The sequence below is a fragment of the Tardiphaga sp. 42S5 genome (genome assembly GCF_034044155.1).
Lineage (GTDB): Bacteria > Pseudomonadota > Alphaproteobacteria > Rhizobiales > Xanthobacteraceae > Tardiphaga > Tardiphaga robiniae.
This window is the reverse complement of record NZ_CP139027.1, coordinates 1,140,866-1,198,536: the sequence shown is the minus strand read 5'-3', so window position 1 is coordinate 1,198,536 and position 57,671 is coordinate 1,140,866. Positions and strand designations below refer to the sequence as shown.

Sequence of the window (57,671 nt, the reverse complement as noted above, 5' to 3'; positions counted from 1 at the left end):
GCAGCGGCCCGTCGCGTAGCTCATCTCGCGGTCCTGCAGATGGAACCTGGCATTGGGGAGGCGATCGAGATTGCCGGCATGGTCGTAATGCAGATGCGTGACGATGACGTCGCGGATATCCACTGCGCGAACACCGAAATCGGCCAGCGCATCGATAGGATTGATCGTAAGCTTGCGGCTGCGTTCTTTCGCAGCGACCTCGTTGAAGCCGGTATCGACAAGGATGTCGCGGCCACCGCCGCGGATCAGCCAGACGAAATAATCGAGATCGGCCGCTGCGGTCTCATGGGGATCGGGTGCGAGATAATTCATCTGCGGCGTCCGCGGCGTCATCGTGGCATAGCGGATCGCATAGATTTCGTAAGTCACGCTCATTCGTCCCGTCCCGTTCGTGGTCGTTGTTGTGCGCAACAAGCCATCGCCACCGGAAAAGGTCAAACCGTTCCAACCACCGGAATGACCGGGAACCGGGACTACAGCGACAACGCCGGGCACGTGGTGAATTGACGCGATGGCTGCTGCCCGCACCGCACGTTGACAGCCGCGATCACGCCGGTTTGATAATGCGAATGGCGTGGATTAGTGTCGCTGCGGCGCAAGCCGCAGCTTGGACAGCGCCCTCAAGTGTGGACCGGTTTCATTATGAAAATGCGCATTGCTCTGATCGCTCTCCTGACGTTTGCTGCCACGCCCATCTGGCAGATCTCCGCCGCGGAAGATCGGACCCACCGGATCGCACTGGTGATCGGCAATGCTAAATATCCGGACGCCGAGACACCGCTCAAAGAGCCCATCAACGACGCCCGCGACGTCGCCGCCGAATTGAAGCGTGACGGATTTGAGGTCGATACCGGGGAAAATCTCGGCGGTGATGGCATGCGCCGGGCGCTCGATAAATTCTACGGCAAGGTGAAGCCCGGCTCGGTGGCCCTGGTGTTCTTCAGCGGCTTCGGCATCCAGTCCGCGCGGCAGAGCTACATGATCCCGGTCGATGCCCAGATCTGGACCGAGCCCGACGTGCGCCGCGACGGCTTCAGCCTCGAGACTGTGCTGGGCGAGATCAATGGCCGCGGCGCCGGCGTCAAGATTGCGCTTTTGGACGCATCCCGCCGCAATCCGTTCGAACGCCGGTTCCGCAGCTTCTCCGCCGGACTCGCTCCGGTGATCGCACCGAGCGGCACGCTGGTGATGTATTCGGCGGCACTCAGCTCCGTGGTCAGCGATGGCGGCGGCGATCACGGGTTGTTCGTCAGTGAGCTACTCAAGGAAATCCGGGTTCCCGATCTCACCGCCGAGCAGACGCTGAACCGAACCCGTGTCAACGTCACCCGCGCGTCGCGCAGCGAACAGGTGCCCTGGATTTCCTCGTCGCTGGCGGAAGACTTCTCTTTCATAGCGGGAACGCGCCCGGCCTCGGCCGCTGTAGCGGAAGCCAAACCGGCCGATCCCGCACCGGCTACGACACCGCGCCCCGCTGCTGTGGCCAAACCAGAAGTCGCCGCCGCACCTGCAGCTCCTGCACCTGTACCTGTACCTGCTGCACCCATGCCGGCGGCTCCAGCAGCAGCGCCTGCGCCTGCCGCGGCACCAACTCCTGCCCCCGCCGTCGTCGCCGAAGCCCCACGTGACGAAAACAAGATTCTGCTGGCGCTGGCGGAGGATCCGACCGTCAAATCGCTGAATGTCAAGCTGACCGATAATCCGGAAGACGCCGGCGCGCTGTATCGCCGTGGCCAAGTCTATGCCAGCAAAGGCGCCTATTCCGCGGCCATCAAGGATTTCGACGCCACGATCAAACTGAATCCCAAGGATGTCGAGGCCTACAACAATCGTTGCTGGGCGCGCACCGTGACCGGCGACCTCGCCGCCGCGCTCAAGGACTGCAACGAAGCCCTGCGCCTGCGCCCGAATTTTGTCGATGCGCTGGACAGCCGCGGCCTGGTCAACCTCAAGAACGGCCAGAGCAAGAACGCGATTGCGGATTTCGACGCTGCGCTGAAGATCAATCCGCAGCTGACCTCATCGCTCTATGGCCGCGGCCTCGCCAAACATCGCCTTGGCCAGACGGCTGAAGGCGATCTCGACATCACCAATGCCAAAGCCATGGACCCGGACATCGTCAAGGAATTTGCCAGCTACGGCGTTCGATAGAACGGCGTCCGATAGGACAGCGCGCGATAGCACGCCATCCGATGATCCCCAGAGGTCGCCAGGATTTCGCAGGAAAGTCGCAAGAAAATCGTAGGAAAGTCGCAAGCCCGGTTTGAACCTGCGACGCGCGAGCGGACACTATTGATGGCAAGCCGGAAGCCATCCTGAAGCGATCCGGCACCAGAATTTGCTGGATTTGATTCAAGCGCGTTTCGCGCGACTAGATGAAGGATGCACCCATGTCGAACACATCCGCACGCCCTGGCTTCAAGGCACTTCGCACGATCGCCATGATCGGCGTCGCCCTGTCGCTGACCGCAGGCATCGCCGCAGCGGCTGAGGAAGTGACCTCCGACCAGATCCTGCGCGCGCTGGCACCAAAGAAGCCGCTGACCCGCGGTCTGTCGATGACGCCGCCGGCCGAGCCGGCCGTCAATGCCGCCGAAGGCAAGTTCGTCGACTCCCTTCGCAATCGCAGCACGCGATCGCTGTCGATCGGCGAGCGCGAGCAGATCGCCGCCGTCGCCCAGACCAAGCCGGCCATCGATCTGGAAATTACCTTCGACTACAACTCGGCGAATATCAGCAAGAAGTCGCTGTCCTCGGTGCAGGCCCTCGGCAAGGCGCTGAGCAGCGACGATCTCAAGGGCGCGACCTTTGTGGTCGCCGGCCATACCGATGCGGTCGGTGGCGAAGAATACAACCAGGATCTGTCCGAGCGCCGCGCCGATGCCATCAAACGCTATCTGACGGACAAATACGGCATCGCCGGCGCCGACCTCGTCACCGTCGGCTATGGCAAGGGCAAGCCGAAGGCCGGCGTTGCGCCGACCGATCCGTCCAACCGCCGCGTTCAGGTGGTGAATATGGCGAACAAGACCACCGCATCCCAATAGAGCTCGGTGGTACCTCTGAGCTTGCTGCGGATTGCCGCACCACAGCGTTCCGCGCCACGCGGGACGCTGTTTGCTGTGGTGATCGCGGATATCCTGTATAGATTGCCCCGACCTGCCGCCGCACCGATCGAATGCCCCTGGTGCTCCGTAATACCAAGTGGATCGATCTCGCAATGAAGGCTTTTGCCTGCTTCTCCCCCTCTCTCGCATGTCTGTCGCTGGCGGCCACCATGGTCGCAACCACCTCTATCGGCTTCGCCGCTGAACCCGCACCTGCCGGCTCCGCTTCGCCGAATGGCGCCATGGTGATCGTCGCCAAGGCCACCAATGCCTGCTTCTCCGATCTTGTGCGGGTGACCGGCTTCGTGGTTCCGCGCCGCGAGGCCGTGGTCGGCGTGGAGACCGAAGGTTCAAAGGTCTCCGAAGTGCTGGTCCGCGAAGGCGACACCGTCACCGAGAACCAGGAACTGGCCCGGCTGACACCGCCGCCGACGGCAGGCAATGCACGTCCGAATCCTGTGACGCTGCGCGCCCCCGCTGCAGGTCTGATTACCTCCGTGAACACCATCGTCGGCGCGCCGGCCTCGCCGCAGGCCGGGCCGATGTTCAGGATCGCCATCAACAACGAGCTCGAGCTCGATGCGGAAGTGCCGAGCATCCACATCCTCAAGCTCAACCCCGGTGTCACGGCGCGGATCAGCCGAGACGATCAGCCCGATATTTTCGGCAAGGTGCGGCTGGTGTCGCCACAGATCGACCGCGTGACACAGCTCGGCCATGTCCGGCTATCGCTGGCCAGCAATCCGTCGCTCAAGGTCGGTGTCTTCGCCCGCGCCAGCATCGACGCCAAGCGCAGCTGCGGCGTCGCGATCCCGCGCTCGGCGATCGAACACTTCATGGTGCAGCTCGTGAAGGGCAACACCATCGAGACCCGACGGGTAAAAGTCGGGCTGGTGTCTGATACGTCGACGGAAATTCTTGAAGGTGTCGAGGTGGGCGACATCGTCGTCGCCGATGCCGGTACATCACTTCATGACGGCGACAAGGTCCAGACCATGTTCGCCGATGACCTCGATCGATCGCGGGTGCGTTAATGGCAATGAATATCTCGGCATGGTCGATCCGCCATCCGCTTCCGTCCATCGTCTTCTCGATCATTCTTCTGGTACTCGGCTGGATCAGCTTCACCAAGCTGGCGATCACGCGGCTACCGAGCGCAGACATTCCGGTGATCTCGGTCGCCGTCTCGCAATTCGGCGCAGCGCCCGCGGAACTTGAAGCGCAGGTCACCAAGACCATCGAAGACGGCGTCTCCGGCGTCGAAGGCGTGCGCCACATCTCGTCGTCGATCACTGACGGCCTGTCGGTCACGACGGTGCAATTCGCGCTGGAAACCAATACCGACCGCGCGCTGAACGACGTCAAGGACGCCGTGACGCGCGTGCGCGCCAACCTCCCCCAGAATGTCAACGAACCGCTGATCCAGCGCGTCGACGTAATCGGCCTGCCGATCGTGACCTATGCGGCGATCTCACCTGGCAAGACGCCGGAGCAACTGTCGTGGTTCGTCGATGACGTGGTCAAGCGCGCGTTGCAGGGCGTGCGCAACGTCGCGCAGGTCGAGCGCATCGGCGGCGTCGAGCGTGAGATTCTGGTGTCGCTCGATCCCGATCGCTTGCAGGCCGCAGGCCTTACCGCCGTCGATGTGTCCAGGCGCCTGCGCGGCACCAATGTGGACCTCGCCGGCGGCCGCGCCGAAATCGGCAAGAACGATCAGGCGATCCGGACGCTGGCGGGCGCGAAGACGCTGAACGAACTCGCCGGCACCATGATCAGCCTGCCCTCTGGCGGCGAGGTGCGGCTCGAAGATCTCGGCACAGTCACCGACACCATTGCCGATCGCCGCACCTTTGCGCGTTTCAACGGCGAGCCCGTGGTGGCCCTGGGCATCAAGCGGTCCAAAGGCGCCAGCGACGTGGTGGTCGCGGCGGCTGTGCAGAAGCGCATCGATGCGCTGAAGGCATCCTATCCCGATGTCGATCTGAAATTGATCGATACGTCGGTCGACTTCACCAAGGGCAATTACGAAGCTGCAATCTCGACACTGTTCGAAGGCGCGGCGCTTGCCGTCATTGTGGTGTTCTTCTTCCTGCGCGATCTGCGCGCCACGGTCATTGCCGCGATCTCGCTGCCGCTATCGATCTTCCCCGCCTTCTGGGCGATGGACCTGCTCGGCTTCTCGCTCAACCTCGTGAGCTTCCTCGCCATCACGCTGTCGACAGGCATTCTCGTCGACGACGCCATCGTCGAGATCGAGAACATCGTGCGGCATATGCGGATGGGCAAGTCGCCTTATCGCGCCGCGCTGGAAGCGGCCGACGAAATCGGCCTCGCTGTGATCGCCATCAGCCTCACCATTATCGCGATCTTTGCCCCGGCCAGCTTCATGTCGGGCATCGCCGGACAATTCTTCAAGCAGTTCGGCATCACCGTCTCGGTGCAGGTGTTCTTCTCACTCTTGGCAGCGCGCTTCGTCACACCTGTGCTGGCGGCCTACTTCCTCAAGGATCACAAGCACGACGATCCACCGCCGGGGCGCCTGCTGCAAGCCTACAACAAGCTCGTGACCCTGTCGGTGAAGCGCTACTACGTGACGGTTCTGTTCGGTCTCGCCGTCTTCGCACTGTCGATCTGGAGCATCCAGCTGCTGCCGCAGGGCTTCCTGCCGGCCCAGGACACGGCGCGTTCGCTCATGGCGATGGAATTGCCACCGGGATCGCAGCTCGCTTACACCGAAAAGGTCACAGAAGACATCGTCGCGCGGCTCCGCAAGCGACCTGAGGTGAAGAGCGTGTTCGTCGATGGCGGTCACGTTCCTCCCGGCACCTATGAAGTGCGGCGCGCAGCTCTGATCATCAACTACACTCCAAAGAGCGAACGCGACAGCGCACATACACAGCGCCTGCTCGAACTCGATATCAGCAAGGAACTCGAAAGCGTTCCGGATATCCGCTACTGGTTCCTCGACGAAAACGGGCTGCGCGCCATCTCGCTGGTAGTGACCGGCACCGACAGCAATATCGTCGCCAATGTCGCCAGCGAACTGGCGACGCAGATGAAGCGCATTCCGCTGATCTCCAATGTGATCTCGGAAACCTCGCTGGATCGTCCTGAGCTGCGGGTGCAGCCGCGTGCCGATCTCGCGGCACGGCTCGGCGTCTCCACCGAGAGCCTGTCGGAAACCATCCGCGTCGCCACCATCGGCGACGTCGGCCCGGCTCTGGCGAAATTCGATGCCGGCGATCGCCTGGTGCCGATCCGCGTGCAGCTCGAAGACACGGCACGCGCAGACTTCCAGATTCTCGAACAATTGCGGGTGCCACTTGGTGGCGGCCGCGGCGGTGTGCCGCTCTCCGTCGTTGCCGACATCAAGCTCGATCAGGGACCGACCAGCATCAACCGCTACGACAGAGAACGTCAGGCCACCGTGGCCGCGGATCTCGTGGGTACCGCCGCGCTCGGCGATGCCCTGAAGAAGATCTACGAACTGCCGGTCATGAAGAGCCTGCCGAAGAATGTGAGCGTCAAGCAGTCCGGCGACGCCGAAAGCCTGAACGAACTCGCGGATGGTTTCGCCACCGCGATCTCGGCAGGCCTGATGATGGTCTATGCGGTGCTGGTGCTGCTGTTCGGCACGTTCCTGCAACCGATCACCATCCTGTTCTCGCTGCCGCTCTCGATCGGCGGCGCGATCCTGGCGCTGCTCCTGACAGGCAAGCAACTGACGACGCCTGTCTGGATCGGCATCCTGATGCTGATGGGCATCGTCACCAAGAACGCCATCATGCTGGTGGAATTTGCAGTGGAAGCCATTCGCGAAGGCAAGCCGCGAGAGGTCGCGATCATCGACGCCGGCATGAAGCGCGCGCGGCCGATCGTGATGACCACCGTTGCCATGGTCGCTGGCATGATGCCGTCCGCACTGGCCTTCGGCGCCGGCGGCGAGTTCCGCTCGCCGATGGCGCTTGCTATCATTGGCGGACTGATCTTCTCGACGGCGCTGTCGCTGCTGTTCGTGCCGGCGATGTTCATGATGATGGACGATGTCGGACAATTGGCATGGCGCTTCGGGCGCAAGCTGCTGGTGTCGAGCGGCGAGGAAGACCCGCAAAATGGTCAACCACCCGCCGTCCCGCACAAATAGGCAAAAGCAATGACCCTGTTCGTCGCCTCTTCCAAGCGAACCACCACATGGGCCAGATTGCTGGTCGCGCTGTCGTTATGCGTGTTCACGCAGCCGGCTCTGGCCGCCGACGATCCTGCTGATGCCCCAAAGGGTGCGGCAGTGACCGTACTGACCGCCGCGAAGTCCTGCTTCTCCGCGACCGTCGAAGTCTCCGGCATCCTGATCCCGCGCGAGGAAGTCTCGATCCGTCCGGATCGCCCGGGCCTCAAGGTCGCAGAGGTCATGGTCGATGCCGGCGAGAACGTCACCGCAGGCCAGATCCTCGCACGCCTGACGCCGCCGGAAGGCGGATCGCTGCAAGTTCAGGCCACGGTCGCAGGATTGGTCAGCGCCTCGTCCGCCGTGGTCGGATCGCTTGCATCGGCCAAGGGCGAAGCGCTTTTCAGCATCATCGCGCGGAGCGAGTTCGAATTCATCGGCCAGGTGCCGACGCGCGACCTGCCGAAGCTGAAAGTCGATCAGCCGGTCAAGGTTAAGGTGATCGGCGCTGGAGAGCTGGACGGTAAAGTGAAACGCGTCGCCTCCACCGTGGAGCCCAACAGCCAGCTCGGCCAGGTCGTGGTCTCGATCACCTCGGCCCGGCGGCTGATGAGCAATTCCTACGCGCGCGCCATCATCAAGACTGGCGAAAGCTGTGGCGTCTCCGTGCCACTGACCGCAGTTCTCTACAGTGCCGGCGGCACCGTCGTGCAGGTGGTCCGGCGGCAGCGTATCGAGACGCGGCGCGTCGAGGTTGGCCTGATGTCGGGCGGCCGCGTCGAAGTGCGCGAAGGCTTGAATGATGGCGATGTGATTGTCGCGCGCGCGGGCGCATTGCTGCGCGAAGGCGACCCGGTTCGTCCGGTGATGGCTAACGCAGACGCCGCGAAGTAATCACAACGGGAAAGATCAGCTACCGGCTTTAGCCGTTGCGCTTTCGCCGAGCAGGATGTCCTCAACCAGTGACGAGGACACCGCAGGCACCTGCTCACCTGCGGTCGCGCGGGTAACCGCGACCCGGGTGTTGGTGAAGACGGACTCGGCACTCGCCGGCTTGGCCTTCATGTTCTTCAGCAATTCGGTTGCGAGCAGGCTGTTCTGACCATCCACATCGTCGGCAACCTTGCCCGGCGTCGCCGAGGTCAGGATCAGCGCATTCTCAGGAACATCGATCGGCGCGAGACCACGCGAATAACCGCGGAAGCGACGCTCATAGGGATTGCGGCGGGACGCATCCAGCACGACCAGTTTGGCCTGGGCACCCTGCTCCTTCATGATATCGAGAACGGACTCGACGCTCATGCCATCGCGGCGGATGTCACGCTCTTTCCAGATCGCGGCATCGACGGGGATCATGTAACTCTGGCGGCCGACCTGAACGCCATAGCCACCGAAGTACAGCATCACGACGGTTTCAGGCTTGATCTTGGCCTTCAGGCGCTCGACAGCGCGGGTCATGTCATCGCGGGTCGCGTCTTCCACCACATCGACGTCGAAACCGTCGCGGCGGAGTGCGCTCGTCATGGCACGTGCATCATTGATCGGCTGGCTCAGCGGCGCGCCGGCGTCGGGGTAATGACCGTTGCCGATCACCAGCGCGATGCGCGACGCCTTCGTCACGGGATTGATCGTTCCGGTCACCGTCTCGGCCTGTGCGGCTTCCAGCGAGCGCTTGTTCAGCGCGGCGTTGGCGCCAAGCACCAGCGACACCAGGCCGACAAAAGCTGCGGCCACAGTGATCGAGCGACGGGATACGCGAAACTGCCGTACGTTCATAACGTCATTCCTGCTCACCGTTCAGGCGCAACCGTGGGTCGCGCGAACGTCGAAATAGGTTTGAAGGGATGCCAAACCAATGAGTATTAAATGCGCTCAATTTGCGGCATCGCAGCAAACTGGTTGTTAACCCGTCGGGCCCACCCGGGCAACCGGTAAAGGCCGGGATTTAAGACAGGGTTACTGACTGACCAGGCTAAGGTCTTGAACGGGCTTGCGCTTCACGCAATTGTAATCTCGGCCGATTCGTGCAATTTTTCAAAGACTTGCAGGTGTCGGGAGGCGATTGCGCCGCAGCAGCGGCGGGCGGTTTTCGAAGCGTGCGCAGGGACCGCACTGAAAGAAACCTCATGGGTGTGACTTATTTTGCCGGCGCCGCATACCGCGCGCTGACAGCCAGCAAGGACGGCCCGTCGCTTTACGACCTCTGCGACCCCCTATTCCACAAGCACACCGGCGGCGACGCTCATATCGTCAAGTTCTACAAAACCGCGCTCGGTAATCCTGCGCTCCGTCCATTGCTCTGTCGCGCCGGCCTGCCCGAGTTGCGTGACCCCGCCCGGTTCAAAGCCATACAGCAGGCCCTGAGAGCGGCGCGCGACGACGCGAGCCCCGATTGGGAAGCCATCGGCCAGCCCATCGCCGAGCTGCTCGACACGGTCGCATTGAGCCATCCAGAGCCGAAGCCGGTGACGGCGTCAGCGCAGGCACCGTCGCTGGGCGAGATCGACGATGTCATCAAGGCCTGCGGCACGCATCTGCTGCGCTCGTTCGACCGCAACGGCTTCATCCCCACCTACGCGGCATTCAACCTGATCGGCGATCCCGACATGCATGGCCGCGATTTCCTGATGGCTCTGACGGGCCTGAATTCGCGCGGCTACAAGAATTCGACGCTGCTGTTCACCCTCGCGCGCATCTTCATCGCACGCTCACCGGCCGGAAAACTCATCAATCCGCCATGGACCGGAATTGCCGAACCCATGTGGGAGCCGGTGCAGATCCGGCATCGCTCTGCCTATTACGACGCGTTCTTCACCGAGGCGCTGCTCAGCTTCGGCGAAACCGGACTGCCGTCGCCGGACCAGACGACATCCTCGCACCGCGCCATCGATGCGATGGTTGAATTCTGCCTGGTCACCAGCCGCGAGGAAGTCCGCTCGCATGACGGGACGAGCGTGAACGTCATCACCGCGCTGGCGCCGCCGCCGCATCCGCGCTTCAGCCGCCTCTTCGCACAGATCAAGCAGGACCTCGGCTTCGGCATCTATGTGCCGGACTGCGACACCACCGCCTGCTCGTTCTCCGCCGCCACACAGGCCGGCTCGACCGATCCGATCCTCGATCAACCCCTGCTCGACTTCTATGCCGGCTATCAGGTCGGCAACGGCAGCAACGAACCGATGGTCACCGTGCCGCTCAACGACCATATCGACTATGACGGCGCCATCGTCACATGGATCGACAATCTCGCGGGCGAGCGGCCCTATGGCAACGATCTCGATCCGACACTCAATCTCGACGTGCTCGAAGTCTCGTTCCGGAATCTCGTCCGCTGGAAGGTGATGGAGACGCCGACACGTCTGGAAACGGTGCAGCGGATCATCGGCTTCCAGCGCCGCCTCGTGGCATCCGGCGCCTTCGCCGATCCGAAATCGCACATCTATTATCTGCCGGAGCTCTACAGCGCCTATTTCGGCCGCTGCTATGCGGCTTTCCGTGAATTGCCGGCCGAGACACAACAGGCCATCGATACCGACGGCACGTTCGACTTCATCCGCCTGCGTGTGCTCGCTTATGTGCAGGACGAGTTGATTGCGCGCGAGATGAATACTTTCGATGCGGCACTCGCACTGATCGCGCTTGGACATCTCGGCGGCGAGCTCGCGCATTTCGCACCCGCGCTGCGCTGCATCATCACGGCAACAGGCGAAGGCGGCCGCAAGGGTCCGTTCAAGGCCTATGAATGGAACAAGATGAAAACGCCGACACGGATTCTCGTTGGCGGTCCCGAAGTGACCTCAGCCTTCGTGCTGATGGGTCTCGCGCTGGCGCGGCGGAGAATGATGAACGGCCACGCCGCATAGTTCATCGCGCGAAGTTGAAGGTATGAAGGAGCGACCGCGCTGGCATGCACGGCGAAATGCCCGCACTGTCTCCGGATTGTCGTCATGATTTTGCAATCAAACGGTTCGATGCGCATGTTCCGCACCTTCTCTCTTTTTATCGCGATGCTTTGCATTCCCGCACTGGCACAGGCCGCCGACGTGACCGGGGTGCCGAAGATTCGCGATGGCGACCAGATGACCATTGGCGCGACCCGCATCCGGCTCGCCGGCATGGACTCGCCCGGCCTCGATCAGTTGTGCCTGAATGCCGCCGGCGAGCGCTGGACCTGCGGCGTCGCGGCCCATGAAGCGCTTGTTGAACATGTCGGCGACAAGAGCTGGACCTGCCACGTGCTACGGACCGATCGCTTCGGTCGCTCGGTCGCCAAATGCGAGGTGGACGGCGAAGACATCAGCCAATGGATGGTGAAGAGCGGCTGGGCGCTTTCCTATGTGCGCTTCTCCCATGCCTATGATGCCGACGAGAAAGCCGCACGTGAGGCCAAGGCCGGACTTTGGGCTGGCGCGTTCTTTGCGCCCTGGGACTGGCGCGTACGCAACAAGAAAACCACCATTCTCGGCTCGATCAAGCCTCCGGAGGATGCCTTGCCGATCCTGCTGGCCTCGGCATCCGGCCACGTGGCGCCGTCGCCGGCCTGCCGGATCAAGGGCAACGTCAACCGGGCCGGCGTCTGCATCTACCACACGCCCGAAAGCCGCTGGTATGCCAAGATCAGCATGCGGATCAGCAAGGGAACACGCTGGTTTTGCTCTAAAGAAGAGGCCGAAGCCGCCGGCTGCCGCGAGACCCGACGATGACATCGTGGCGCTGACGTGGCAGGTTCCCCGCTCAGATTCGATCGAGCGGAACCGTGGCTGACCTGCAGACGGATGTCATTGCGCAAAAACAACGCCGCAGCCGGACATTCCGGGCGGCGCGGCTGACGCTGCTCGCTTTGGTCATCTATGGCGGCATCGCCTATCTGTTGCTCCCGGAACTCTGGACTCATTACGAGCACCAGAAGAGTCTTGCCGGATTGCCGATGACGACGATGACCGCGCAGGGCATCCCGGGCGATCCCATCAATGTCGGGCTGATTGGCGACAAGAAGGACGTGCTGTGCGCGATGCATGCTGCCGGCTGGTATCCGGCCGATCCCGTAACCTTGCGCTCGTCCCTCGAGATTGTCGGCAGCGTCTTGCTCGACCGACCCTATCGCGAAGCACCGGTGAGCCCGCTGGTTTATCTCGGCCGCCGCGAGGATCTCGCTTTCGAGAAGCCGGTCGGCAACAGCGCTGATCATCGCCACCACATCCGGCTCTGGAAGGTCCTCGACAAGGGACAGGAAGATCGCCCGGTCTGGCTCGGCGACGCGACTTTCGATCGCAGCGTCGGGATCAGCAAATACACCGGCGCGATCACGCATCATATCGCTGCCGATATCGACGCGGAGCGCGCGGTGCTCGCGGGCGACCTCGAAAAGGCCGGCATGGTCGAGGCCAAATATCAGGTCACCGGAATCGGCCCAACCGTCGCCGGCCACAATGGCGGCGGCGACCTGTACTACACTGATGGCGAAGTCTGGATCCTGCGGCTGGTGGTGGCCTGCGCCAAACACGACGGCCCTCCCGAGACGATCCCGAGTCCGGCGGCGACCGAGATCAAGGACCAGATCTTCCAGGCCATCGCGAATGTGATCGGGCGTGATGCGCTGACTCACTAAGCGGTCAAATTCAAACCACCTCACACGCGCTTTGATTTCGCGCTGCGCCATGGCACCATGGCCGAAAATACCAACAAGGATTGAAAATGGTCGTTCGTGCAGGTCGTGAATTTCTCGCCATCCCCGGCCCCACCACGATGCCAGACGAAGTATTGCGGGCGATGCATCGTCCGCCGCTGGATATCTACTCCAAGGAAATGGTGCAGCTCACATTCGGGCTGCTGCGCGATATCGGCACGTTGTTCGCCACCAAAGGCAACACCTATATGTATATCGCCAACGGGCACGGTGCCTGGGAAGCGACGCTCACCAATGTGCTGTCGCGCGGCGACAAGATCCTGGTGCTGGAAAGCGGGCGTTTTGCGGTCGGCTGGGGCCATGCGGCACGCGCCATGGGCGTCGACGTGCAGAGCCTGAAGGGCGACTGGAATCGCGCCATTCGTCCTGCCGAGGTTGAAGCAACGTTGCGACAAGACACCAATCACGAGATCAAGGCTGTGCTTGCAGTGCAGATCGACACGGCGTCGGGCGCGTTCAACGACATTGAAGCCATCGGCAAGGCGATCAAGGCCGCCGGCCATCCCGCATTATTCATGGTCGACACCGTGGCTTCGCTCGGCTGCATGCCGTTCGAGATGGATGCATGGGGCATCGATGTCGCCATGTCAGGCTCACAGAAAGGCCTGATGACACCGCCCGGCCTCGGCTATGTCGCCGCGAATGACCGTGCCCGCGAGGTGCACAAGACTGCCAATCTGCGCACACCCTATTGGGACTGGACCGAGCGCGACGGCGACGAGCACTACCGGAAACATTCGGGCACCGCGCCGGTGCACCTGATGTTCGCACAGCGTCAGGCCATCGACATGCTGTTCGACGAAAAGCTCGTCAATGTGTTCCAGCGCCATCGATTGCTGGCGGAAGCCGTCCGCCGCGCCGTTGCCGTATGGGCCGGTGGCGGCGTGCTGAGCTTCAACATCGTCGAGCCGAAAGAACGCGGCAACACGGTCACGACGGTGCGGATGGACAACCCGACGCCGCTGCTCGATTACTGCCGCGATAAATGTGGCGTCATTCTCGGCGTCGGCATCGGCGACCTGCACGGAAAAGCATTCCGCATCGCCCATATGGGCCATGTCAACGCGCCCATGATTCTCGGAACGCTCGGCGTGATCGAGATGGGACTGCAGGCGCTCGGCATTCCGCACGGCAAGGGCGGTGTCACGGCCGCGGTCAACTTCCTCGGCGAGAGCGTAGTGCCCTAAAGTCCGCTCTCAACCTCGCCGTGGTCCCGGCGGGTTTCCGGCATTACCAACCAGATCAGCAACAGACCAAGCCCGGCCACGCAGGCCAAGCCGACAAAGGCAACCGGCGCGCCGAGCTTGTCGGCGACGAAGCCGGCGGTCACTGTGCTAAGCGACGCGCCGATGCCGGTGGCGGTGCCGACAATGCCTTGCGCAAGGCTGAAGCGACCGCTGCCAAAAGCGATGTCGGCGACGATCAGCGGGATCATCACGCTGAACACGGCAGCAGTGACGCCGTCGAAGACCTGCACAGCGACCAGCGCAAACGGGTCGGTGACCACGGCGAATAGCAATCCGCGGATCACGAGCGCGGCGAAGGCGATCAGCAGTAGTGGCCGACGGCCCCATTGCTGCGCCTTTCGGCCGACCGTCGGTGAGGTCGCCGCGACGATGGCCTGCGGGACCACGATGCAGAAGGCGATCAGCGCCGGTGCCCAGTCGGCCGAGCGCGTCGTGACGACGCCCGCCATCAAAGGCAGCATCGCGGCATTGGCAAGCTGCAGCAGCAGCACAGCGCAGGCAAAAATCAACAGCGGCTTCTGCCGCACCAGATCGCGAAAACGGATCGGCTTTTTGCTCTCGGCCTCTTTGGTGCTGGCACCATGGGCCTGCGCAGGGTTGATCTCCTGAGGTCGAATCCGGGACAGCGCATAGAGCACCGGCAGCGCCAGCAAGAAGGTGACGATGAACACCGACCGGCTGGACAGTAGATAACCGCAGGTGCCCATCACGGCGGCGGCGACGCCATTGCCGAGCGAGGCGAAGCGCGCATTGCGCCCCAGCCGTTCGCCGATCCGCAGTGGCCCGACCAGCCCCAGGCTGATAGCGGCGATCGCAGGACCGAGCACACAACTCGCCATCGCATGCAGCGTCGCTGCCGCGACGATGACAGGAAACACCGGCAGCGCCGCGTAGGCTAGCGCACACCCGCCGATCGTTGCGACCGCGACGCCGGCGACCAGCCGCGTCGAGCGCGCCGCATCGATGATCGCGCCACCCGGAATTTGGCCGAGCAGCGCGACGATGCCCCCGATCGACAGCACGAAGCCGATCTCGACCTGGGTCCATTTCTGTGTGGTGAGATAGACCGCGACGAACGGGCCGAATCCTGTCTGCACGTCAGCGAGAAAGAAGATGAACCAGTCGAGCCCGCGCAGGCTCTGCTTCGACGGCTCCGGACTGTGCTGCGGCTCCTGCGGACCCAGCTCGGACTCCGGCGCAATCCCCGGCGCACAGGCGACCTCAGGCACCGCCGCCGCGACATCATCGCGGCGGGAGAGATCAGCTGCGCGTGTGGTCGCGTGAACCGCCAATTAGCGCTCCTGCATGGTGAGAGGCGGAAACCTCAGCGGCGTCAGCGTGCCGGACGCACCGAGCACAACGATGGGCTGATCGTCCTTATATTCCGGCGCGGCACGGACCTGTTCGCGCGTCAGATCCAGCGTGATGCTGGCGGTCTTGTCGGCCACGTTCCAGAAATGCAGCGCCCCCCAATCGACCACGATCTTGCGCGAGCCAACTCCGAGGAATCCGCCGAAGTCGATGACCGCGCCGCGCACCTGCCCCGCGCGATCGACGATCACGTCGGCAATGCGTCCCATATTCTCGCTTGCGGGGCTTCGCACATCGCGGCCGAGAATGCCCTTGGCATCGAAAGCGTCGATCACCGTAACCGATGGCGGCTTGGCGACAGGCGCAGGAGGCGTGGACGCGACCGGGGGTGGCGCTGCCGGCTGCACCGCAGCCGCATCCGGTGCTGGCGGCAGCACGGACGGCTGCGCTTCAGGGGTGGATTTCTCTGACGACGCGGGCGGAGGCACAGGCGCATCCGCCGCCTGGCATACGGCCACGGCGTTCAACGCCAACGCTACAGCCAATCCGGCAACGATGCGAATTGCAGGCATGGAAACTCCCTCACTCACGCGTTTCGCTGATGGGCACGACCCCAGCGCCAGGCGACGCTTCAATGCGTCAATACGATCGATACCTGGATCTGACCGCGGGTTCGCAGCACTTCCAGCGACACATCGTTCTCGTGTTTGCGCAGGCAGAGATCGACGCTGGATTCGCCGAGCCGAAGATCACGCAAAATGACGTATTGCAGGAAAGCGGGCATCCGCGGATTGCGGAAACGAATCTCGCCGCGCGCGACATCGAATTCGATTCCTAGTGCTGCCTCGAGCAGAGTATACGGCGTTGCGCTGGCCCAGGCCTGCGGCGCGCAGGCCACCGGATACAAGGTCGGGCCGCGGCGTTTTTCGCGCTGGAAGCCGCAGAACAATTCCGGCAATCGTCGCAGGTCCATATAGGCCGCGGTGTCGAACAGGCCCTTGAAGACAGCCTCGACCGAATGCTTCAGGCCATAGCGCGCCAGACCGAGTGTGATCAGCGCATTGTCGTGCGGCCAGATCGAGCCGTCATGATAGGACATGGGATTGTAGCGCGCCTCGCCGCGCGCAATGGTGCGAATGCCCCAGCCGGTGAAGAAATGCGGACGCATCAGGTCGGCGGCGACCATGCGCGCACGGTCTTCACGGACGATGCCTGTAAACAGCAACTGTCCTGCATTGGAGGCACGAACCGCGCAAGGCATCTTCTTGCCGTCGAGCGCAAGCGCATAAGTGCCGAGTTCCTCGCACCAGAATGCTTCCTCGAACCGCGCAGCAAGTTGCTCCGCTTCGGCCTCGAGCTGCCGGGCCTTGTCGGGCAGGCCTATGCGCAATGCGAGACGCGACGCGAGATGTTTGGCGGCGAAGACATAGCCCTGCACCTCCGCCAGTGCGATATTGCCCTCAGCGAGCTTTCCATCGGCATGGAAGATGGCGTCATACGAATCTTTCCAGCCCTGGTTCTGCAGTCCCTGTTCAGTGGCGCGCTGATATTCGACGAAGCCATCCTTGTCGGGGTCGCCGGGACCATCGATCCATCCGAGGGCCGCCTCAACGGCCGGCCACAGCTCGCGCAGGGTTTCGTCATCGCCGGTGCGCTCGACATACATCCCCGCGAGCATCACAAAGAGCGGCGTGGAGTCGACGCTGCCGTAATATTGCGCGAACGGAACCTCACGCAGGGCAGCCATCTCGCCGCCGCGCATTTCGTGCAGGATCTTGCCGGGCTCGGCATCCGCAAGCGGATCGACCGATTTCGCCTGAAATGCCGCAAGCCGTTTCAGCACGCCGCGCGCCACGCGCGGATCGATCCACAACAGTTGCAACGCCGTGATCAGGCCATCGCGACCGAATGTCGTCGAATACCAGGGAATACCGGCATAGGGATATCGCCCCTGCGGCGTATTCGTCATCAGGATACTGAGATCGGCCATCGCCTGGCAGAGCACCTCGTTGAAAATATCATTCGAAGTCTCGACCGTCGCCGCACCCTTGCTGAAATTGCGCATCTCGCGGCGATGCGCGAGCAGCCCACGAAAGAACGGCACAGGCTTGTGGCCGACCTCGGCATTGCAACTGGCGGCAACGAACAGCGACGTCGTTTGCTGCGGCTTCAGCTCGAAGTGGTAGGTCGCGGTGTTGGCTGCCAGCCGCGTCGGGCGCGGATCGAAATGCACCATCGTGCTGAGCGATCTACCGTCGAGGCCGATATATTCCAGCGCAACGTCACTCGGTCCGACCAGGCGACTCGTGGCGATGCCGCGATGCTTGCGTTTTTCGCCGCGCACCTCGAACAAATCGGCAAAGTCATTGTCGAATGACAGCGTCAGATCAAAACTGGCGCGGTGTTCGCCGTGATTTTGCAGGCCGATCCGCTGATAGGCCGCACCACGCCACAGGAAGAACGTGCGTACGATGTGCAGCATATCTTTTTGCAGCACGAGGCGGCCGTTGCGATAGATATCCGGATTGGTCAGATCGACGGTCAGCGACGAGTTGTCGTCGCGCAGATTCGAGCCGAGCAACAGCGGCTGAACGTCGTTCAGCGCCAGTTCCAGCCGCGCGAGATAGCGCGTATCGGCATTGAACAGGCCATCCGGCCCACCCGCGGACGCGCCAATGTCACCATGGCTGTCGAGCACCACGAACGTATCGTCGTGCTTGAGCGCACGCCGCGGGCGCGACGCAGGACCCGTCATCGGAATGTAGAACGGCGACTCGACTGCCTTCTGGTCAGCGATGGCGTTCAACGTGGCAGCAGCGGCTTCAACAGGCATGAAAGACCTCGGCCGGTTGTAAGGTGAAGACAGGCACGAAGATAAACGCAGCGCCTGGAGAGGATAACTGAGTCGTCAGGCTGCGTGCTGCGCGAGACGGCTCATTTCCTGTGTGACGAGTTCCCGATACGGCCCCTCGCCCTGCATCAGATGATCAGGTTTACCGTCCTCAATGATCTTGCCGCTCTGCAGCATGACCACACGATCGAAATTGCGCAGCGTCGCGAGGCGATGCGCGATCGCGATCACCGTACGACCACGCATCAGACGCGCCAGCGCCTCACGGATCGCCTCCTCCGATTCACTGTCGAGGGCCGCCGTTGCCTCATCCAGCAGCAGAATGGGCGCGTCCTTCAGGAAGGCGCGTGCAATGGCGATGCGCTGGCGCTGCCCGCCGGACAGTTTGACGCCGCGGTCCCCGACCATGGTGTGAAGACCTTCCGGCAGCGTCTCGACGAAATCGCAGCGCGCCGAAATGGCCGCACGCAGTACCTCTTCATCCGTCGCCTCGGGACGTCCGTAACGGATGTTCTCCATGATGGAGCGATGGAACAATGAGATGTCCTGCGGTACCACGGAGATTGCGTGACGCAGGCTGTGCTGGGTCACGCGTGAAATATCCTGACCGTCGATGGTGATGCTGCCGTCCTGCACGTCGTAGAAGCGCTGCAGCAATACAAACAGGCTCGATTTCCCGCCGCCGGACTGGCCGACAAGGCCAACGCGCTGCCCGGCATTGAGCCGCAACGTGAACTTGTCGAACACCTGCAGACCGCCAGGATAACGGAACGAGATATTGTTGAAGGCGATCGCTGCACCTGACTTCACCAGCGGCTCAGCCTCGGGATGGTCGCTGAGCTCATGCGGCACCAGCAATGTGGACAGCGCCTCGGACAAGCGCGCAACATGTTGCGTGACATCCACGAGCGCCACCGCAAGATCTCGCGTCGCATGCAGAATCGAGAGACCGAGCGTACAGATCAGAACGACGTCGCCGGTGCTGGCACCGCCGCGTTGCCACAGCATGATCGCCCAGGCGAGTAGCCCGATCGTGAGCGCGACCGTGATGGCCGCATGCGTCAGGCGCAGACGCTCAAGATAGCGCAGGCTGCGACCACGGGCGTTCAGCTCGCGATCCACCGTTTCATCGAAGCGGTCATGTTCGAAGCTCAATCCGCAGAATGCGCGGACCAGCGGCATATTGTTGATGACATCGACCATTTCGCCATCGACGGCGGCCGCTTTGCTGGCGAAGTCGTCATGCAGTTTCTTGCCGGCCGCGGCCATCTTGAACATCATCACGACAACCGCGCCCGCCACCACTGTCAGTCCCGCCGCCATCGGCAGGCTGACGGTTCCAATCAGCAGGATCGCCGCGAATGTCGCGACGCAGGGCGGCAACACGTTCCAGACAAACATGTTTTCGACCGTGAAGACCGCGTTGGATGTTGCCGTGATACGGCTGGTCAGCATGCCGGGCAGCCGATCCGAGAAGTAGCTCGGTGCGTGTCCGGTCAGATGGCGAAAGATATCGCGCCTGAGATCGCCGGTGACACCAACGAATGTGTAGCTCGCGGTCCAGCTGGCCACACGCCACAGGAACATGTCTGCCGTGATCAGCGAGATCAGAACGCCAAATGCGATCCAGACGGTATTACCGGCTCCCGAAGGTCCAGATGAGAGGCCATCGACTAAAAATTTAATTCCGTACTGCGTGCCCACCGAACAGGCGACGGCTGCAAGCACGGATATCAGGATGATCAGATGCGATGCAGAACGCATCCTGATGTAGCGCATCACGAAAGCAAAAGGGCGATACGCATATCCGGAAAGACTGTCCATGTGATTGTCAAAACCCGTTGAATAAGAACAAGAATCTCGACGGACAGCGTCCCCGCCCGCTGATGGAGATGATGCCATCCCGAATTTCCCACGCTCTCGCCATCTCGGCGCAACATTCGGGCAGCATTAACACTCCGGAAACCGTGGTTGAACGTGATGGCATCAGCAAGACCACAGTGTGGACGAACTACGCAGATCACATAGGAACCTCGCAGATGCGAGAACGTTCCAGCTTCAGGCATATCGGTACCGACACGTCGTCGCTGAAGTTGTTCATCACTTCCAACATGGGAGATATGTAAAATGCGCATCGCGCAAGTTGCTCCGCTGACAGAAGCCGTTCCGCCGAAGCTCTATGGAGGCACGGAACGCGTCGTCCACTGGTTGACCGAAGAGCTGGTGGCGCAGGGGCATGATGTTACGCTGTTCGCCAGCGGCGACTCTCAAACGTCAGGCAAGCTCGATGCCGGATGGCCGAAGGCGCTGCGGCTCGACGGCTCTGTCCGCGATCCCAACGCCCTCCATATGGAAATGCTTGAGCGCGTAAGGCAAAAATGTGACGACGACGAATTCGACGTTCTGCATTTCCATCTCGATTACTATCCGTTTTCGCTGTTCTCCCGCCAACCCACGCCGTTTCTCACAACGCTGCACGGCCGTCTGGATCTGCCGGAACATCAGCCGACCTTCACGACTTTCTCCAAGATTCCCGTTGTTTCGATTTCGAACGCGCAGCGGCGCCCGGTACCGCAGGCGAATTTCGTGCGCACGATCTATCACGGCCTTCCCGAGAAATTGCTGACGCCGCAACCGATCACGCCGAGCTACCTCGCCGTGCTCGGGCGTATTGCGCCCGAGAAGGGCGTCGACCGCGCGATAAAGATCGCCATCCGCGCCGGCATCCCGCTGAAAATCGCGGCCAAGATCGACCGCGCGGATGAGGACTATTACGAGCAGGTCGTTCGCCCACTGATGGATCATCCGCTGGTCGAATATATCGGGGAGATCAGCGACCGGGAGAAGCCGGAATTCCTCAGCGGCGCCTATGGTCTGTTGCTGCCGATCGACTGGCCCGAGCCGTTTGGCCTGGTGATGATCGAATCCATGGCCTGCGGCACGCCGGTCATTGCCTATAACCGCGGCTCGGTGCCGGAGATCATCGACGAGGCCCTCACCGGCTTCATCGTCGAGGACGAGACCAGTGCAGTTGCCGCGGTGGGTCGTCTCGCCGGCATGGACCGTACAGCGATCCGCAAGCAGTTCGAAACCCGCTTCACCGCCCGGCGCATGGCTCTCGATTATGTGGCCACCTATCGCAGCATGATGGAGCATAGGGTGTCGCTGCGACTGGTCAGCAGCGCAGAGTAGTCTGAAGCGCATAATTAAGGCATCGAAGGGCGGCCCGTCGGGGCGCCCTTTTTGGTGCTGGCCTGCTGCCAAATCACTGGCCCGCTGTACAGCCCGTGCGACATTTGCAAGATAGATGACAGACATCAGATCACGGCATTGGCCCGAATCGACGTCCGACCGTTTTTCTCGCATCTCGACAGGCCCTCATGACCGCCGTTTCCCGCTTCGAAATCATCCTGCTGCTGATGGCTGTCATCGTTTTGCTCGACATGATCGCGCGGCGTTTTCAGCTCCCGCGCGCGGCTGCACTGATCCTCGGCGGCATCGGCTTCGCGCTGATCCCGGGCACCCCGGATGTCGAGATCGACCCCGAGCTGGTGCTCGTGCTGTTTCTGCCGCCACTGCTGATGTCGAGTGCCTGGTTCACCTCGTGGCGGGATTTCCGCGCCGATCTGCGCATCATATTGCAGCTCGCCGTTGGCGCCGTCTTCTTCACCACCCTCGTGGTCGGCGTGGTTGCGCATCTGGTGATGCCGTCGCTGCCCTGGGCTGCCTGTTTTGCGCTCGGCGCCATCGTCTCGCCGCCAGATTCGGTAGCGGCCAAGGCCGTGCTGCAGAGCGTACCGCTCCCGCCGCGCATCATCGTGCTGCTGGAGGGCGAGAGCCTCGTCAACGACGCATCGGGCCTGGTGCTGCTGCGCTTCGCCATCGCGGCAGCGCTGACCGGCTCGTTCAGCGCCACTGCGGCCACCGTGAGTTTCTTCTCGGTTGCGATCGGCGGCCTGCTTGTTGGCATCGCATTCGCCTTCGCCGCCATTCTGGTAATCAAGCGCATCAAGGACATCGACCTCGCCATTGCATGGACCTTCCTGGTCGCCTGGATCTCCTATATCGCAGCGGAAAAGCTGCACGTCTCCGGCGTGCTGTCCACAGTCGCCTGCGGCATGATCCTCGGCTGGAAGCAACACGAGTTCTTCGGCGCTGCGACGCGCACCCGCGCCACCGCAGCGTGGAGCGTCGTCGTGTTCGTGCTGGAATCCCTGGTGTTTATCCTGATTGGCCTGTCGCTGCGCGGCGTGCTGTATCGCCTCGGCGGCTATGACGCGCTGGTGGCGCTGTTGCCGGCAACAGGCGCAATCATCGCCGCGGTGATCCTGGCCCGCTTCGTCTGGATGTTTCCCGGCACCTATCTGCCGCGCATGCTGATGCCGAAGCTGCGCGCCCGCGACCCCGCTCCGCCATGGACGGTGCCGTTCATCATGAGCTGGGCCGGCTTGCGCGGTGTGGTGAGCCTCGCTGCCGCATTATCATTGCCGGAGGAATTTCCCGGCCGTGACGTCATCCTGGCAATCACCTTCGCAGTGATCCTGGTGACTGTTCTTGTCCAAGGCTCGACGCTGGCACCGATCGTGCGCCGTCTGATCAAAACCGACAATGTCCGCACACCGCATCACTCCAAACTCAGCGAGGCGCAGGCGCGCGCGCGGGTTGCAACCGCGCAATTTTCTGCCATCGAAAAGGCGTCGCGCAATGATGACGGCACACATCGCCATCCGCGCCTGTTCGAGCAATACACCTATCGCAAGGGTGCAGCAGCGCGCTATGCCGAAGAGGCTGAGGCACTATCGCCCCACCGCATCGACCATTACACGACGGTGCTGGCCGCCATCGAAGCCGGCCGTGCAGAGCTTCTGAAGATGCACCGTGAGGGCGAAATCCACGACAGTGTGCTGCATGCGATCGAGGAAGGGCTCGATCTCGAAGAAGTCAACGCAAGACGTTTTCTGTAAAGGCCACGCTTCCTTTAGCAGCCATTCGCCGTGGCGCCTTCACAGCCGCCACCATCGGCTCTAACCTTGATCGTCAAGCGCCAGACAAGGCGCAAAATCCGGGAGAAAACAACATGCGACTTCAAGGCCTATCCACTATCGTCACCGGCGGCGCATCGGGTTTCGGTGCCGAGATCGCACGGTCTTACGCGCGCGAAGGCGCCAAGGTCGTCATCCTCGATCTGAATGCCGATGGCGCGAAGAAGGTTGCGGCCGAGATTGGCGACAGCGCAATCGCCCTCGGCGGCAGCGTCACCAGCAAGGCCGATGTTGATGCCTCGGTGAAGCTCGCGGTCGAGAAATTCGGCAAGCTCGACGTCGTCGTCAACAATGCCGGCTGGACCTTTCGCAACAAGCCCTTGCTCGAAGTGACCGAAGAAGAATTCGACAAGGCATTCGACATCAATGTGAAATCGATCTTCCTGATGACCAATGCCTGCGTGCCCGTGATGAAGAAGCAGAAGAGCGGTCGCATCATCAATATCGGCTCGACAGCCGGCGTCCGGCCGCGTCCGGGCCTGACCTGGTACAATGCCACCAAGGGCGCGGTGAACCTGATGTCGAAATCGATGGCCGTGGAACTGGCGCCCGATGGCATCCGCGTCAATTGCATCGCGCCGGTGATCGGCGAAACCGCGCTGCTGGAATCCTTCATGGGCGTGCCGGATACGCCGGAGAACCGCGCTAAATTCATCGGGACGATCCCGCTCGGCCGCATGTCGCGCCCCTCGGATATCGCCAATGCCTGCGTTTATCTGGCGGGCGAGGAATCCGAGTTCCTCACCGGCGTGATCCTGCCAGTCGATGGCGGGCGGACGATTTAGGCTTACCCTTGTCATTCCGGAGCGCGGCCGCCTCTTGCCGGACGTGAACCCGGAATCCCGGCATGGTTTCAATCTCGAATCGACTCACACTGCGAGATTCCGGGTTCGCGCGCGCAAGAATGCGCCCACGCCCCGGAATGACGAACTGGGAAATTCATAAACCATCGAATCCGGTCAGATTCGATTCACCACGCGCGTTAAGCAGTTCACCGGCCATTCATGCGATGGTCGCGTCATGATCGAGGGACACACCTCGGCAGGGAAGGCGTCAGGGTCAGGCCGGTCAACGGTCTGACCCCTCTCTTTAGGGATCGTCATGGCAGCAAAGAAGAAAACGGCCCCACGCAAAAAAGCCAGTGCATCGGACCCAGTTCATCCGATTTCTGCAGTCGCGACCGTTGCAGTCCGCAGCCTTATCAATATGGCGATTGTGTCCGCATCTTGCGCAACCACGTTGTTGACGCTGATGGCCGTGCTCAAGTTCCAGACCGCCTGAGCGGCGATCACTTCATCTCGTTGAGCAGCGTCGGGATCAGTTCCGACACGGTCGGATGGATTGGCACCGTCCATTGCAACTGGGTGTAATCGGCACCGGCATTCATGATGTCGAGGATGCCGTGAATCGCCTCGTCACCTCCGGTGCCGAGGATGGCGGCTCCCAGAATCTTCTTCGTTTCAGCATCGACCACGACCTGCATCATGCCCGCGGTTTCGCCCTTCTCGACGGCGCGGCCCACATGGGTCATCGGCCGGTTGCCGATCAGCAATTTCTTTCCTGTGGCCTTTGCCTGAGTCAGCGTCATGCCGACGCGGCCAAGCGGCGGATCGATGAAAAGCGCATAGCCGGGAAGCCTATCGCTGACGCGGCGGCTTGCGCCATCGAGCAAGTTGGCGGCAATGATCTCGAAGTCGTTGTAAGCCGTATGCGTGAAAGCCCCGCGACCGTTGCAATCGCCCATCGCAAAAATGCCGGGTACATTGGTGACGAGACTGTCATCGACCTTGATATAGCCCCGCGCGTCCACACCGACGCCGGCCTTGTCGAGACCGAGATCATCGGTGTTCGGCCGTCGCCCGACAGCGAGCAGCACATCGCTGCCGACGATTTCCGGCGCACCTTCGGTGCAATCGACGCCGACCGCCACGCCATCGGGGTGCGGCTTGAAGGTGATGCATTCGGCATTGGTGCGGATATGGATGCCTTCGGCAAGCAGGATATCGCGGATCGCTTCGGAGATCTCGGCATCCTCACGCGAGACCAGATGCGCGCCCTTCTCGACCACCGTCACGTCGGCGCCGAAGCGGCGATACATCTGCGCGAATTCAAGCCCGATATAGCTGCCACCGACCACCACCAGATGTTTCGGCACGCGATCGAGCTGCAGGATTCCTGTATTAGTCAGATAATTGACACCGTTGATGCCCGGCATATCCGGCACGACAGCCCGCCCACCGACATTCAGGAAGATCTTCGGTGCCGTCAGCAACTCATCGCCGACGCGGATCGTATCGGCAGATTCGAAGCGTGCATGGCCATTGATGACCGTGCATTTGTCCATACCGCGCAGCCAGCCTTCGACGCCGTTTCGCGAATCATGGATCACCTTGTCCGCCCGCGCCTTCACACGCGCCATGTCGATCCGAACAGGCGCATCGATCATGACGCCATAGTCGGCACCGCGGCGCGCAAGATGCGCGGCATAAGCGCTGGCAACCAGCGTCTTGGTCGGTTTGCAGCCGGTATTGACGCAGGTGCCACCGAATAGATGGCGCTCGATGATCGCGACTGACATGCCCGCGGATGTGAGCCGACCCGCGAGTGAAGGTCCGGCCTGCCCCGCCCCGATGATGATGGCGTCGAACGACCGGGTCATTTCAACGCCAGCACGAGCAGCACCGCGCCAATGATGGCGACGGCATCCTCGATCAGAGCAGCCGGCCGGTCCTGGCCAAAGCTGGCAGCAAGCTTGCCGCGTATACTCGCACCGCCGAGCGTGCCGATGACCGCACCGACGATGCCGGCCAGTGCGCCGAACATCCAGTTGGCCGGCCCGGCAATGGCGACACCCGCGGTGGCACCGATCACCACACGGGTACCAAATTGCACGGGAATTTTGCGGCTCGGCGTAGTCGGCAATTGATCGGTGACGAGTTCACCAAGCGCCAGGGCCGTGAAAATCGCGACGGCCCAGATCGAACCGAGAAAAGACAGCCAGGTGCCGGATACGTTCACAATGCCGAGATACGCGGCCCAGCTCACCGCCGCCGCTCCGGTCATGGCCCGCAGGCCCGTGACCACACCCAACAGCAAGCCTATCACATAGATCATCACCAGCCCCCACGGGCGCACCGTTGCGCCTTTGGATTTCTAGACTAGCCGTACAGGTGTATTTCGCCAACTAAAAGGTATCAAATTATTCTCCGGCACTGGCGATAGACGACAAGTATCACACGGGCACGATTGCAAAACCTACGCGCGGGAAGTGCACGAGGACCGACCCGACTTCGGAATTGGCCAGACATAGCGCAATACTGGCGCCGTCAGCTGCATGGAGCGCGCCGCAGACGCTGTCGAAACCCCAATCCGTCGGCGTCACCGACAGCCGTGTCCCCACAGGCCAAGCATCTACATTTTCACATGCCGCGGGCGCCGGTTGCGCGTGATACGCGATCGACAATGCCTGCGCGGGTGCCATGTCGGCGGCGACACCATGCCCAATCGCGGCCATCCGATCCATCCATGCGAGAACGCGCGGATGCTCAGCAAGACCTTCGCTTTCGCCAAGATTGCCGCGCGCGTACCAGAGCGGATGATAGACGGCGAGATCGGCAAGTGACGGCGCGTGGCCAAGCAGGTACGCGTCGCCATGCGCAAGCCAATCGCCGAGCCAGGCAAGATGAATCCGAAACTGGTTGCGCAGCGCAGGAATCTGCTCACGCATCTTCACGCTGTCCCAGCCATCGAACTTGCCTGACGTGAAACTCGCGCGATCGGCATACAGCTCTGGCGGAAAACGATCCCCGTTCAGGCCGAAGACCAGTCCAAGAGCATTGGCAAAGAGCGCGCGATCAGCCCAGGCCGCGATGATATCGGCCTGACCGCGCGTACCCGCCGGATAAAGCGTCAGCTCGGGAAAACGTTGCTCAAGCTCCGCGAGAATGCGGCGCGTATCGCAATAGACGTCTGCGCCGATCTGCAGCACCGGAATGCGGCGATAGCCTCCGGTGAGCGCCACGAGCTCTGGCTTCGGCGCGATCCGCGGCTGAATCACCGACCGCCAAGACAGGCCCTTCAACCCGAAGGCGACGCGCACTTTCTCGGCAAACGGCGAACGCGGATAGTGATGCAGAACAAGATCTGTCGCCGTCACTGCATCCCTTGCCTGTCAGCTATGTCGCATGCACCGCCGTCGTCGCGCCGGCGGAATACATCGCCTCGAATTCGGCGATCGGATGCGGAAGCCCATCCGGGCCTGTGATTTCAACATCCCAGCTGCCGTCATCGAGCAGCTCTCTGGCCTTCTTGACAGCTCCGGCCGCGTTGTCGCGGCGGAGTGAAACAGTCCCTGACGTATCGGTCCCCTTAACGAAAAACGGCAAGTCACGTCCTCCCTGTGTGAGGCGCCCCGAGATGCGAGGCCGTACGCGACGTCTTGATCGCGTCACTCTGAGCATCAGACCACAGGAGTCGCGACAATTCCAGCAACTTGCCGACGCAGCGCCGCCTATACCGCTATGCAGACGCGCGCTGCGCTGCGGGACGCGTCAACGCGAAGAAGATGAGCGTGCAGACGGTCAGGAATACCGCCATTGAGATTAAAACTGCGGGCAATCCCCAAGCGGCAGCGATCGGACTGGTAGCCGATTGCATCACAGCCGTGCCGAGGAAGAACGACAGGTTCACCGCCGACATCGCCTTGCCGACATTTTCGACACCGCTCACCTGGCGCGTCATCGCATAGATCAGTGGCTGCACGCAGACGAGCAGGCCAATAGAGACCAGCATCACGACATCGAACGACGCCGGCATCAGCGTCAGCCCAAATGCGCTGGCGAGCGAATAGCCCGGCGCGCCCAATGCCATCACCACGAACAAGGCCGCAGCGAGCAGTTGCGTCACCAAGAGCAACAGGCGGCGCTTGCCTAATTTGCGATCGAGAATGCCGGAAAGTGCTGGTGCGATGACCAATGCAACGGTGAACAGCGCCAGCGCATTGCCGGCCTCGATTCGCGACAGACCCTTGAGGTTCATGAGCCATGGCCCGGCCCATAAACCACGCAGCACAATCTGCACGGCGAGCGAAACGAAAGCGAGAATGACGATCCCGCGTAGCAACGGCGACATGCCAAGCCGCACCACCGTTCCCATCTCGGCCAACAGCGCGCGGCGCTCGCCCCGAACGGGCTTGTCCGCAGGCACGATCAGCATCACCAGACCGGCCACGACCACACCGGCTGCGGCCGCGATCCAGAAGCCGGCGCGCCAGCCCCAGTGCTCCACCACATAAGCGAGTGGGCTCGACGACAGCAGCATGCCGGCATTGCCGAGCGACAGGATGAGCCCGGACCACAGGCCGAACTGCACGGGCGTCAGTTTCTTGGCGGCCAGAGCCATTGGGCACATCAGCATGCCCGAGGTCGCCATGCCGATCATGGCCTGTGCGACAAAGAACGAGACCGGGCCGCTCGACGTGGCAGCCAGGCTGGCGCCGGTAACGGTGCCTGCGAACAGCACAAGCGACACCGAACGGATGCTGTAGCGATCGAGCGCGACGCCGATGGGAATCTGCAGCAACGCGAAAAAGAAATGATAGGCCGATGTCAGCGCCGCCACCGTCTGCGCCGACGATTTCAGATCGGCGGCCATCAGATCGAGAGCCACGGCCGGCGTGGTACGCAGCAGGTTCGACAGGACGTGACCGCAGGTCAGGATGACCAGGGCGGCCATCAGCGCCATGCTGACGCGCGGCGCATCGGCTTCAGGCTGGATTTTCATGGCAGGTTCGGCGGCGCTATTCATGGCGCCCGCCTACGCTGAAAAAACGCACGCGGCAACTACCGCCAGAGATGAGGCGTCATGCTCTCTCAATGCTGCGGTGCAGCTTAAGCGGCAGATGCCTCGATCCGGATTGGGATCGATTTGTAAGCCGGCGTTCCCGACTTCAAATCGTGCTGGTCGAGCGACACGAGCACATTGGCCTCGGGATAATAGGCCGCCACCGATCCTTGTGGGATGTTGTAAGCTACCGCCGTCACCCGACGCAGCGCGCGCGGCGCGCTGTCCGGACGGTCCAGCACGATGTCGATCAGATCACCGTGGCTCAGCCCGCGGCGGGCGAGGTCCTGCTCGTTGACGAACACCACATCGCGCCGCCCGGTGATGCCGCGATAGCGATCGTTCATGCCGTAGATCGTGGTGTTGTACTGGTCGTGACTGCGCAGCGTGGTCAGCGTCAACGCGGTCCCGGCGAGGCCGTCCTCATAGAGGCCGGAGAAGACCAGGAATTGCGCCTTCTTGCTCGGCGTCAGCCATTCCCGTTCCGAGGCGGCGTTGCGCAGCCGGAAGCCACCCGGCTTCTTGATCCGCGCATTGTAATCCTGGAAGGCCGGAAAGACCGACTCGATGGCGTCACGGATCTTGCTGTAGTCGGCGACGTAATCGAGCCACTTCACCTTTGTATTCGGCAAAGTCGCGATGGCCATATCGGCAACGATCGCGGTTTCCGATTTCAAATGCTCCGACGCCGGCTTCAAGCCGCCGCGCGAGGCATGCACCATCGACATAGAATCTTCCACCGTCACCAGTTGCGGCCCCGTCGCCTGCACGTCGATCTCGGTGCGACCAAGGCATGGCAGGATGATCGACTCCTTTGCGATCAGCAGATGCGAGCGATTGAGCTTGGTGGCGATATGCACCACGAGATCGAGGCTGCGCATCGCCGGATAGGTCGCCTCGGGATCTGACATCGCGACCGCGAGATTGCCGCCAAGACAGATCAACGCCTTCGAACGTCCATCGCGGATCGCCTTCACCGACGCGACGGCGTCATGACCATGCGCAGTCGGCGGCTTGAAGTTGAAGGTGCGTTCGATACCGTCGAGCAGCGCGGCGTTGGGTACTTCGGTGATCCCCACGGTGCGGTCGCCCTGTACGTTGGAGTGCCCGCGCAACGGCGAGATCCCGGCGCCGGGACGGCCGATATTTCCGCGCAGCATCAGGAGATTGGCGATCTGCTGCACGTTACCGGTGCCGTGGCGATGCTGGGTAATACCCATGCCGTAATTGATGATCACGCTCTTGGCCGCGGCGTAGATATTGCCGAGGTTTTCGATATCGGCGCGCGGCAGGCCAGACGATTTCTCGATCGCCTCCCATGAGGTCGCATCGAGATCGGCCAGCAGCGCCTCGATGCCGTTGGTGTGTTCGGCGATGAAGGCGCGGTCGAGCACGCCGGGACCGCCTTCGGCAAGGCTCGCGGCGTCGAGCGCCACGACGGCCTTCATCATGCCCTTCAGCACCGCAATGTCGCCGCCGACCTTGACCTGGTAATAGGTCGACGAGATCTGCGTAGAGCTCAACGTCAGCATTTCCGCGGGATGCTGCGGGGATGTGAATCGTTCCAGCCCGCGCTCGCGCAGCGGATTGATTGAAACGATGGCAGCACCGCGCTTGGAGCATTCGCGCAGGGTCGTCAGCATGCGCGGATGATTGGTGCCGGGATTGTGCCCGATGCAGAACACCGCATCCGCATGATCGAAATCCTCCAGCGTCACCGTGCCCTTGCCGACGCCGATGGATTCCGGGAGGCCCACACTGGTGGCCTCGTGACACATGTTGGAGCAATCGGGGAAATTGTTGGTGCCGAATTCGCGCACGAACAACTGATACATGAAGGCTGCTTCGTTAGAGCAGCGCCCCGATGTGTAGAACTCGGCCATGTTCGGATCGGGCAAAGCGCGCAAGCCGGCACCGATCCGCGCCATCGCATCTTCCCACGGGATCGGAAGATACTTGTCGCTGGCCTGATCATAAGCCATCGGATGGGTGAGACGTCCCTCGTTTTCTAGGTCGTGATCATGCCAGTCCCAGAGTTCGCTCACCGTATGGGCCGCAAAGAATTCCGGCGTCGTGCGCTTGGCTGTTGCCTCCCACGACACCGCCTTGGCGCCGTTCTCGCAGAATTCGAAGGACGACGTATGCTTCGGATCGGGCCAGGCGCAGCCCGGGCAATCAAAGCCATGCGGCTGGTTCATCGTCAGAAGGCCATGCGTTTCGTTGACCACCGCCAACTGTCCGCGCACCGCGTCGGCCACTGCTTTCAACGCGCCCCAACCTGCGGCGGCACCTTTATAGTCTTCGACGCCCTGAACCTGCTTCTTCGCCATCGCGATCCGTCCTTCGTCGTCAGGGCCCATATGGCCCAACCTAATTCCGCCTCGTAGCATTAAAGGCTGTAATGCAGCGAATAGATGCCATCAACTTTGATTGACCAGGGCCTGCGCTGTATTGAACGATACGAATGCCGCGACACCTGTTCACCAAGGCTATCGCCCGATTGATATTTTGAATGGAGCGCCCATGACGTCTTCTTCCCTGTTCCAGCCGCTGCAAGTTGGCCCGTATCGATTGAGCCACCGCGTCGCGATGGCGCCACTGACGCGCATGCGTGCCGAGAAGACATCTCTCGCGGCCTGGACGCTCAATGCCGAATATTATGCTCAGCGCGCGACCGAAGGCGGATTGATTATCGCCGAGGCGTCGCAGGTCATGCAGGAAGGCCAAGGCAACCCGAACACGCCGGGCATCTATTCGAAAGAGCAGATCGCCGGCTGGCGTCAGGTCACTGACGCCGTGCATGCCAAAGGCGGCATCATCTTCCTGCAGCTATGGCATGTCGGCCGTGCCTCACATTCCTCGTTCCAGCCCAGCGGCGGGCTTCCGGTCGCGCCGTCAGCCATTGCGATCGACGCTACCACGCGGACGGCTTCAGGCGAGACGGTATCTTACGAAACGCCCCGCGCCCTGGAGACCAGCGAGATTCCCGGCATTATCGATGCCTACCGACAGGCCACGCGCAACGCCAGGGAAGCCGGCTTCGACGGCGTCGAGGTGCACGGCGCCAACGGCTATCTGCTCGAACAATTTCTGCAGACCCGCAGCAATCGGCGCACCGACCAATATGGTGGCTCCATCGAGAACCGCGCCCGCCTGCTGCTCGAAGTGACCAATGCCGTCATCGGCGCCTGGAGCGCGGATCGTGTCGCCGTCCGCCTGTCGCCCTATGGTGTCTCGAATGACTCCGGCGAAGCCGATCCGATGCCGCTCTACAGCTATGTGGTCCGTGAGCTCGACAAGCTCGGCCTCGCCTACCTCCATTTCGTCGAGCCGCGCACCAGCGGCGTCGGCCGCGCGGAAGTGTTTCATAACAATGTGCCTAAAGCCTATGAGCTGTTCCGGCCGATGTGGAGCGGCGTGCTGGTCACGGCCGGCGGCTTCGACGGCACCTCCGCCGAGGAGGCCGTCGCTTCCGGCAATGTCGATATCATCGCGTTCGGCCGCCCGTTCATTGCCAATCCGGATCTGCCGGAGCGTATCAAGCGCAAGGCGCCCTTTACGCCTTATAACCGGGCGACGTTTTACGGCGGCGATGTGGCTGGCTACACCGACTACCCGGTGCTTGGCGCAGGCTAGTCTGCGGATTATTCAATAGAAACCACTTCTGGCGCGCTATAGTCTGTGTATGGGCCCGTAGCGGGTCAGGAGTATCGCCCCATGGATTCCACCCTCTCAGCCGCCGAGCTCGACGATCGCATCGCCATCCTTCGCGACAATATCCGGCAGTTGATCGAGCAGGCCACCGCGGCTTCCGGCGAGAGCAACGAGGAGCGCACCGCGGATCGGCTGGCTCAGCAGAATGAGGAGCTGGACCGGCTGATCGCCCAACGCGACGCCTTGGGCAAATAGCCGAGAGGACTACGGACTGGAAGTCCTGCCCGGTTGTCGGGCGGGATGCGCAAAACCGCGGCTTTTCCTCCAGTAAACTTTTGGCTAGCTTGGCTGCATGAACGTTCAAGCCAAGATCGACATCAAGCACTCCACCTGCCCGCATGATTGCCCCTCTGCCTGCGCCCTCGACATCGAGGTGATCGGCGGAAACACGATCGGCCGGGTCCGCGGCTCCAAGGAGCAAAGCTATACCGCCGGCGTGGTCTGCGCGAAGGTCGCGCGCTATGCCGAGCGCATCCATCACCCCGAACGGCTGATGTATCCGATGCGCCGCACGGGCCCGAAGGGCTCCGGCCATTTCACCCGCATCACCTGGGACGAGGCGCTCGACGAGATCGCGGCGAAGTTCAACGAGGCCGAGCGCGACTTCGGCGCGGAGTCGGTGTTTCCCTATTACTATGCCGGCACCATGGGCCTGGTGATGCGCGATGGCATCAACCGCCTTGCCAATGTGAAGAAGTATTCGCGCTTTTACTCGACCATCTGCGCAACCATTGCCTGGGCTGGCTTTGCCGCCGGCACCGGCAAGGTCGCCGGCGTCGATCCGCGCGAGATGGCGAAGTCAGACCTGATCGTGATCTGGGGTACCAATCCGGTATCGACGCAGGTCAATGTGATGACACACGTCTCCCGCGCGCGGAAAGAACGCGGCACCAAGCTGGCGGTTGTCGACATCTACGACAACGACACCATGAAGCAGGCCGATATCAAGATCCTGCTGCGACCAGGTACAGACGGCGCCTTCGCCGCCGGCGTGATGCATGTGCTGTTCCGCGATGGCCTGGCTGATCGCGACTACCTGGCCAAATACACCGATGCCTCGCCGGAGTTCGAGGCGCATCTTGCTTCGCGAACGCCGGAATGGGCCTCAGACATTTGCGGCGTGCCCGCTGCGGAAATCGAAGCCTTCGCGCGTCTGGTCGGCGAGACCAAGCGCAGCTATTTCCGCCTCGGCTATGGCTTCACCCGCAGCCGCAACGGAGCCGCGCAGATGCATGCAGCGCTGTGCGTGCCCACAGTCACCGGCGCCTGGCAATACGAAGGTGGCGGCGCTTTCTTCAACAATGCCGCGATCTGGAAATTCGACAAGACGCTGATCGAGGGTCTCGACGTGCTCGACGAGAGCGTTCGGCGTCTCGATCAGTCGAAGATCGGCCGCATCCTCACCGGCGACGCGGAAGCCTTGCACAACGGCCCGCCGGTTAAGGCGATGCTGATCCAGAACACCAATCCGATGACGGTGGCGCCGGAACAGGCTTTGGTACGGCAGGGTTTTGCCCGCGAAGACCTGTTCGTCGCGGTGCATGAGCAATTCATGACCGAGACCGCCATGATGGCCGACATCGTGCTGCCGGCGACCATGTTCATGGAGCACGACGATCTCTATTACGCCGGCGGCAACCAGCACATCTCGGTCGGTGCCAAGCTGATCGACGCGCCGGAAGAGTGCCGCTCGAACCACGACGTTCTGCAAGGCATCGCCATCCGCCTCGGCGCGAAACACCGCGCTTTCGACATGCATCCGCGCGACATCATCGACGAGACGCTGCAAGTCAGCGGCCGCGGTGGTATCGAAGGGTTGGAGGCCGACAAATGGCGCGATATCCAGCCGGATTTCCGCACCTCGCACTATCTCGACGGTTTCGCCCATACCGACGGCAAATTCCACTTCAAGGCGGACTGGTCGAAAGTGCCGATGCCCAATGCCGGGCTGATGGGCGCATGGGACGAGATGCCGTCATTCCCCGACCACTGGGCGGTGATCGAACAGGTCGATGAGGCGCATCCGTTTCGTCTGGCCACCAGCCCGTCGCGCTCGTTCCTCAACACTTCATTCAACGAAACGCCGTCATCGCAGGCCCGCGAAGGCGCACCGAGCGTGATGATGCATCCGACCGATGCTGCCAAATTGAGAATCGCCGATGGCGATGCCGTGACGCTCGGCAACATGCGCGGCGAGACGACCCTGACCGCGCGCATCTTCGACGGCTTGCAGCGCGGTGTACTGATCGCGGAATCAGTGCACCCCAACAAGGCGCATATCGGCGGCCATGGCATCAATATGCTGACAGGAGGCGAAGCCGTCGCGCCCTATGGCGGCGCGGCGTTCCACGACAACAAGGTGTGGGTGAAGAAGGCGGGATAGCCCGCCTTCTTACGCCGTCGATACCTGCACCAGGATGTCGGAGAAGGTCGGCGCCCGTCCGAGATCGGCCATCGCCGGCGAAGTCAGCGCATGCACCGTTGCACTCTTGCGGGTCGAGCGTTGCCAATAGCCGCTCGGTGCCACCACCACGCCGGGCTTCACATCCGCCGAGATGGTGACGAGCGCCTCGAACGAGCCGCGATCGTTATAGACACGGATCGGCGTGCCCGCTTCGATGCCACGTACTGCAGCATCGTCGGGATGCAGCAGTACGGCCTGCTCGCCGGCATGATGGAGCTGCTTCGGCATATTGCCGAAATTGGAATTCAAGAATGCGTGGCTCTTCGGCGAGATCAGGCTGAGCGGATATCTCTTCGCCAGCTCGGGATTGGTCTGCGGCGATTCTCGTGGTGGAATATAGGACGGCAATGGATCGACCGGCTCGCCGGACTGTTGGCCACCATAGCCCTGCCGGAACAGCGGCACGACGAAATTGCCGCCGGCGGCGATCGAGGATTTGAATTCGCATTTGCCTGACGGCGTGAAAAAATTGCCTTCGCGATGTGGCGCGTAAGTATCGGATCCCTCGACTTTCAAGCGCGCATAGCCGGTTTGCTTCAATTGCTCGAGGGTGATGTTTTCCAGCACGGGACTGGTCCAGTCCATCGAATCCGCAATCATCTCGTCATCGCTGCGGAAGAACGACGGATCGTCGATGCCCATGGCGGCGGCGAGCCTGCGAAACAGCTCGGTGTTCGATACGGCTTCGCCGAGGGGTTCGATCGCCTGGTTGTTGTAGGACAGATAAAGATGCCCCCACGAGAACATTAGATCCTTCTGTTCGAGCTGCGTCGTCGCCGGCAACACGATATCGGCAAAGCGCGCGGTGTCGGTCATGAAGTGTTCGCTGACGACGGTAAACAGATCCTCACGCGCCAGGCCAGCCTCGATCTTGCCCTGCTCTGTGACCATGGCCATCGGATTGGCATTGTAGACGAACAGCGACTTGATCGGTGGATCGAAACCAAGCTCGCCGGTGAGCACCGGGCCGAGTTGCCACAGATTCACGATGCGCAGATCCTCTCCCTGTAGGTCCGGGCGCATCAGCACGTCCCATTTCACCGGAAACGCCCAGATCGGCAGCTGCAGCAGACCGCCGCCGACGTGACGCCAGGCACCGATCAGCGCGGGCAGACATGAGATCGCGCGCACGGTCTGGCCTCCGCCGGCATGTCGCTCGACGGCGACGCCGATGCGGATTACCGCGGGCGGCGTGGTGGCATATTCACGCGCCAGCGTGCGGATGTCGTCGGCCACGATCCCCGTGATTCCAGACACGTAGTCGGGCGTGTAGATCGCGGCACGTTCGGCCAGCTCGTCATAGCCGATCGAATAGTTGTCGACGTAATCGCGATCGATCAGTCCCTCGGTGGTGATGACGTGGATGAGGCCCAGCGCCAGCGCCGCGTCTGTCCCCGGCCTTATAGCGATGTGCCAGTCCGCCTGCTGCGCGGTCCGCGTCCGTACGGGATCGATGACCACAAGCTTGGCACCGTTCTTCATCGCCTGCTTGATATAAGGCCAGTGATGCGAGTTGGTGCTGAGCGTGTTGCAGGCCCAGAGGATAATGTATTTGGAGTGGACGAAGCTCTCCGGATCGGTACCCGGCGTATGGCCTATCGTCATCAGATAGGCAGTACAGGCGCCGGAATCGCAGAACGTACGTTCGGCCACCGTGGCGCCGAGCTTGTTGAACAGGGGATCGCCGACATTGAGGCCGTTGATGATGCCCTGGGTGCCAAGATAGCTGCACGGCAGGATCGCCTTGGCGCCGTCCTCGGCGATGATCGTCTTCCATTTGCCGGCGATCTCGGACAGCGCGTCATCCCATGAGATGCGCGTAAACTGGCCATTGCCCTTCGGCCCCGAGCGCCGCATCGGATAGAGAATGCGCTGGTCGCTATAGACGCGCTCCTGATAATCGTTGACCTTCACGCAGAGCCGACCTTGCGTGAACGGGTGATCCGGATTGCCCCGCACGGACACGGCGCGGCCATCTTCGACCGTCGTGATCATGGAGCAGGTGTCGGGGCAATCATGGGGGCATGCACCAATTACGGTTATCTGGGTCAAGCTGGCCTCCGCTGGCTACCGATCTGGGTTGATGCCGAGCATGCTGAGCTGACGGACTGTTGGCTTTTCCGAGCCTGCTGTTCTGTTTGCAAATCCTGCTGACCACGCGGCGGGTTCCGCCCCGCGCCCATGGCACAGGAATTGAATGTTAAGCGGCGATCATTTCAGCGAGTGGGGGTTGGCTATGACGATTGCAGGCCACGGCGCGGAAAAGTATGTCACCGGACATCTCATCGATGGGTCTCAGGACCGGAATTGGCCCCATCTGCTCGCGGAGCGCTGGAGCCATCGGGCCGGCGATCTACCCTCGGTGCTGCCACGAGATACCGAGATTGCCATGTTCCTGCGCGGCAACTCGGTCGTGGAGCGTCAGGGCGGCGGTATGCGGCAACGAACGTCGGGCCATCGCGGCACCATCTGGCTCTGCCCCGCCGGCATTCGCGAAGAATATATCAACGTCTCCGAACCGGTCGCGGACTGCCTGCACATCTATCTTCCCGGCCAGCCCTTTGAGGACACGCTTCTGCAGGATCTGGAAATCGATCCATCACGTATGACCTTGCGCTATGAGAGCGTCGATCATGATCCATTCATCGAACAGGTCGCCGAGCTGATCCTGCAGGAGCTGAATACCGAGACCTCCGCCGGCCGACTGCTGATTGAAACACTCAGCAGTGCATTGTCCGCACATCTCGTTCACAAATATGCGGCGAACGCGCTTCCGCTGAAGCCGCCACCGTCATCCGACAAGCCATTGGATCAACGGCGGCTGGCGCGGGTAATCGAATTCGTTGACGCCAACATCTCGCGCGAATTCGCGGTCGCCGATATGGCCCGCACGGCCTGTCTCAGCCCGGCGCATTTCGCGCGGGTGTTCAAGGTCCGAACCGGTCTCACACCGCATCAGTTCGTCAGCGAACGGCGGCTGACACTGGCGAAACAAATGCTAGCGGATCTGTATCGACCAATCGTCGATGTCGCCTATACCGCGGGCTTTTCATCTCAAGCCAATTTTACCCGCGCCTTCCGCCGGGCGACCAACATGACGCCCGGCCAGTTCCGCGGCCAGACAGCCGCCTATCGGATGTCCGACGAACTGTAGTGCTGGAGCTCGCAACTGGAGCTAACGCGCATCCTCCAGAATCATATCCGACGCCTTCTCGGCGATCATGATCACCGGCGCGTTGGTGTTACCTGACATCAGGTCCGGCATGATGGATGCATCGATCACGCGCAGGCCTTCCAGCCCACGCACGCGCAGCCGCTGATCGACCACCGCCTTCGCATCGTTGCCCATGCGGCATGTCGAGGTCGGGTGATAGACGGTGCTGCCGCGCTGGCGGCAATAAGCGAGCCATTGCTCGTCGGTCACCGTGCCTGGACCAGGCTCGACCTCCTTGGTCACGAAGGGCTTCATCGCCGGCGCGTTGAGCATCTTGCGCAGGATCTTGAGACCTTCGACATTCGCCGTGCGATCCGTCTCCGTGGCCAAATAATTGATGCGGATGGCCGGCGGCACCGAAGGATCCGCACTCTTGATGCGCAGCGAACCCCGGCTTTCCGGGCGCAACTGGCAGACCGAGGCGGAGAAGCCGGAGAACGGATGCAGTTTCTCGCCCATCTTGTCGGTGGAGAACGGCAGGAAGTGGATCTGGATATCCGGCGACGCCATGCGCGGATCGGTCTTGAAGAAAGCCCCGGTCGTGCCGGCAGCATAGGTCAACGGACCGGTGCGGAACGCCGCATACTGCAGACCCATCATCGCCCGGCGAACGGGATGATTGACGAAGTCATTGAGCGTGATCTTTTGCGGGCATTCCATCACCATGCGGACTTGCATGTGATCCTGCAGATCGCTGCCCACGCCCGGGGCATCGAGGAGGACCTCGATGCCGTGTTCCTTGAGCAGATCGGCGGGACCGACGCCGGAGAGTTGCAGCAGTTGCGGTGAATTATAGGCCCCGCTCGACACCAGCACTTCCTTAGCCGCGCGCGCCTTGCGCACCACGCCGTGCTGCTTGAACTCGATGCCCACCGCACGCTTGCCTTCGAACAGGATGCGTTGCGCCAGTGCTTCGGTCTCGACGCGGACATTGCCCTGCTTCAATGCCGGGCGCAGATAAGCCCGCGCTGTCGAGGCGCGGCGGCCACCTTTCGTGGTGGTCTGGAACCAGCCGGCGCCTTCCTGCGTCGCGCCGTTGAAGTCGTTATTCACCGGAATGCCCGTCTCGGCAGCTGCAGCAATGAAAGCTTCCGACAGCGGATCGGGGCACCGTGAATCCGACACCGGCAGCGGGCCACCGACGCCGTGATACTGGCTCGGCCCACGCGTCTGATTTTCCGCCTTCTTGAAATAGGGCAGCACATCATCATAGCCCCAGCCGGTATTGCCGAGCTGGCGCCAGCGATCGTAATCCTCATGCTGACCGCGCACATACAACAGTCCGTTGATGGAGCTGGAGCCACCGAGCACTTTGCCGCGCGGTTGAAATACGGAACGACCGTCGAGCCCCGGTTCGGGCTCGGTCTGATACATCCAGTTGACGGACTTCTCCTTGAACAGCTTGCCGTAGCCGAGCGGCACGTGAATCCAGATATTGTGATCTTTCGGGCCGGCCTCCAGCAACAGTACCGAATATTTGCCGGACGCCGACAGACGATTGGCCAGCACGCAACCGGCAGAGCCGGCACCGACGATAATGTAGTCGACATCCGCAACGGATGCCGCAGTTTGACCGCTCATGTTTCCCCCAATTATTTTCAGCAACTGAAAACGGAAATGGTGGGGATGTAAATGGGCGTGAGCGGAAGCATGGCACGCATGCGGCCGTTTGGCTTCGCCGTCGCAACTATCGCCCCTTCTCCTCGCTTTGCGTGAAGCGAAGCTTCGCTAGGCAGGGAGAAGGTTGGTCCGAAAGGTGGTGATTGAGGCTTCGTCCGAGACGGCCCCTCACCCGCCGCGAGGACGCGGCGATCTCTCCCCGCAATGCGGGGGAAGGTTAAGAAAGAACGACAACCTCAGCGATAGCGACTGATCGCCAGATCCTTCACATCAAGCTCCGGGGCCTTGCCGGAGATCTGGTCAGACAACACCCGGGCGGTGCCGCAAGCCATGGTCCAGCCGAGCGTGCCATGGCCCGTATTGAGATGCAGATTGCCTAGATGCGTCGGGCCGACGATAGGCGGGCCATCCGGCGTCATCGGTCGCAAGCCGCTCCAGAAGGTCGAGCGCGACAGATCGCCAGCGGTCGGAAACAAATCGGTCACCGACTTGTCGAGCGGCATACGGCGCGGGGCGGTCGGCACCGGGTGATAATTGCCGACTTCAGCGGTGCCGCCGACGCGGATGCGGTCACCAAGGCGCGTGATGGCCACTTTGTAGCTTTCGTCCATGATGGTCGATTGCGGCGCAACGCTCTCATCGGTGATCGGCACCGTGAGCGAATAGCCCTTCACCGGATAGACCGGCGCATCGATGCCCAGCGGGCGCAGCAGCAGCGGTGAGAAGCTGCCAAGCGCCATCACGTAACTATCTGCGGCGAAGACACCCTTGTCGGTCGTGATCTGCGCCACGCGGCCACCCGTCACATCCACCGACTTGATGGTCGTCTCGTAGATGAACTTGACGCCGAGTCCGGCCGCGATCTTTTCCAGCCGCTGGGTGAACAGATGGCAGTCGCCGGTTTCGTCCTCGGGCAGACGCAGGCCACCGACGAACAGATCCTGCACGCCGGCGAGGCCCGGTTCGTATTTCACGCAGCCGGCGCGATCGAGCACTTCATAGGGCACGCCATATTGCTTGAGCACGTCGATATCGCCGCCCGTGGCATCGAGCTGCGACTGCTTGCGGAACAGTTGCAGCGTGCCCTGGCTGCGATCGTCATAGGTGATGCCGGTCTCCGCGCGCAGTGCACGCAGGCAATCGCGGCTGTATTCCGCAATGCCGACCATGCGCGACTTGTTCAGCGCATAGCGCGCGCTCGTGCAGTTGCGCAGCATCTGCAGCATCCAGCGCCACTGGTGCGGATCGGCCTGTGGCCGCACCACCAGCGGACCGTATTTGTCCATGATCCAACCGAGCGCCTTCTTCGGCACACCAGGGCCGGCCCAGGGAGATGCGTAGCCGGGCGAGACTTCGCCGGCATTGCCGAACGAGGTTTCCAGTGCGGCGCCGGGCTGACGGTCGATCACCGTCACCTCGTGGCCTGCCTTGGCCAGATAATAGGACGTGGTAACGCCGATCACGCCCGCGCCAAGAACCAGAACCTTCATCGCACCGTGCCTCCAGACCGGGCGGTCCACCGCACATCGATCTCATCCGAGTAAATTCTCTCATAGCGCTGACCCAGCGAGGTCAGCATTTCGTAGCCAATCGTGCCCGCGGTTGCGGCCAGCGCATCGAGCGACTGATGCCCACCGATGATCTCCACTTGCGAGCCCCGTGCCAACATGCCGGGCGGCAGATCGCCGAGATCGACGGTCAGCGAGTCCATCGAGACGCGCCCGGCAACCGCCAGCCGCTGCCCGCGGAAATAGACCGCGCCGCCATTGCCGAAGGCGCGCTGCAAACCGTCGGCGTAGCCAACGGCCAGTGTCGCCAGCCGTGTCGGCTGCGTCGCGCGGAAATTCCAGCCATAGCCGACATGCGCATCGGCCTCGATCTCACGGGTCTGGATCACCTGCGCGGTGAGCCGCACCACCGGCAGCATCGGATTGCATTGCGCGGGATTGGGATTGAGACCGTAGAGCGCCGCGCCAGGGCGAACGAGATCGTGATGATAGTTGCGCCCAAGGAAAATGCCCGATGAATTGGCGAGAGATTTCCGCGCGGCGGGGAAGCGCTTCGCAAGCGTCTGAAACGCCGCAAGCTGATGCGCATTGGCCGGATGCTCCGGCGTATCGGCGCAAGCGAGATGACTCATCATCACCTGGATATCGAGAACGGAGGTGTCGTTGCCGGCGAGGTCGGCGATTTCGCGTGGCGACATCCCCAACCGCGACATCCCGCTATCGACCTGAACGACCGCTGGCAGAATCCGGCCGCGTTGCCGCGCCTGATCGGACCAGGCCTCAAGCTGTTCGCGCGAATTGAGCACCGGAACAATGCCGGCTTCCGCGCAGTCACGCTCGCCGCCTGAGGGCAGACCATTCAAGACATAGACCACAACGTCGTCGGGCAGATGCGTCTGCAGGTCCAACCCCTCGTCGAGATGCGCGACGAAGAAGGTGCGGCAGCCGGCCCGATAGAGTGCCGGCGCGACACGATCGGCACCAAGTCCATAGGCATCGGCCTTGACCACGCCGGCACAGGTGACGCCGGGGCCGACCCGCTCGGCCAATAGCCGGTAGTTGCGTGAGATGGCTTCGAGATCGATGGTCAGCACCGCACTCGCGTGCCGCGTGCCCGTTCCGCCTGTCCAAGGTGCCAGCATCACATCCCCCGCCACGAATGATCGCAACGGCAGTATCTCACCTTCCGCATGGCGCTTTACGGCGATTCCGGCCGCTGTTACGGTCATAAACGGTGATTATCGGCGTAAATTTACGTCCTTGTAGAGAAATTCTGCAAAACTTTGGCGAGAACCATGGCAAGCGACCTCGATTCGACCGACCGGAAGATCCTTCGCGAGGTGGTCCGGGATGCCCGGATCAGCCAGATGGCACTGGCGGAGAAAGTCGGCCTGTCACCCACCGCCTGTACCCGGCGTCTCACGGCCCTGGAAAAGAAGGGTGTCATCAAGGGCTATGCCGCCGAAATCGACGCGTCCGAGCTCGGTTACATGATGACGGTGCACGTCCACATCACGCTCGACAAGCAGAGCGAGGATGCGTTGTCAGCCTTCGAGCGCGAGATCGCCAAATGCCCGGATGTCGTGTCGTGCTACCTGATGTCGGGCAATGACGACTATCTCGTCCATGTACAGGCGCGCGACATGGAAGACTATGAGCGCATCCACAAGCAGCACCTCTCGCGGATGCCCGGCGTGGCGCGGCTGCATTCAAGCTTCGCGATGCGCAGCGTGGTCAAACGCGGCGTGTCAGTGTCGGCGCTCGCCGGATAGCTCCTAATTCGGATGCAGCCCCGGCGCTTCCTGGCCGGTGCGTTCGACATATTCAGTATAGCCGCCGCCATATTGCTGGATGCCGTCCGGGGTCAGCTCAAGCACGCGGTTCGACAACGCCGCGAGGAAGTGGCGGTCATGGGACACGAACAGCATGGTGCCTTCGTAATCGGCGAGCGCCTTGATCAGCATTTCCTTGGTGGCCATGTCCAGATGGTTGGTCGGCTCGTCGAGCACCAGGAAATTCGGCGGATCGAACAGCATCTTGGCCATCACGAGACGCGCCTTCTCGCCGCCCGAGAGCACGCGGCAGCGCTTCTCGACATCGTCACCGGAGAAGCCGAAGCAGCCGGCGAGTGCGCGCAGCGTGCCCTGGCCCGCCTGCGGGAATGAGTCTTCGAGATTCTGGAAGATCGTGCGCTCGCCATCGAGCAGATCCATCGCATGCTGCGCGAAGTAACCGAGCTTGACGCTGCCGCCGATGGTGACGTTGCCGTTGTCAGGCTCGGCCGCGCCGGTGACGAGCTTCAACAGCGTCGACTTGCCGGCGCCGTTGATGCCCATGACGGCCCAGCGTTCCTTGCGACGCACCGAGAAATCCAGCCCTTCATAGATGGTACGGCTGCCATAGGCCTTGTGGATGTTCTTCAGGCTGACGACGTCTTCGCCCGAGCGCGGCGCCGGCAGGAAGTCGAATGATACGACCTCGCGGCGCTTCGGCGGCTCGACGCGCTCGATCTTGTCGAGCTTCTTGACGCGGCTCTGCACCTGCGCGGCATGCGAGGCGCGCGCCTTGAAGCGCTCGATGAACTTGATTTCCTTGGCCAGCATCGCCTGCTGGCGCTCGAACTGCGCCTGCTGCTGCTTCTCGTTCATCGCGCGCTGTGCTTCGTAGAATTCGTAATCGCCGGAATAGGACGTCAGCGAGCCCGCATCGATCTCCATGATCTTGGTGACGATGCGGTTCATGAATTCGCGGTCATGCGAGGTCATGAGCAGCGCGCCCTCGTAGCCCTTGAGGAAGCCTTCGAGCCAGATCAGGCTTTCAAGGTCCAGATGGTTCGACGGTTCGTCGAGCAACATCACATCGGGGCGCATCAGCAGAATGCGCGCCAGCGCCACGCGCATCTTCCAGCCGCCGGACAGTTTGCCGACATCGCCGTCCATCATTTCCTGCGTAAAGGACAGACCGGCGAGCACTTCGCGAGCCCGGCCTTCCAGCGCATAACCATCGAGTTCCTCGAAGCGGGCCTGCGCCTCGCCGTAACGCTCGATGATCGTGTCCATATTGTCGGCCTGGTCCGGATCGGCCATGGCCGTCTCCAGTTCCTTGAGCTCGGTGGCGACCACGCTCACCGGGCCGGCACCCTCCATCACCTCGGCGACCGCGCTATAGCCGGACATTTCGCCGACATCCTGGCTGAAATAGCCGATGGTGACGCCGCGCTCGACCACCACCTGGCCCTCGTCGGGCAATTCACGGCCGGTGATCATGCGGAACAGGGTCGTCTTGCCGGAACCGTTGGGGCCGACCAGACCGATCTTCTCACCCTTCAGCAGAGCGCCGGCGGCTTCGATGAAGACGATCTGATGACCGTTCTGCTTGCTGATGTTGTCGAGGCGGATCATGGGGGACTACGGGCTCACGGGACAGGGATTGAGGCCTGCCAATAAGGCATCCGGCCCCTGTACGGAAGGATATTTTGCGCTGCAAAAGGCAATCTGGCCGGTATGGTGTGCGGGCAAGACGAGGAATCAGGGGCCATCGATGACGCAGACCATTCAGCCGACACCCGCCACCGTGCATTGGGGCTATTTCGACGCCGCGCTGAAGCCAATCGCGACCATCGATCCCGGCGAGACGGTCACGATCACGAGCGTAAGTGGCACACGCGAGAACCTCCCGACAGAAGCGGGCATGACCATCCGCCCCGAACTTGTCGCCATCCTGGATGCGGTCACGCCAGAACTCGGGCCGCATATCCTCACCGGGCCTGTCGCCGTGCGCGGCGCCCAACCGGGTGACGCATTGCGTGTCGAGATCCTTGATGTCCAGCTCGCGGATGACTGGGGCTATACGCTCTTCAAGCCCGGCATGGGCACGCTGCCCGACGACTTCGACTATTTCCGCCGCGTCCATATCGGACTTGATCGGGCCAATGGCGTGGTGAAGACGCCATGGGGCATCACGCTAAAGGCGCAGCCGTTCTTCGGCGTGATGGGCACCGCGCCGAAACCCGCGGTTGGCCGGGTCAGCACGACCATGCCCTCGCATTTTGGTGGCAATATCGACAACAAGGAGCTCGGCGCAGGCTGCGTCCTCTATCTTCCTGTCTGGGCCGAAGGCGCCTTGTTCTCATGCGGCGACGGGCACGCCGTGCAGGGCGATGGCGAAGTCTGTGTGACCGCCGTCGAAACCGGCCTCACCGGTACGTTCAAGATCGATCTCGTCAAGAATACGCAGTTGGAGGCACCTTATGCCGAGACGAAGGATCACCTCATCTCGATGGCCTTCGATCCCGATCTCGACGAAGCCGCGCGTATCGCGCTCCGCCGGATGGTTAGCATGATTGTCGCACGCACAACGCTGACGCCCGACGATGCCTATATGCTCTGCAGTCTTGCGGCCGATGTCCGCGTCACCCAGCTGGTCAATCTCGACAAGGGCATCCATGTGATGATGCCGCATGCGGTTCTGAACCAGTCGAAGCGCTAAACCGCGCGTTCGGCCGGCTCAAACGTGACCTCTTCGTCGTCGATCTTGTCGACGAAGGTCGCCGGCACGAGACGCTTGCGATTGATGGTGAGATCGAACACGTCGAAACGATTGTAATAGCCGACCACGTCGTGGAACTGCTTCGGCTCGATGCAGCGGCGCAGGTCGAATTCGGCATAGGCGATGCCCTCCTCGTCCTGCAGCATGTCGCCGAGCACTTCGCCGGTGGGATCGACGAAGAAGCTGGCCGCGCGCTGCGTGCGATCGATCACATCGACCACATCGGGATCCCGCGCGATCAGGAAGTCGCGCATTGCCTTGTCCATATAACCGGCGGTGACGATGCCGAAGGCCTTGGCCTCGAAGGAATGCGCGCTGGCACGAATGCGGTTGGCGGCGACATTGTTGAAATTACCGCCGCTGCTCGGCTTACGCGTCGGCCACATCGGCGGCCAGCTCGAAATGTGGATCTGCTCGGCCTGCGCCATCAGCGTATAGCGTGCCAGCGGATTAGTATTCTCGCCACAGATGAGATTGCCGACACGGCCCACGGGCGTATCGGCGACACGGAGGCCCGCGCCATCGCCGGCAGCCCAGACCAGCTTCTCATAGAAGGTCGGCACCAGCTTGCGGTGATGATTGAGAATGCTGCCGTCGGGCCCGATCATAATATTACTGTTCCAGATCAGGCCGACGCTGACCGGCGAGCTCTCGCTGATGCCCATCGAGACGGTCACGCCAAGCGCCCGCGCCTCGTTGCGCAAGGCGGCCATTTCCGGACCTGCAATCGAGACCGACTGTTCGGCCATCGCCACGAACAGATCGTGATTCTCGATTGGCGCCCATAGTGCCGCCCAGACCGGAAACGCCGGGATATAAGTTTCAGGAAATGCGATCAGCTGCGCACCCGCGGCCGCAGCCTCGCGAATGATCGAAATCGCCTTTGCCGTGGTAGCCGCGCGATCGAGAAATACCGGCGCAGCATGAACCGCAGCGACTTTAACCTGTGACGACATCGTCATTCTTCCTCTTGCATCGATGCAGCGATGTCTCAGGCTCGTCGGAAGGCCCCGAAACGTCGCTGAACCATATTCGAGGAGGAACCTATCCATTCAGAGCCGCGGGACCACCGGGCATTTCTGCAACCCGGGGTGCACGGACCACCATGCTTCGAGGATCGACCGGGCCTGGCTGGGCGCCTCGCTTCACCACGTCTGGTTTCGGGAGTTGTCGCCGATGCCGTAGCCATAGCTTGTCGGCGCACTCGCATAGGAATCCATCGGCCGCGCCGGCGGAGCAATGGAAGGGGCAGTCACGCGGGCGGGAGCATTGACACGTCGCTGCTGTACACGGCGGGCTGCGCTGATGTCGGTGGAGAGCCGCGGATCTCCGATCCAGCGATAGGCCTTGTCGGATGCCGCCGAGCTCTCCGCCATGGAGGTCAACATCACGAAAGCTACGGATGCGGGCACCAAGAGCCACCGCCGGGCCGATTTCATCATCGTGTTGCGTGCAGACATTTGAGCGATCCTTTCATAGTGGTTGGGGTAGCGAGATATCTTCGGGTGGAGCGTCGATGCGAACTATTCGTCAAAGGCGGGAACGATCGTGCAAGCGTCCGTGACCCGCTTCTGGATACTCCCGGAGGAGCATCACTGCTGTGTTGCGAGTGCGGACATCATCATGTTGTCGCGGCGCCAGGCGTTGGGGCTGGCCCCTGTCGCGCGGCGAAACTGGCGGCACATATGGGCCTGATCGGAGAAGCCACAATCGATGGCGATCTCGCAGAGCGACTTGCTGCTGGATGTCATTAGCTCCATCGCACGCGTCAGACGGCGGGAGACGATATAGGCATGGGGAGACTGGCCGAACGTAGTCTTGAACGCATTCGAGAAGTAACCGCAACTCAGGCGAGCGAGACTCGCGAGATCCGATACTTGGATCGCCTCATCCAGATTTGAATCAATGTGGCGCTTGATCCGCTCCGCCTGCCAGCGTGCGAGGCCGCCCCTCGCGGGGCTGACGGGCGACGGTTGGGAGGGCGCCTCGAGCAGCGATGCAGCCTGCCTGATGCAGCGAAGAGCCGCACCGACATCCGATCCAATCGCCTGCCGTGCATCTAGCAGGAGCTGAGCGACCGTCGTAGAACTTGCGTCAGACAATATACCGGCAAACGATTCAGAATTCTGGGACTGTGAATCGAGCAGCATATCGGTCTCCTTTGGGTGGTGAATGCCATCGACATCGCGATGACTTCGACGATCCAAGGATGAGAGATTCCGGCCGCGCTAACCATTCTACGAGGATAGAGATTCAAGAAACGAAGGTAATCCCGCCCTATACCAAGGTTTATCCCGGGCGAGATGCCACCGACTTCGGACGACTTCACCATTCCCTGCAGGACGCATGCCCTGCTTCCTATTTTGCGGCCCAAATGACCAATTCTGATCGGGTGCACCGACCCTCACAGCTGCCCATGGCCATTGCGACAGCTATCCTTGCCGCTGGTATTTTCGCGTTCGACGCCTTCAGCACATTCGAGATCGCTGTCGCGGCGCTTTATATCGTCGTGCTACTGATGGCGCTCCGTTTCACCAATGTCATGGGCATCATCCTGATCGCCCTCGGTTGCATCGGCCTGACAATCCTCGGCTATCTGATCGGCCACGCGAACGACCCCAATGAGGGAGCAATGCTGCGCGGCGCCGTCAGCGCGCTCGCCATTGCCATCGCCGCCGTGCTCTGCGTCCAGATCAGGATGTCGGACGCAAGGCTTCGGCGGAGCGAAGAGCGCTATCGCAACATCTTTCAGGGCACGAGTGTTGCCATCTGGGAGCAGGACTTCACGGAAGCGGCCAATGCCTGCGCGCCGATCCTCCAACAAGGCCTGCCCCGACTTCGCGACTATCTCATCGCCAATGAGGGCTTCCTCAAGCATTGCCTGTTTCTGGTGCGGACCCTCGACGCGAATGACGCCGCAAAGCAATTGATCGGCGATCTGGGCCGGAAGAACGTTCAGCAGTCCTGGGATGCGGCACTTGAGCCGGAGACTTTGGTCGCCTTTCGCGAAATCCTGCTCGCATTTCTTGCGGGAGAAAGCTCATTCACGATTGAAGCGGCCATCCGTGCCGTCAACGGCGAGTTGCGCACTACCATCGTCACGGCAACTTTCCCCACCGATCGGTCTCGCTCCGTCCTGATCAATTCGCTCGATGTCACCGCCAAGATCGCAGCCGAGCAAGCACTCCAGCAGAGCATCGCAGAACTCACCCGCGTGTCGCGCATCGCGACCTTGGGTGCCCTGACGGCATCGATCGGCCACGAGGTCAATCAGCCACTTGCCGCCGTGGTGACCAATGCAGAGGCGGCCTTGCGCTGGCTGTCGCGGGAGCGGCCCGATCTCGGCGAGACCACGGCCTGTCTCAAGGAAGTCGTGCAGGAGGGCCGGAGGGCCGGCTACATCATTCACCGGCTGAGGTCGCTCGCCGTGAAGGGCGAGTTGGCGCGCGGCCCGGTCGACGTCAACGCCATCGTCACGCAGGTACTGGCGATGGTTCAGCGCGATCTGGCACAGCACCAGATTTCAGCAGTCCTCGACCTGACACCCGATCTGCCCACCATCGCCGGCGACGAGGTGCAGCTTCAGCAGGTGCTGATGAATCTCGTCAACAACGCCGTCCACGCCATGAAGGCGAGTGCGACGAAAGAGCTGAAGGTGTGGTCGGCATTCGACGCTACGCGGGGAATTCTGGTCTCGGTGCGCGATTCAGGATCAGGTATCCCGGACGACCATATGCAACGCCTGTTCGCGCCGTTCTTCACAACAAAGGCCGAGGGGATGGGCATCGGCCTGTCGATCTCCCGCTCCATCATCGAGTCGCATCACGGGCGCATCTGGGCGGAACGAAACGAGAGTGGTGGAACCACCTTTCATTTCGTGATACCGACGGCCACCGCAGAAGGATCCGGCAACCTTGCCTAACGACGCAGAAGCACCTTTGGTCGTCGTCGTGGACGACGAAGCCGCCATCCGCACTGCGGTTGGCAGTCTGCTGCGCTCGGTCGGATATGAAGTCAGCTTCGCCTCCTCGGCGGTCGAGCTTCTCGAGAGCGACATTCTCACCAGGGCCAGCTGCCTTGTCCTCGATATCCGACTTCCGATCGTCAGCGGCCTCGATTTTCAGAAGCGCCTGGCCGATCTCGGCGGCAATACGCCCATCGTCTTCATGACCGGCCATGCCGATGTGCCGATGACGGTGCGCGCCATGAAGGCCGGAGCCGTCGATTTTCTCGCCAAGCCGTTTCGCGATCAGGAAATGCTCGATGCCGTCGCGGGCGCCGTGGAGCGCGACCGCAAGGCCCGGCAGGAGCGCGATGGACTGGCCGATATCAAGGCGCGCTTCGGCACATTGAGCGCACGCGAGCGCGAGGTCATGGAGCTGGCCACCGCAGGATTGCTGAACAAGCAGATCGCCGCAAAGCTGAATCTCAGCGAAATTACGGTTAAGATCCACCGCGGCAAGATGATGAAGAAGATGGATGCAAAGTCCTTCGCCTCCCTGGTGCGCATGGCCGAGGCCATCGGCATGAAACCAGCCCCGGGTACCTCCCGATAAACCTCAGTATGATTTCGCTGCACGGCGTTATTTGACAGTATTCTAGGCGAAACGGCTCAACACTGGGGTCGCTGTCAAAGCCGCCGTGTGGAGATTGCGTTGAACTCTGAACATGCCATTGCCATCATCGACGATTCCTCGTCGGTTCGCCGCGCGCTTGAAAGCCTGCTGCGATCGCTGGGCTTTGTCGTCCTCAGCTTCGAATCCGCCGAAGCGTTTCTGACATCGCGGTCGGTGCTCACTACGTCATGCGTGGTGACCGACGTGGAAATGCCCGGCCTCACCGGCATCGATCTCTATGAGCGCATGCGTTCGGACAAGAACCAGACGCCGATCATCTTCATCACGGCCAATTCCGAGCAAAAGGTGCGTCAGCGGCTGGGCAACACGCCCTGCGTCCTCAACAAGCCGTTTGAAGTTGACGAACTTGCGGACTGCATCAACAAAGCCATCGCGGCGCCATAGCCGCCGGCACCGCCCCGATCGTCATGGCGCCGATCCCCCATGAATGACGGGCTCGCATGCCCGGCACGCCGTCACGCGGCGGTTTTAACGCGCGCGCGTGTCGGATAGTGTGCACGCACTTACATGGGGGAATGACATGAGTTTGTCTGGAGTTTTTGCGCGCGTCGTGGCGGTCATCGGCGGCGCGGCGCTGCAGTGGCGCCGCCTGCAGGGCAATACACACGCGCCCGCCTGGGGCAGCGCGCCGGTGGTGCCAGAGGCGAAGCCGCAAGGCGCCATCCCCACATTGAAGATGCCGACCGCCCAGGGTTGGGCCGCGGGACAGAAGCCCGTGGTCGCGCCCGGACTCAAGGTCAATGCCTTTGCCACCGGCCTGAAGCACCCGCGCTGGATCAATGTGCTGCCCAATGGGGACGTCCTCATTGCCGAAGCGACGCAGGTCGCGGGCCCGGTGCGTAATATGTTCGGCTATGCGATGCAGGCAACGATGCGGCGGGCCGCCGCGCTCGGCGTCAGCGCGAACCGCATCACGCTGCTGCGCGACCGGGATGGCGATGGCGTCGCCGAGACCAGCCAGACCTTCATGGAGGGACTGAACCAGCCGTTTGGCATGGCGCTGCTGAACGACACGTTCTATGTCGGCAATGTCGATGGCGTGGTGGCCTTCCCTTATGTGGCGGGCGCAGACAGCATCACCGCGCCGGGCAAGAAACTCACCAATTTCAAGTCTGGCGGCCACTGGACGCGAAGCATCCTGCCGAGCCCGGATGGCAGCAAGCTCTATATCGGCGTCGGCTCGCTGAGCAATATCGCCGAGAGCGGCATGGAGGTCGAAGAAGGCCGCGCGGCTGTCTATGAATTCGATATCGCCAGTGGCAAGAGCCGCATCTTCGGTGCCGGCTTGCGCAACCCCGTCGGCCTCGCTTGGGAGCCGACGACAGGCGCGCTATGGACCGTGGTCAATGAGCGCGACGGTCTCGGCGACGAGACGCCGCCGGACTATCTGACCTCGGTGCGCGACGGCGGCTTCTATGGCTGGCCGTATTGCTACTGGGGCAAGACGGTGGATGACCGCGTGCCTCAGGATCCGGCGCTGGTGGCCACCGCGATCACCCCCGATTACGCGCTTGGCGGCCACACCGCATCGCTGGGACTATGCTGGCTGCCGGCCGGCACGCTGCCGGGATTTCCGGATGGCATGGTCATCGGCCAGCACGGGTCGTGGAATCGCAGCACGCTCAGCGGCTACAAGGTCGTCTTCATCCCGTTCGTGAACGGCAAACCGTCCGGCCCGCCGCGGGATATCCTGTCGGGCTTCCTCGCACCCGACGAGAAAGTGTCGTACGGACGACCCGTCGGCGTCACGCTCACCCCGGACGGCGCATTGCTGGTGGCCGACGATGTGGGCGACGTCATCTGGCGTGTGACGGTCGCGGCCTAAAGGCCGCGGAATAATCCGGCGGGCTTGTGAGGCGCGCGTTAATCGCGCGCCTCACGCTCTGACCTACTTCATGGTTGGCATCACGAATTCCGGGCCCTGCGCAATGCTCGTCGGCCAACGACTGGTGACGGTCTTGAGGCGGGTATAGAAGCGTACGCCTTCCGACCCGTGCATCGAATGGTCACCGAACAGCGAAGCCTTCCAGCCACCGAAGGAGTGGAATGCCACAGGCACGGGGATCGGCACGTTGATACCAACCATGCCGACGCGGATGCGATGTGCGAATTCACGCGCGACGTCGCCGTTCTGCGTGAAGATCGCCGTGCCGTTGCCGTATTCGTTGTCGTTGATCATGCGCGCCGCCGTCGCATAGTCGGGTGTCCGCACCACCGCGAGCACCGGCCCGAAGATCTCTTCCTTGTAGATCTTCATGTCGGGGGTCACCTGATCGAACAGCGAGCCACCAATAAAATAGCCGCCTTCGTTGGACCGGAAGTCTCGACCATCGACGACCAGCTTGGCGCCCTGCTCGACACCGGAATCCACATAGCCACGCACCTTGTCGAGATGCTGCTGGGTCACCAGTGGGCCCATTTCGGATTCGGCGTTGAAGCCCGAACCGACCTTCAGCGCACGGATCTTGGGCTCCAGCTTGGAGATCAAGGCATCCGCTGTCTTCTCGCCGACGGGCACCGCGACCGAAATCGCCATGCAGCGTTCGCCGGCCGAGCCATAGGCGGCGCCCATCAGCGCATCGACCGCCTGATCGATGTCCGCGTCCGGCATTACAACCATGTGGTTCTTGGCGCCGCCTAGAGCCTGGCAACGCTTGCCGGTGCTGGTCGCGGTCGAATAGATGTAGCGGGCAATCGGCGTCGATCCGACGAAACTGATCGCAGCGACATCGGGATGGTGCAGCAGTGCATCGACAGCTTCCTTGTCGCCATGCACGACGTTGAACACACCGGCGGGCAGACCGGCTTCGGCCAACCATTCGGCAATCAGAAGAGAAGCCGACGGATCACGCTCGGAGGGCTTGAGCACGAAGGTGTTGCCGCAAGCCAGCGCCACCGGGAACATCCACATCGGCACCATGACCGGGAAGTTGAACGGCGTGATGCCCGCGACCACACCAAGCGCCTGACGTACGCCGTAGCTGTCGACACGCGTGCCAACATTCTCGCTGACTTCGCCCTTCAGCAACTGCGGCGCACCGACGGCGAATTCGACGACTTCGAGGCCACGCTGGATTTCGCCCTTGGCGTCCGACAGGGTCTTGCCGTGCTCCGAGGTGATCACCGCCGCGAGATCGTCGATGCGGTCTTCACAGATGCGCAGGAATTTATTGAGAATACGGGCACGACGCAGCGATGGCGTATCGGCCCAGCTTTCGGCGGCCGCGCTTGCGGCAGCAACCGCGGCGCCCACTTCGGACGTGCTGGCAAGACCCACCTGAGCCGTCTGCTCGCCGGTGGCCGGGTTGAAAACCGGCGAAGTCCGGCCGCTACGACCTGCCACCTGCTGTCCGCCGATATAGTGCTTGATTTCCGAAGCCATCGAACTCTCCTTTGATGCTCCGGCGGTCTTGCGCCGCTTCCCCGGCCCGGACAACGCGAAGTATTGCGGCTTCGATGTGCAGCAAATAGAGTCCGGCGATGGATTGGGACAAAGTTCGGATTTTCCTGGAAGTCGCCCGTACCGGCCAGATTCTGGGTGCCGCCAAGCGGCTGAAACTCAACCATGCGACGGTCGCGCGCCAGCTCACTGCGCTGGAAAAAGACCTCAAGACAAAGCTCCTGAACCGGCAGACGACGGGCTCGTCGCTGACGCCATCAGGGGTTGCCCTTCTGGCCGCCGCAGAGCGCGCCGAATCCGAACTGCTCAAGGTGGGATCGCAGCTGACATCGGCCGCCGACAAGGTGGCAGGCACGGTGCGGATTGGCGCACCGGACGGGCTCGGCAATTATTTTCTGGCAGATAAGCTGGGAGGCTTTGCCGCAGCCAATCCGGATCTCATCGTCCAGCTCGTGGCGCTGCCGCGCACCTTTTCGCTTGCCAAGCGCGAGGCCGATATAGTCGTGACGTTGGAGCGCCCCGACGAAGGGAAACTGATCTGCACCAAGCTCACCGACTACACGCTGAGCGTCTATGCGTCGGAGGACTATCTGGCCCGGTCGACGCCGATCCGCGAGCCCGGCGATCTCGCCGATCACCTGCTGATCACCTACATCTACGATATCATCTACAGCCGCGCGCTGGACTACGCATCGACCTTCAGCGAACTGATCACCCGCCGCTTCGAATGCGGCAGCGTGGTCGGCCAGCTTGAAGCAGTTCGTGCGGGCCACGGAGTCGGCATCCTGCACGATTATGCAGCGCAGCTTTATCCCGAGTTGAAGCGCATTCTGCCAGCCAGTCGCTTTACGCGAAGCTATTGGCTCGTGTCACATCCCGATACGCATGACACCAGCCGAGTCCGAGAAGTCCGCCGCTACATCGTGGCAAAGGTGCGCGAGGCGCGCAGCCAGTTCGTCGTGCAATAGCGGGCGTTACACTCAGCTTGCGGAAACGACTGCGCCGAATTTGGTGAAGAACTCGCCGGCCAGCTTCTTGGCGGTGGAGTCGATCAGACGCCCACCGAGCTGCGCCAGCTTGCCGCCGATCTGGGAGTCGACCTCATAGTGCAGGATCGTTTCGTCGTCACTCGTGGCCTCGAGCCTGATCGCCGCGCCGCCTTTAGCGAAGCCCGCAACGCCGCCGGAGCCCTCACCGGTGATCCTGTATCCGTTCGGCGGATCAAGATCGCTCAGCGTGACCTTGCCGCCGAATTTCGCCTTCACGGGTCCAACCTTGATCACCACCGTCGCCGTCATTTCGGTCGGCGAGGTCATGTCCAGTACCTCACAGCCCGGAATGCACTGCTTCAGCACAACGGGATCGTTGAGCGCCGCCCAGACCTTGTCGCGCGAGGCCGGGACCGTCTGGCTGTCTCTCATCTGCATGGGAATGACCTGCTTTCAAGCCTGCGCGTTACACCGCACAATAGCGTTCCTGGATTTCCTTGTCGGCGAGCAATGCCGCCGAGCTGCTCTCATAAACGACTTCGCCCTGATCCATGATGATCGCGCGGTCGGCGAGACGCAGCGCCCATTCCACGTTCTGTTCGACCAGCAGCAACGTGACGCCTTGGTCGCGCAGCTTGCGGAACAGCACGCCCATCTCCTCCACCAGCACCGGCATGATGCCTTCCGACGGCTCGTCCAGCAGGACCATCTTGGGTTTGGCGATGGTGGCGCGGGCGATGGCGAGCATTTGCTGCTCGCCGCCGGACATGGTGACGCCTTCCTGATCGAGGCGCTCCTTGAGGCGCGGGAAGCTCTCTGCGATTTCCTCGATGGCTTCGCGCTCGTCGATCTTCCCGCGGCTGGCAACGAGACCAAGCTGGAGATTTTCGCGCACCGTGAGTCCCGGAATGATCCGGCGCTCTTCGGGCACATAGGCAAGGCCGAGCCTGAAACGATCATGGGCGGGCATCGACGTCAGGTCGTTACCGTCGAATGTCATGCCGCCCGTGGTTTTCGACATCAACCCCATGACCGAACGGATCGTGGTGGTCTTGCCGGCGCCGTTACGGCCGACCAGCGCGACGACTTCGCCCTGCGCCACCGAGATCGAGACCCCATGCAGCGTATGGCTGGCGCCGTACCAGGCGTTCAGGTCTTTGGTTTCAAGCATAGCCATCGTTCTGTCCCAGATAGACGCGACGAACCTCGGGGTCCGTCTGAATGTCGTGCGGCGTGCCATCAGCGATCAGCCGGCCATGGTGCAGCACCAGAATCCGGTCGCTGAGGCCGAGGATCATCTTCATCTTGTGTTCAACCAGGAGGATGGTCCGCTCCGCCGCCAGCTTCTCGAGCAGTGCCACCATTTCCTTGGTCTCTTCCGGACCCATGCCCGCGGTCGGCTCGTCCAGCAACAGCACTTCCGGATTGGAGATCAGCGCGATGGCAATCTCCAACGCACGCTGCTGGCCATGGGCTAGAAACTTCGCGGTCTCGTCGCGCTTGGTGACCAGACCGACAGCCTCCAGCGCCGCATCGGCTTTGGCATCCAGCTCCGTGAACTTGTTCCGGTTGGTCCAGATATTGTAGCGCGAGCGACTGGCCTGCGCAGCGACACGAACGTTCTCGTGGACGCTCAGATCGGGAAAGATGTTGGTGATCTGATAGGAGCGCGCGATGCCGCGATGCACGAATTCGTGCTGCTTCGTGCCTTTGAGATCGTCGCCCTTGAAGCGGATCGAGCCGCTGGACGGTGTCAGTACGCCGGACAGCACGTTGAAGAACGTGCTCTTGCCGGCACCGTTGGGGCCGATGATGGAGGTGACGCGGCCCGGCCGGAACTCCGTCGTCACGCCTTGCAGCGCGACGAAGCCGCCGAACCTCACTCCGATATCGTTGACGGCGAGAAGCGGCGCGTTCATCGCATGACCTTTGTGAGAAATGTGCCCCAGATGCCCTTGGGCAGAAACAGCACGAACAGCACGAAGATGGATCCGACGATGATCTGCCAGTGCGACGTCCACAGCGAGAACACGTCTTCCATCACCAGGAACACCAATGCACCGATGAACGGGCCGAAGAAGCTGCTGGCGCCGCCCAGCAAAGTCATCATCACGATCATGCCGGAGGACAGATAGTGCAACGAATCCAGTGGCACGAAGGACAGATGCAGTGCCGACATGGTGCCACCGAGGGCGCAAATCGTGCCTGACAGTGTGAACGACAACAGCTTGGTGCGCTCGACATTGTAGCCGCAGGTCCGTGCACGACGCTCGTTTTCGCGGATCGCCTCAATGGCGGCGCCGAAAGGTGAATTGAGAATACGCGAG

50 protein-coding genes (2 of these 50 running past the window's edge) are annotated in these 57,671 nt (G+C 62.1%); 25 read left to right on the top strand and 25 right to left on the bottom strand.

What is annotated here, in order from left to right; all coding sequences use genetic code 11:
- Positions 1 to 375 carry the beginning of an N-acyl homoserine lactonase family protein gene (locus SFY93_RS05615; RefSeq protein WP_320446344.1) on the bottom strand. It extends 438 nt beyond the left edge of the window, so the window shows 375 of its 813 coding nt (coding positions 1–375); it begins with the start codon at positions 373 to 375; the stop codon falls past the left edge of the window.
- A gap of 267 nt (positions 376 to 642) precedes the next feature.
- Between SFY93_RS05615 and SFY93_RS05610 the strand changes: the two genes are divergently transcribed.
- The 5 genes from SFY93_RS05610 (at position 643) to SFY93_RS05590 (ending at position 8,166) form a co-directional block, all read left to right on the top strand.
- Positions 643 to 2,151, top strand: a complete 1,509-nt coding sequence (locus tag SFY93_RS05610; protein ID WP_320446343.1) for a caspase family protein — start codon at positions 643 to 645, stop codon at positions 2,149 to 2,151.
- Positions 2,152 to 2,390: 239 nt separating this feature from the next.
- Positions 2,391 to 3,047 (top strand): OmpA family protein, encoded by a 657-nt coding sequence (locus tag SFY93_RS05605; protein ID WP_320446342.1) that lies wholly within the window; start codon positions 2,391 to 2,393, stop codon positions 3,045 to 3,047.
- A gap of 230 nt (positions 3,048 to 3,277) precedes the next feature.
- Positions 3,278 to 4,141, top strand: a complete 864-nt coding sequence (locus SFY93_RS05600) for an efflux RND transporter periplasmic adaptor subunit (protein ID WP_320447703.1) — start codon at positions 3,278 to 3,280, stop codon at positions 4,139 to 4,141.
- Positions 4,141 to 7,251, top strand: a complete 3,111-nt coding sequence (locus SFY93_RS05595) for an efflux RND transporter permease subunit (RefSeq protein WP_089266725.1) — start codon at positions 4,141 to 4,143, stop codon at positions 7,249 to 7,251. Before SFY93_RS05600 ends, SFY93_RS05595 begins: the two co-directional genes overlap by 1 nt.
- 9 nt (positions 7,252 to 7,260) lie before the next feature.
- The gene (locus SFY93_RS05590) at positions 7,261 to 8,166 is read left to right on the top strand and encodes an efflux RND transporter periplasmic adaptor subunit (protein ID WP_320446341.1); all 906 of its coding nucleotides are present in this window, start codon (positions 7,261 to 7,263) and stop codon (positions 8,164 to 8,166) included.
- Positions 8,167 to 8,181: 15 nt separating this feature from the next.
- Here SFY93_RS05590 and SFY93_RS05585 read toward each other — a convergent pair whose 3' ends face one another.
- Entirely contained in the window at positions 8,182 to 9,048 is an 867-nt protein-coding gene (locus SFY93_RS05585; RefSeq protein WP_320446340.1) for a caspase family protein, read from the bottom strand.
- A 350-nt stretch (positions 9,049 to 9,398) separates the two neighbouring features.
- Between SFY93_RS05585 and SFY93_RS05580 the strand changes: the two genes are divergently transcribed.
- The 4 genes from SFY93_RS05580 (at position 9,399) to SFY93_RS05565 (ending at position 14,145) form a co-directional block, all read left to right on the top strand.
- Positions 9,399 to 11,135, top strand: coding sequence for a hypothetical protein (locus tag SFY93_RS05580; protein ID WP_320446339.1), 1,737 nt, complete (start codon positions 9,399 to 9,401; stop codon positions 11,133 to 11,135).
- A 114-nt stretch (positions 11,136 to 11,249) separates the two neighbouring features.
- Positions 11,250 to 11,975 (top strand): thermonuclease family protein, encoded by a 726-nt coding sequence (locus SFY93_RS05575; protein ID WP_089266918.1) that lies wholly within the window; start codon positions 11,250 to 11,252, stop codon positions 11,973 to 11,975.
- A gap of 53 nt (positions 11,976 to 12,028) precedes the next feature.
- Complete coding sequence (locus SFY93_RS05570) at positions 12,029 to 12,880, top strand: LssY C-terminal domain-containing protein (protein ID WP_089266719.1); 852 nt, start codon at positions 12,029 to 12,031, stop codon at positions 12,878 to 12,880.
- 86 nt (positions 12,881 to 12,966) lie between these two features.
- Positions 12,967 to 14,145: a pyridoxal-phosphate-dependent aminotransferase family protein gene (locus SFY93_RS05565; protein ID WP_320446338.1), complete on the top strand. Its 1,179-nt coding sequence runs from the start codon at positions 12,967 to 12,969 to the stop codon at positions 14,143 to 14,145.
- On the opposite strand, the gene SFY93_RS05560 is transcribed toward SFY93_RS05565, so the two are convergent.
- The 4 genes from SFY93_RS05560 to SFY93_RS05545 form a co-directional block, all read right to left on the bottom strand.
- The gene (locus tag SFY93_RS05560; protein ID WP_320447702.1) at positions 14,142 to 15,407 is read right to left on the bottom strand and encodes an MFS transporter; all 1,266 of its coding nucleotides are present in this window, start codon (positions 15,405 to 15,407) and stop codon (positions 14,142 to 14,144) included. The two genes, SFY93_RS05565 and SFY93_RS05560, sit on opposite strands and share 4 nt — an antisense overlap.
- A gap of 90 nt (positions 15,408 to 15,497) precedes the next feature.
- Positions 15,498 to 16,088 (bottom strand): PRC-barrel domain-containing protein, encoded by a 591-nt coding sequence (locus SFY93_RS05555; protein ID WP_320446337.1) that lies wholly within the window; start codon positions 16,086 to 16,088, stop codon positions 15,498 to 15,500.
- 59 nt (positions 16,089 to 16,147) lie between these two features.
- The gene (locus tag SFY93_RS05550; protein ID WP_320446336.1) at positions 16,148 to 18,349 is read right to left on the bottom strand and encodes an amylo-alpha-1,6-glucosidase; all 2,202 of its coding nucleotides are present in this window, start codon (positions 18,347 to 18,349) and stop codon (positions 16,148 to 16,150) included.
- Positions 18,350 to 18,424: 75 nt separating this feature from the next.
- Positions 18,425 to 20,191, bottom strand: coding sequence for an ABC transporter ATP-binding protein (locus tag SFY93_RS05545; protein ID WP_320446335.1), 1,767 nt, complete (start codon positions 20,189 to 20,191; stop codon positions 18,425 to 18,427).
- Positions 20,192 to 20,208: 17 nt separating this feature from the next.
- Between SFY93_RS05545 and SFY93_RS05540 the strand changes: the two genes are divergently transcribed.
- The 5 genes from SFY93_RS05540 to SFY93_RS05520 all read left to right on the top strand — a co-directional run bounded on the left by SFY93_RS05540 (position 20,209) and on the right by SFY93_RS05520 (position 24,690).
- Entirely contained in the window at positions 20,209 to 20,493 is a 285-nt protein-coding gene (locus SFY93_RS05540) for a hypothetical protein (protein ID WP_320446334.1), read from the top strand.
- A 1-nt stretch (position 20,494) separates the two neighbouring features.
- On the top strand, positions 20,495 to 21,559 hold the full coding sequence (locus SFY93_RS05535) for a glycosyltransferase family 4 protein (protein WP_089266708.1): 1,065 nt from the start codon (positions 20,495 to 20,497) through the stop codon (positions 21,557 to 21,559).
- Positions 21,560 to 21,747: 188 nt separating this feature from the next.
- Positions 21,748 to 23,331, top strand: a complete 1,584-nt coding sequence (locus SFY93_RS05530) for a Na+/H+ antiporter (protein WP_320446333.1) — start codon at positions 21,748 to 21,750, stop codon at positions 23,329 to 23,331.
- 113 nt (positions 23,332 to 23,444) lie between these two features.
- Positions 23,445 to 24,194 carry a glucose 1-dehydrogenase gene (locus SFY93_RS05525; RefSeq protein ID WP_093758024.1) on the top strand — a complete coding sequence of 250 codons (750 nt, stop codon included), beginning with the start codon at positions 23,445 to 23,447 and terminating at the stop codon, positions 24,192 to 24,194.
- 316 nt (positions 24,195 to 24,510) lie between these two features.
- On the top strand, positions 24,511 to 24,690 hold the full coding sequence (locus tag SFY93_RS05520; protein WP_320446332.1) for a hypothetical protein: 180 nt from the start codon (positions 24,511 to 24,513) through the stop codon (positions 24,688 to 24,690).
- Positions 24,691 to 24,697: 7 nt separating this feature from the next.
- On the opposite strand, the gene SFY93_RS05515 is transcribed toward SFY93_RS05520, so the two are convergent.
- The 6 genes from SFY93_RS05515 to SFY93_RS05490 form a co-directional block, all read right to left on the bottom strand.
- Positions 24,698 to 26,068: an FAD-containing oxidoreductase gene (locus SFY93_RS05515; RefSeq protein WP_320446331.1), complete on the bottom strand. Its 1,371-nt coding sequence runs from the start codon at positions 26,066 to 26,068 to the stop codon at positions 24,698 to 24,700.
- Positions 26,065 to 26,523 carry a DUF4126 family protein gene (locus SFY93_RS05510; RefSeq protein WP_320446330.1) on the bottom strand — a complete coding sequence of 153 codons (459 nt, stop codon included), beginning with the start codon at positions 26,521 to 26,523 and terminating at the stop codon, positions 26,065 to 26,067. The genes SFY93_RS05515 and SFY93_RS05510 overlap by 4 nt, the downstream gene beginning before the upstream one ends.
- 118 nt (positions 26,524 to 26,641) lie before the next feature.
- Positions 26,642 to 27,565, bottom strand: a complete 924-nt coding sequence (locus SFY93_RS05505; protein WP_320446329.1) for a glutathione S-transferase family protein — start codon at positions 27,563 to 27,565, stop codon at positions 26,642 to 26,644.
- A gap of 19 nt (positions 27,566 to 27,584) precedes the next feature.
- Positions 27,585 to 27,794, bottom strand: a complete 210-nt coding sequence (locus SFY93_RS05500; protein ID WP_320446328.1) for a hypothetical protein — start codon at positions 27,792 to 27,794, stop codon at positions 27,585 to 27,587.
- Positions 27,795 to 27,927: 133 nt separating this feature from the next.
- A complete protein-coding gene (locus SFY93_RS05495; RefSeq protein ID WP_320446327.1) occupies positions 27,928 to 29,214 on the bottom strand; it encodes an MFS transporter in 1,287 nt (428 codons plus the stop codon).
- 83 nt (positions 29,215 to 29,297) lie between these two features.
- On the bottom strand, positions 29,298 to 31,580 hold the full coding sequence (locus SFY93_RS05490) for an FdhF/YdeP family oxidoreductase (protein ID WP_320446326.1): 2,283 nt from the start codon (positions 31,578 to 31,580) through the stop codon (positions 29,298 to 29,300).
- A gap of 193 nt (positions 31,581 to 31,773) precedes the next feature.
- Here SFY93_RS05490 and SFY93_RS05485 point away from each other — a divergent pair, with 193 nt between their 5' ends.
- The 3 genes from SFY93_RS05485 (at position 31,774) to SFY93_RS05475 (ending at position 35,347) form a co-directional block, all read left to right on the top strand.
- A complete protein-coding gene (locus SFY93_RS05485; RefSeq protein WP_320446325.1) occupies positions 31,774 to 32,886 on the top strand; it encodes an alkene reductase in 1,113 nt (370 codons plus the stop codon).
- Positions 32,887 to 32,967: 81 nt separating this feature from the next.
- Positions 32,968 to 33,159: a hypothetical protein gene (locus SFY93_RS05480; RefSeq protein WP_081422070.1), complete on the top strand. Its 192-nt coding sequence runs from the start codon at positions 32,968 to 32,970 to the stop codon at positions 33,157 to 33,159.
- 97 nt (positions 33,160 to 33,256) lie between these two features.
- The gene (locus tag SFY93_RS05475) at positions 33,257 to 35,347 is read left to right on the top strand and encodes a molybdopterin-containing oxidoreductase family protein (RefSeq protein ID WP_320446324.1); all 2,091 of its coding nucleotides are present in this window, start codon (positions 33,257 to 33,259) and stop codon (positions 35,345 to 35,347) included.
- 9 nt (positions 35,348 to 35,356) lie between these two features.
- Here the strand turns inward: SFY93_RS05475 and SFY93_RS05470 are convergent, their stop codons facing one another.
- Positions 35,357 to 37,480: a molybdopterin-containing oxidoreductase family protein gene (locus SFY93_RS05470; protein ID WP_320446323.1), complete on the bottom strand. Its 2,124-nt coding sequence runs from the start codon at positions 37,478 to 37,480 to the stop codon at positions 35,357 to 35,359.
- 184 nt (positions 37,481 to 37,664) lie between these two features.
- On the opposite strand from SFY93_RS05470, the gene SFY93_RS05465 reads away from it, so the two are divergent.
- Positions 37,665 to 38,582, top strand: coding sequence for a helix-turn-helix domain-containing protein (locus SFY93_RS05465; RefSeq protein WP_231078444.1), 918 nt, complete (start codon positions 37,665 to 37,667; stop codon positions 38,580 to 38,582).
- A 21-nt stretch (positions 38,583 to 38,603) separates the two neighbouring features.
- Here the strand turns inward: SFY93_RS05465 and SFY93_RS05460 are convergent, their stop codons facing one another.
- The 3 genes from SFY93_RS05460 to alr all read right to left on the bottom strand — a co-directional run bounded on the left by SFY93_RS05460 (position 38,604) and on the right by alr (position 42,912).
- Positions 38,604 to 40,223 (bottom strand): GMC family oxidoreductase, encoded by a 1,620-nt coding sequence (locus SFY93_RS05460; protein ID WP_320446322.1) that lies wholly within the window; start codon positions 40,221 to 40,223, stop codon positions 38,604 to 38,606.
- A gap of 275 nt (positions 40,224 to 40,498) precedes the next feature.
- Positions 40,499 to 41,752, bottom strand: a complete 1,254-nt coding sequence (locus tag SFY93_RS05455; protein WP_320446321.1) for a D-amino acid dehydrogenase — start codon at positions 41,750 to 41,752, stop codon at positions 40,499 to 40,501.
- The gene (alr, locus tag SFY93_RS05450) at positions 41,749 to 42,912 is read right to left on the bottom strand and encodes an alanine racemase (protein WP_320446320.1); all 1,164 of its coding nucleotides are present in this window, start codon (positions 42,910 to 42,912) and stop codon (positions 41,749 to 41,751) included. The genes SFY93_RS05455 and alr overlap by 4 nt, the downstream gene beginning before the upstream one ends.
- 153 nt (positions 42,913 to 43,065) lie before the next feature.
- Here alr and SFY93_RS05445 point away from each other — a divergent pair, with 153 nt between their 5' ends.
- Positions 43,066 to 43,542: an Lrp/AsnC family transcriptional regulator gene (locus tag SFY93_RS05445; protein WP_320446319.1), complete on the top strand. Its 477-nt coding sequence runs from the start codon at positions 43,066 to 43,068 to the stop codon at positions 43,540 to 43,542.
- A gap of 3 nt (positions 43,543 to 43,545) precedes the next feature.
- Here SFY93_RS05445 and SFY93_RS05440 read toward each other — a convergent pair whose 3' ends face one another.
- The gene (locus SFY93_RS05440) at positions 43,546 to 45,171 is read right to left on the bottom strand and encodes an ABC-F family ATP-binding cassette domain-containing protein (RefSeq protein WP_320446318.1); all 1,626 of its coding nucleotides are present in this window, start codon (positions 45,169 to 45,171) and stop codon (positions 43,546 to 43,548) included.
- Between the two features lie 139 nt (positions 45,172 to 45,310).
- On the opposite strand from SFY93_RS05440, the gene SFY93_RS05435 reads away from it, so the two are divergent.
- Positions 45,311 to 46,258 (top strand): acetamidase/formamidase family protein, encoded by a 948-nt coding sequence (locus SFY93_RS05435; protein WP_320446317.1) that lies wholly within the window; start codon positions 45,311 to 45,313, stop codon positions 46,256 to 46,258.
- Here SFY93_RS05435 and SFY93_RS05430 read toward each other — a convergent pair.
- The 3 genes from SFY93_RS05430 to SFY93_RS05420 all read right to left on the bottom strand — a co-directional run bounded on the left by SFY93_RS05430 (position 46,255) and on the right by SFY93_RS05420 (position 48,420).
- Positions 46,255 to 47,274: a carbon-nitrogen hydrolase family protein gene (locus SFY93_RS05430; protein ID WP_320446316.1), complete on the bottom strand. Its 1,020-nt coding sequence runs from the start codon at positions 47,272 to 47,274 to the stop codon at positions 46,255 to 46,257. The two genes, SFY93_RS05435 and SFY93_RS05430, sit on opposite strands and share 4 nt — an antisense overlap.
- Before the next feature lie 189 nt (positions 47,275 to 47,463).
- A complete protein-coding gene (locus SFY93_RS05425; protein ID WP_320446315.1) occupies positions 47,464 to 47,778 on the bottom strand; it encodes a hypothetical protein in 315 nt (104 codons plus the stop codon).
- A 132-nt stretch (positions 47,779 to 47,910) separates the two neighbouring features.
- Entirely contained in the window at positions 47,911 to 48,420 is a 510-nt protein-coding gene (locus SFY93_RS05420) for a helix-turn-helix domain-containing protein (RefSeq protein ID WP_320446314.1), read from the bottom strand.
- Between SFY93_RS05420 and SFY93_RS05415 the strand changes: the two genes are divergently transcribed.
- The 4 genes from SFY93_RS05415 to SFY93_RS05400 all read left to right on the top strand — a co-directional run bounded on the left by SFY93_RS05415 (position 48,408) and on the right by SFY93_RS05400 (position 52,780).
- Entirely contained in the window at positions 48,408 to 50,240 is a 1,833-nt protein-coding gene (locus SFY93_RS05415) for a sensor histidine kinase (RefSeq protein ID WP_320446313.1), read from the top strand. The two genes, SFY93_RS05420 and SFY93_RS05415, sit on opposite strands and share 13 nt — an antisense overlap.
- On the top strand, positions 50,233 to 50,874 hold the full coding sequence (locus tag SFY93_RS05410) for a response regulator transcription factor (RefSeq protein WP_231078458.1): 642 nt from the start codon (positions 50,233 to 50,235) through the stop codon (positions 50,872 to 50,874). The genes SFY93_RS05415 and SFY93_RS05410 overlap by 8 nt, the downstream gene beginning before the upstream one ends.
- Positions 50,875 to 50,973: 99 nt before the next feature.
- Positions 50,974 to 51,339, top strand: coding sequence for a response regulator transcription factor (locus SFY93_RS05405; RefSeq protein ID WP_320446312.1), 366 nt, complete (start codon positions 50,974 to 50,976; stop codon positions 51,337 to 51,339).
- 136 nt (positions 51,340 to 51,475) lie between these two features.
- Complete coding sequence (locus tag SFY93_RS05400) at positions 51,476 to 52,780, top strand: PQQ-dependent sugar dehydrogenase (protein ID WP_320446311.1); 1,305 nt, start codon at positions 51,476 to 51,478, stop codon at positions 52,778 to 52,780.
- A gap of 63 nt (positions 52,781 to 52,843) precedes the next feature.
- Here the strand turns inward: SFY93_RS05400 and SFY93_RS05395 are convergent, their stop codons facing one another.
- On the bottom strand, positions 52,844 to 54,337 hold the full coding sequence (locus tag SFY93_RS05395; protein WP_320446310.1) for a CoA-acylating methylmalonate-semialdehyde dehydrogenase: 1,494 nt from the start codon (positions 54,335 to 54,337) through the stop codon (positions 52,844 to 52,846).
- A gap of 98 nt (positions 54,338 to 54,435) precedes the next feature.
- Here SFY93_RS05395 and SFY93_RS05390 point away from each other — a divergent pair, with 98 nt between their 5' ends.
- Entirely contained in the window at positions 54,436 to 55,323 is an 888-nt protein-coding gene (locus SFY93_RS05390) for a LysR family transcriptional regulator (protein ID WP_309940952.1), read from the top strand.
- A gap of 12 nt (positions 55,324 to 55,335) precedes the next feature.
- Here the strand turns inward: SFY93_RS05390 and SFY93_RS05385 are convergent, their stop codons facing one another.
- The 4 genes in view from SFY93_RS05385 to SFY93_RS05370 are tightly spaced (at most 28 nt apart) and all read right to left on the bottom strand, a layout consistent with a single transcriptional unit that may run on beyond the window.
- Positions 55,336 to 55,782, bottom strand: a complete 447-nt coding sequence (locus tag SFY93_RS05385) for an SRPBCC family protein (RefSeq protein WP_320446309.1) — start codon at positions 55,780 to 55,782, stop codon at positions 55,336 to 55,338.
- A 28-nt stretch (positions 55,783 to 55,810) separates the two neighbouring features.
- The gene (locus tag SFY93_RS05380; protein ID WP_320447701.1) at positions 55,811 to 56,515 is read right to left on the bottom strand and encodes an ABC transporter ATP-binding protein; all 705 of its coding nucleotides are present in this window, start codon (positions 56,513 to 56,515) and stop codon (positions 55,811 to 55,813) included.
- Entirely contained in the window at positions 56,508 to 57,263 is a 756-nt protein-coding gene (locus SFY93_RS05375; protein WP_175369530.1) for an ABC transporter ATP-binding protein, read from the bottom strand. The genes SFY93_RS05380 and SFY93_RS05375 overlap by 8 nt, the downstream gene beginning before the upstream one ends.
- On the bottom strand, positions 57,260 to 57,671 hold the 3' end of the coding sequence (locus SFY93_RS05370; protein WP_320447700.1) for a branched-chain amino acid ABC transporter permease. 542 nt of this gene lie beyond the right edge of the window; the window shows 412 of its 954 coding nt (coding positions 543–954); the start codon falls outside the window, past its right edge — the gene reads right to left on this strand; the stop codon is at positions 57,260 to 57,262. Before SFY93_RS05370 ends, SFY93_RS05375 begins: the two co-directional genes overlap by 4 nt.

Bases quoted from the DNA above. Each gene is read 5' to 3' on its own strand.
- SFY93_RS05610 (WP_320446343.1), top strand. From the start codon at position 643: ATGAAAATGCGCATTGCTCTGATCGCTCTCCTGACGTTTGCTGCCACG.
- SFY93_RS05605 (WP_320446342.1), top strand. From the start codon at position 2,391: ATGTCGAACACATCCGCACGCCCTGGCTTCAAGGCACTTCGCACGATC.
- SFY93_RS05600 (WP_320447703.1), top strand. From the start codon at position 3,278: ATGGTCGCAACCACCTCTATCGGCTTCGCCGCTGAACCCGCACCTGCC.
- SFY93_RS05595 (WP_089266725.1), top strand. From the start codon at position 4,141: ATGGCAATGAATATCTCGGCATGGTCGATCCGCCATCCGCTTCCGTCC.
- SFY93_RS05590 (WP_320446341.1), top strand. From the start codon at position 7,261: ATGACCCTGTTCGTCGCCTCTTCCAAGCGAACCACCACATGGGCCAGA.
- SFY93_RS05585 (WP_320446340.1), bottom strand. From the start codon at position 9,048: ATGAACGTACGGCAGTTTCGCGTATCCCGTCGCTCGATCACTGTGGCC.
- SFY93_RS05580 (WP_320446339.1), top strand. From the start codon at position 9,399: ATGGGTGTGACTTATTTTGCCGGCGCCGCATACCGCGCGCTGACAGCC.
- SFY93_RS05575 (WP_089266918.1), top strand. From the start codon at position 11,250: ATGTTCCGCACCTTCTCTCTTTTTATCGCGATGCTTTGCATTCCCGCA.
- SFY93_RS05565 (WP_320446338.1), top strand. From the start codon at position 12,967: ATGGTCGTTCGTGCAGGTCGTGAATTTCTCGCCATCCCCGGCCCCACC.
- SFY93_RS05555 (WP_320446337.1), bottom strand. From the start codon at position 16,088: ATGCCTGCAATTCGCATCGTTGCCGGATTGGCTGTAGCGTTGGCGTTG.
- SFY93_RS05550 (WP_320446336.1), bottom strand. From the start codon at position 18,349: ATGCCTGTTGAAGCCGCTGCTGCCACGTTGAACGCCATCGCTGACCAG.
- SFY93_RS05545 (WP_320446335.1), bottom strand. From the start codon at position 20,191: ATGGACAGTCTTTCCGGATATGCGTATCGCCCTTTTGCTTTCGTGATG.
- SFY93_RS05535 (WP_089266708.1), top strand. From the start codon at position 20,495: ATGCGCATCGCGCAAGTTGCTCCGCTGACAGAAGCCGTTCCGCCGAAG.
- SFY93_RS05530 (WP_320446333.1), top strand. From the start codon at position 21,748: ATGACCGCCGTTTCCCGCTTCGAAATCATCCTGCTGCTGATGGCTGTC.
- SFY93_RS05525 (WP_093758024.1), top strand. From the start codon at position 23,445: ATGCGACTTCAAGGCCTATCCACTATCGTCACCGGCGGCGCATCGGGT.
- SFY93_RS05520 (WP_320446332.1), top strand. From the start codon at position 24,511: ATGGCAGCAAAGAAGAAAACGGCCCCACGCAAAAAAGCCAGTGCATCG.
- SFY93_RS05515 (WP_320446331.1), bottom strand. From the start codon at position 26,068: ATGACCCGGTCGTTCGACGCCATCATCATCGGGGCGGGGCAGGCCGGA.
- SFY93_RS05510 (WP_320446330.1), bottom strand. From the start codon at position 26,523: ATGATCTATGTGATAGGCTTGCTGTTGGGTGTGGTCACGGGCCTGCGG.
- SFY93_RS05495 (WP_320446327.1), bottom strand. From the start codon at position 29,214: ATGAATAGCGCCGCCGAACCTGCCATGAAAATCCAGCCTGAAGCCGAT.
- SFY93_RS05490 (WP_320446326.1), bottom strand. From the start codon at position 31,580: ATGGCGAAGAAGCAGGTTCAGGGCGTCGAAGACTATAAAGGTGCCGCC.
- SFY93_RS05485 (WP_320446325.1), top strand. From the start codon at position 31,774: ATGACGTCTTCTTCCCTGTTCCAGCCGCTGCAAGTTGGCCCGTATCGA.
- SFY93_RS05480 (WP_081422070.1), top strand. From the start codon at position 32,968: ATGGATTCCACCCTCTCAGCCGCCGAGCTCGACGATCGCATCGCCATC.
- SFY93_RS05475 (WP_320446324.1), top strand. From the start codon at position 33,257: ATGAACGTTCAAGCCAAGATCGACATCAAGCACTCCACCTGCCCGCAT.
- SFY93_RS05465 (WP_231078444.1), top strand. From the start codon at position 37,665: ATGACGATTGCAGGCCACGGCGCGGAAAAGTATGTCACCGGACATCTC.
- SFY93_RS05460 (WP_320446322.1), bottom strand. From the start codon at position 40,223: ATGAGCGGTCAAACTGCGGCATCCGTTGCGGATGTCGACTACATTATC.
- SFY93_RS05455 (WP_320446321.1), bottom strand. From the start codon at position 41,752: ATGAAGGTTCTGGTTCTTGGCGCGGGCGTGATCGGCGTTACCACGTCC.
- alr (WP_320446320.1), bottom strand. From the start codon at position 42,912: ATGCTGGCACCTTGGACAGGCGGAACGGGCACGCGGCACGCGAGTGCG.
- SFY93_RS05445 (WP_320446319.1), top strand. From the start codon at position 43,066: ATGGCAAGCGACCTCGATTCGACCGACCGGAAGATCCTTCGCGAGGTG.
- SFY93_RS05440 (WP_320446318.1), bottom strand. From the start codon at position 45,171: ATGATCCGCCTCGACAACATCAGCAAGCAGAACGGTCATCAGATCGTC.
- SFY93_RS05435 (WP_320446317.1), top strand. From the start codon at position 45,311: ATGACGCAGACCATTCAGCCGACACCCGCCACCGTGCATTGGGGCTAT.
- SFY93_RS05430 (WP_320446316.1), bottom strand. From the start codon at position 47,274: ATGTCGTCACAGGTTAAAGTCGCTGCGGTTCATGCTGCGCCGGTATTT.
- SFY93_RS05425 (WP_320446315.1), bottom strand. From the start codon at position 47,778: ATGTCTGCACGCAACACGATGATGAAATCGGCCCGGCGGTGGCTCTTG.
- SFY93_RS05400 (WP_320446311.1), top strand. From the start codon at position 51,476: ATGAGTTTGTCTGGAGTTTTTGCGCGCGTCGTGGCGGTCATCGGCGGC.
- SFY93_RS05395 (WP_320446310.1), bottom strand. From the start codon at position 54,337: ATGGCTTCGGAAATCAAGCACTATATCGGCGGACAGCAGGTGGCAGGT.
- SFY93_RS05390 (WP_309940952.1), top strand. From the start codon at position 54,436: ATGGATTGGGACAAAGTTCGGATTTTCCTGGAAGTCGCCCGTACCGGC.
- SFY93_RS05385 (WP_320446309.1), bottom strand. From the start codon at position 55,782: ATGCAGATGAGAGACAGCCAGACGGTCCCGGCCTCGCGCGACAAGGTC.
- SFY93_RS05380 (WP_320447701.1), bottom strand. From the start codon at position 56,515: ATGCTTGAAACCAAAGACCTGAACGCCTGGTACGGCGCCAGCCATACG.
- SFY93_RS05375 (WP_175369530.1), bottom strand. From the start codon at position 57,263: ATGAACGCGCCGCTTCTCGCCGTCAACGATATCGGAGTGAGGTTCGGC.